Origin of the sequence: Alsobacter ponti (genome assembly GCF_024294805.1) — a bacterium.
In the GTDB taxonomy this organism is placed as follows: domain Bacteria; phylum Pseudomonadota; class Alphaproteobacteria; order Rhizobiales; family Beijerinckiaceae; genus Alsobacter; species Alsobacter ponti.
Map to the genome: position 1 here is coordinate 224414 of NZ_JANCLU010000003.1, position 57230 is coordinate 281643.

Consider the following 57230-nt stretch of genomic DNA (forward strand, 5'->3'; position numbering starts at 1 on the left):
TCGCCGGAGTGCGACGAGCAGGCGAGCGCGATTTCGGCCGGCGTCAGCCCGAAGCGGTCGGCCGCGCCGCTCTCCATCAGCGGCAGCGCCTGCAACGCCTTCACCGCCGAGCGGGGAAACACCGGGCGGTCGGCGTCGCCCAGCTCCAGCACGGTCCTGCCGTCGGCGTCGACGACCGCGACCACGCCCTCGTGGACCGACTCGACCAGGTTTCCGCGGGTGACTTCCGCAAGCACGGGGTTGGACATCGCTGACCTTCTCGACCGGCGGCAAAGCGCCGCGCCTTCCCGCCCATACCGCGCCGGCGCGCCGGGCTCAATGGCCAGCTTGGACGCAAGCATGGCGCGAGGTGTCGTCTCGGCCGCCAACTTGCGGAGCGCCCGGCCGGGCCTTATTCCGGGGGCGCACAAGAGCTGAGGGATCGCCATGCGCGTCGCGATGATCGGATCGGGGTATGTCGGGCTCGTTTCGGGGGCATGCTTCGCCGATTTCGGCCACGTCGTGACCTGCGTCGACAAGGACGCCGGCAAGATCGACGCGCTTCGCAACGGCGTGATGCCGATCTACGAGCCGGGGCTGGAGACGCTCGTCGAGAAGAACGTGCGCGAGCGCCGCCTCTCCTTCACCACCGATTCCGCCGAGGCGCTGAAGGACGCCGACGCCGCGTTCATCGCCGTCGGCACGCCCTCGCGGCGCGGCGACGGCCACGCCGACCTGTCCTACGTCTACGCCGCCGCGCGCGAGATCGCCGAGCTGACGGCCGGCCCCATCGTCGTGGTCACCAAGTCCACCGTGCCGGTCGGCACCGGCGACGAGGTGGAGCGCATTCTGCGCGAGACGCGGCCGGACGGCGACTACGCCGTGGTTTCCAACCCGGAGTTCCTGCGCGAGGGCGCGGCGATCTCCGACTTCAAGCGCCCGGACCGCATCGTCGTCGGCTCCGACGACCCGCGCGCCCGCGAGGTGATGTCCGAGCTCTACCGGCCGCTGTACCTCAACCAGCCGCCGCTGCTGTTCACCACCCGGCGCACCTCCGAGCTGATCAAGTACGCCGCCAACGCCTTCCTGGCGGTGAAGATCACCTTCATCAACGAGATCGCCGACCTGTGCGAGGCGGTGGGCGCGGACGTGCAGGAGGTGGCGCGCGGCATCGGCCTCGACAACCGCATCGGCCCGAAGTTCCTGCACGCGGGGCCCGGCTATGGCGGCTCGTGCTTTCCCAAGGACACCACCGCCCTCGTCAAGACCGGGCAGGACGCCGGCGCGCCGCTGCGCATCGTCGAGACGGTGGTCGCCGTCAACGAGCAGCGCAAGCGCGCCATGGGGCGCAAGGTCATCGCCGCGTGCGGCGGCAGCGTGCGCGGCAAGACGATCGCCGTGCTCGGCCTCACCTTCAAGCCGAACACCGACGACATGCGCGACGCGCCCTCCATCGCCGTCATCACCGCGCTGCAGGACGGCGGCGCGCGGGTGGTCGCCTACGATCCGGAGGGCGTCGAGCAGGCCCGCGCCATGCTCCGCGACGTCGCCTACGCGCCGGACCCCTATGCCTGCGTGGACGGCGCGGACGCGCTCGTCATCGTCACCGAGTGGGACGAGTTCCGCGCCCTCGACCTCGGCCGCGTGCGCGGCCTGCTGCGCCAGCCGGTGGTGGTGGACCTGCGCAACATCTACCGCCCGGAGGACATGCGAAAGCGCGGCTTCGCCTATGTCGGCGTCGGGCGCGGCGCCGCCTGAGGCGGCGCGTGACGCGGCGCGGCCGAGAGGCTATCGTCGCCCCGAAACCCGCAACGGACCGGACGCGATGCAGACCTTCTTCGTCGAAATCAAGTGCAAGCTCGGCAAGACCTACGCGGTGGCCAGCCGCCTCGCCGACGCCGAGATCGCGTCCGAGATCTATTCGACCGCCGGCAATTTCGACATCCTCGCCAAGTTCCACGTCGACGACGGCGTCGACATCGGCCACTTCGTCGGCGAGAAGGTGCAGGTGATCCCCGACATCGTGGACACCCACACGATCATCACCTTCAAGGCGTTCTGACGCTCCGTCGCGCTCAGATTCCCACGGCGCGGGCGCGCGACGAGGCGATGTGGGCCTCGACGGCCGCCACGGCGGCGGCCGGGTCGCGCGCCTCGCAGGCGTCGAGGATGCGCAGGTGCTCCTCCATCACCGAGAGGAGCAGCGTGTCGAGGATGCGGATGCGCTCCTCGCGGATCAGCCGGATCTTGATCGAGTTGACGCGGTAGGCGTTGGAGATGATCTCGTTGCCGAGCGCGTCGATGATGGTGTCGTGCAGGCCCCAGTCGACGGCCTGCGCCTCGGCCAGCAGCGCCGGCGTGATGCCCTGGCGGGCGCGCGCCACGATGGCCTCGTGCCCGGCGCGCAGGCTGGCGAGCAGCGCGGCGTCGGCGTCGACGGCGAACAGCGCCACCGCCTCCTTCTCCAGAAACAGGCGGAACTGGTAGGCGTCGCGGATGAGGTGCAGGTCGATGTGGGCGACCTGCATGCCGCGCTGCGGCACGGTGCGGATCAGCCCCTCCGCCTCCAGCCGCGGAATCAGCTCGCGGATGGCGCCCAGCGGCAGGCCGGTCAGCTCCACCAGCTCGCGCTGCGACACGAACTGGCCGGGCCGGATGACGCGGGCGAGCAGGCGCTCGGTGAACGCGTCGTAGGCGCGCTCCCGAAGCTTGGGGATGTCCCGCTCGTCCGCCCTCTGCGACATGGCGCGTCAGGCCGCCCGGGCTTCCATGATGCGGTCGAACGCCGCGCCGAGCCGGCGCGCCTCGGCCTCCGGCAGCGCCTCCAGCGGCGGGCGGGCGTGCAGCCAGTCCGGGTCGCCGAGCTTGTGCGCCACCAGCGCCTTCACCGCCGGCGTCACCGGCAGCTCGAGGATCATGTCGACGATCTCCTTGACGCGCGGGTCGTCGCGGCCCTCGATCGCGACCGGCCGGATCAGCGCCGGCGCGAAGTTCGCCATGCCGCAGATCGTGCCCTGCGCGCCGTTGCGCACCGCCGCGGCGAGCTGGCGCTCGTCGCCGACCAGGATGGCGAGGTCGCCGTGCCGGTCCAGCAGCGCCTGGGTGTTGGCGGCGTCGCCGGAGGAGTCCTTGACGCCTGTGACGACGCCAGGGAAGGCGGCGCGCAGCCGGTCGATCAGGCCGATGGAGATGCCCACCGCCGTCACCGAGGGGATGTGGTAGAGGATGACGTCGCGCGCCTTCGGCCCCAGCGTTTCGAGCACCTTGGCGAACCAGCGGAACAGGCCCTCGTCGGAGACGCCCTTGAAGTAGAAGGGCGGCGCCAGCAGCAGGCCCTTGCAGCCGAAGTCGAGCGCGAGGCGCGCCTGCTCCACCGTCTCGTGCAGCGAGGCGGCGGCGACGCCGGCCACCACGTCTCGGGCGGCGATGCCGTGGCCCGCCAGCGCGCCGAGCATTTGCTGGCGGCCGGCGAGGCCGATCGAGGCGCCCTCGCCCGTCGTGCCGAACAGCGTGATGGAGTCGCAGCCGTGCCCGAGGCACCATTCCGCGTGGCTCACCAGCCGCTCGTGGTCGATCGCCGCGTCCGCCGTGAACGGCGTGACGAGCGCGACGGACAGGCCGAAGCGCGAGCCCGCCTGCGTTGTCGTCCCGGTCATCTGTGTCTCCCGAAGTGTCCGCATTGCCTGGAAAGGACGCGCCGGCCCGCGGCCCGCGCGCGCCCGCCTATCCGTCCTTGAGGCCGCCGGCCGAGAGGCCCGCCACGATTTCGCGCTGCGCCAGCACCGTCAGCAGCAGCACGGGCAGCGTCACCAGCAGCGCAGCAGCCGCCAGCGGCCCCCACGAGATCTGCTCGAAGGTGAGCACGTTGTAGATGGCCGAGGGCAGCGTCCGCGTCGTCTTGCCGCCGAGCACGACCGAGAAGATGAAGTTGTTCCACGAGAAGATGAAGGCGAGGATGCCGCCCACCACCAGCCCCGGCCGCGCCAGCGGGAAGGCGATGTAGCGGAAGCTCTGCCACGGCGTGCAGCCGTCGACCAAGGCCGCGTCCTCCAGCTCGGCGGGGATGTTCTCGAAATAGCCGATCATGATCCACACGATGATCGGGATGGTGATGACGAGGTGGGTGATGAGCAGCGCCGGGATGGTGCCCACGAGGCCCATCCACTGGAACGCCATGAACAGCGGGATGAGGTAGGACAGCGCCGGCGTCATGCGCGCGATCAGGATGAGGATCGCGAACTTGGCCGACTTGGAGCGCGCGATGCCGTAGCCGGCCGGCACGCCGACGAGCAGCCCCACCAGCACCGCCCCGCCCGTCACCAGGATCGAGTTCCAGAGGTAGAGCAGGAAGTTGTTGCGCGCGAACACCTCGACATAGTTGGCGAGCGTCGGCGGATTGGGGATGAACACCGGCGGCCAGGCCGTGTTGTCGACTTCGTTCTTGAACGAGAGCGACAGCATCCACAGGAAGACGAGGATGGCCGGCGACACCAGCACGAAGACCGAGAAGGCGAATCCCGCCTTGAACAGCAGGGTCTTCAGCGTCGGCCGGCTGCGGAGGGCGGCGCTCATGGGCGGGCTCCGGGGGCGAAAAGGGCGCTCATCACGCGTTCCACTTCGACTTCTGCCGCACGTAGAGCAGCAGCAGCGACAGCATGACGATGATGAAGAAGAAGATGACGACGACGGCCGAGGCGTAGCCGATCTTGTAGAACTGGAACGCCTGCAAATAGAGGAAGATGTTCAGCGTCTCCGAGGCCGTTCCGGGGCCGCCCTCCGAGATCACGAAGATGATGTCGAACACCTTGAGCGCGTCGATGGTGCGGATGACCAGCGCGATCATGATGTAGGGCCACAGCAGCGGCAGCGTGATGAAGCGGAACATGTGCCATTCGTTCGCGCCGTCGATCACCGCCGACTCGTAGGGCTCCTTCGGCAGGCCGGCGAGGCCGCCGAGCACGATGAGCATGACGAGCGGCGTCCAGTGCCACACCTCCACCATCACCAGCGTGGGGATCACCGTGTCGGGGCTGAACACCCAGGCCGAGGGCGGAATGCCGACCAGCGACAGCAGGTAGTTGAGCACGCCGAGCTGCGGGTGGAACATCATCTTCCACACCAGCGACACGGCGACCGGCGTCGCCATCATCGGCATCACGAAGACGGTGCGCAGGATGCCGCGGAACGGGAACTCGCGGTGGAACACCAGGGCCGCGAAGGTGCCGAGCACGATGGGCGCGACCACGGCCAGCACGGTGAACCACAGCGTGATCCACAGTGAGTCGCGGAAGCGCTGGTCCTGCGCCAGCGTGCGGAAGTTCTCGAGCCCGACGAACTCGGTGCCGCCGCCGATCTTCCAGTCCTGCACGGACATGAATACGGTGAAGACCCACGGGAACACGATCACCGCCAGGATGATCACCGTGGCGGGCACGGCGAACACCCAGTACTTGCGCGAGAAGTCGTAGGGCTTGCCGGCGCCGGCCGCCGGGGGAAGGTGCTTGGCGGCGAGCGCCGCCCCGGCCGAACTGTCGCTCATGGGGGTGTCCGCGTGTCACGTCGCGCCGGCGTCGCCGGCGGGGGAAGTCCGCCGGGGCGCGTGGCCCCGGCGGAACGTCTCTCGTCAGCCCTGCTCGGACTTTTCGAGCACCGGCTTGAAGGCCTCGGTCGCCTTCTTCAGCTCGCTCGCCACGTCGGCGCCCGACAGCGTGTTGGTGAGCGCCACGCCGAAGATGTCGCGGAACTCGGTCACGGGGATGATCTGCGGCAGGCCGGGCCGGCCGATCTTGCCCGAGCCGGACATGCACTCGAAGTAGTCCTTCGGGAACATCGCCGACTTGGTGCCTTCCGGGTTCGAGAAGGGCGACATGCGGGCCGGCGAGCCGGCGCCCGCCTTCAGCATGGCGAGCTGGTTGGCCTTGTTGCAGGCCCACTGGATGTAATACCAGGCCGCGCCCTTCTTCTTGGAGGCCTGGGCGATGCCGATGCCGTCCGCGAAGATGGCCGAATGGTGCGCCTTGGGGCCGGGCGGCGTGATGCCGTAGCCGACCTTGCCGACGATCTTCGACTTGGTCGGATCCTCCAGCGGCGTGGCGAAGCCGATGCCGTCGAGCCACATGGCGGCGCGGCCCTGCATGAAGCTCGTCTGGCATTCGTTCCAGTTGAAGCCGATGGTGCCGGGAGGGGCGTAGTCCTTGTTGAGCTTGCGGTAGAGCTCCGCCGCCCAGATCGCCTCGGCGCCGTCGGTGTTGAGCTTGCCCGTCTTCGGGTCGATCGTCTCGAGGCCCTGGCCGAGCAGCCAGCTCGTCCACACCGGGATGTTGGCGTTCTTCAGGCCGCGCGACACGAAGCCGTTGATGCCGTTCGCCGGGTCGTTGAGCTTGGCGGCGGCGGTGACGATCTCGTCCATCGACTTGGGGTATTCGACGCCCTTCTTCTGGAAGATGTCCTTGTTGTAGTAGAGCATCCAGAAGTCGACGAACTGCGGCAGCGTGTTGATGGCGCCGTCCGCCTGCGTGGCGAAGTTCATGCCCGCCGCGCCGAAATCGGCCAAGTCGAAGTCGGGGCTCGTCATCTCCGGGTTGTTGATGTACGGGCGCAGGTCCTCCGTCCACTTGCCCTTGTAGGACAGGCGCTTCTGGACGTGCAGGGCGAGGAAGGTGACGTCGAAGGTCGGCCGGCCCGACGAGAACTCGATCATCGCCTTCTGGCGCTGCTGCTGCTCGGGGATCTGCTCGGACGAGACGGTGATGCCGGTGAGGTCGAAGAACTCCTTCTCCGCCTGCTGCAGCAGGTCGGCGCGCGGGTTCTTCACCATCATCACGTCGATCTTCTCGCCGGCGTAGCGCTTCCAGTCGAACTTCGACTGCGCGTTGGCGCGAGAGACGATGGCGGGCGCGCCGAGAACGCCGAGCGCGGAGACCCCGGCGCCGGCCTTCAGCAAAGCGCGGCGGGACAGCGGAGTACGATGGTAGTCGGACATGGTTCCTCCCTTGGCGTGGATGCGGACGCGCGCGGGCCGGCCGACTGACGCGGCGGTCCCCCTGCACGAAGGCGCGCAGCCTAGCGCGGCCGCCATCCGGGAGCAACTGACATGTTACCTTGCACGAAGAGAAAGTTCGCGACGGCGCGAGCACGAAAAAAGCCGCCGCGCGGGCGCGCGGCGGCTTGATGTCGGGGGGGCTGTCGAAGGGCGGACGTCAGTCCGCCCCTGCCGCCGACAAGAATGTGCGGTCCGCGCCGCGGAGGGCGGACGCCAGTCCGCCTCCCGTTCCCGGAATCCCGGAGCGTCAGCGGAGGGATGTCCGGGACCCAGCGCATGGATGCTGCCGCGAAGCGGCGCTGCATCAGCCTTTTCCAAGAGGACGCGCTGACGCGCGACATATTGCGCTGGGCCCCGGGCTCGGTTCCGCTGTCGCTGCACCGACCCGGGGACGGGCGGGAATCAGCGCGGCTGGCGGACGTCCTTGCGGGCGTCGGGACGGGCGTTCTGGCCCGGCTTGCCGCCCTTGGGCGCGCCGCGGCGGCCGGAGGCGCTGTCGCGCTCCCACCAGTTGCCCGGCTGGCCCGACGAGGCCACGGGGCGCGGGGCGCGCGCCGGCGAGCGATCCTCGACCGTGCCGACGGCCCGCGCCTCGCGTCCTTCCGGACGGCCGGCGGCGTGGCGGGCGTCGCCGTGCGCGGCGGGGGTCTGCTGGCGTCCGCCGTGCGAACCGCGCGACGGGGCGTGAGCCTGGCCCTCGGCCCGGGCGTGGCCCTGGCCAGCGGAGCGGCCGGCGCCGCGCTGCGGCTTGCCGGAGCGGCCGTTGCGCGGCTCGGGGCGCGGCTCGCGCTGCTTCGGCGCGTCCGGCACGTGCGGCAGGTCGGACGGCGCGGCGACGACCGGCACCTTCTGGCGCGTCAGCCGCTCGATGTCGCGCAGATAGGCGCGCTCCTCGCCGTCGCAGAAGGAGATGGCGATGCCCGCCGCCCCGGCGCGCGCCGTGCGGCCGATGCGGTGGACGTAGCTCTCCGGCACGTTCGGCAGGTCGAAGTTGATGACGTGCGACACGTTGTCGACGTCGATGCCGCGCGCCGCGATGTCGGTGGCGACCAGCAGGCGCGAGCGCCCGGCCTTGAAGTCCGCCAGAGCGCGCTCGCGCTGCGACTGCGACTTGTTGCCGTGGATCGCGGCGGCCGGAATGCCCGACTGCTCCAGCCGGCGCACGACGCGGTCCGCGCCGTGCTTGGTGCGCGTGAAGACGAGCGCGCGGTCGATGGAGCGGTCGTCCAGCAGCCGGGTGAGAAGCGCCTGCTTGCGCGCCGTCTCGATGAAGATGACGCGCTGGTCGACGCGCTCGGCCGTGGTGGCGACGGGCGCCACCGCGACCTTGGCCGGGTTGGTGAGGAAGCGGTCAGCCAGTTCCGCGATCTCCTTCGGCATGGTGGCCGAGAAGAACAAAGTCTGCCGCTTCGCCGGGATCAGCGCCGCCAGCTTGCGGATGTCGTGGATGAAGCCCATGTCGAGCATCTGGTCGGCCTCGTCGAGGACGAGGATCTCGACGGTCGACAGCGACAGAGCGCGCTGGTTGACGAGGTCGAGCAGGCGGCCCGGCGTGGCGACGAGGATGTCAACGCCGTTGGCCATCTCGCGCACCTGCTTGCCGATCGACACGCCGCCGAACACCACCGTGGAGGTGAGGCGCAGGAAGCGGCCATAGGCGCGGAAGCTGTCGGCGATCTGGCTGGCGAGTTCGCGGGTCGGGCTGAGCACGAGGCAGCGGCAGCCCTTGCGAGGCGTCGGGCGCGCGTCGGCGGCGAGGCGATGCAGGATGGGCAGCGCGAAAGCGGCCGTCTTGCCGGTGCCGGTCTGGGCGACGCCGAGCAGGTCGCGGCCCTCGAGGACGTGGGGGATCGCCTGCGCCTGGATCGGCGTCGGGCGTTCATAGTTCTCGGCCGCGAGCGCCTTCTGAAGGGGAGCGGCGAGGCCGAGATCGGAGAATTGGGTCACGAAGAATCTTTCATCGGTTTCGGTGCGACCGAACGCGAATGCGCACGAGCGGACCTTCGGCCGGAAGGCCGAGAAGGACGCCCAGGCGTGATCTGGATGTCATGGGAAATGTCGAGGGCTGATGCCCTGGCTCGTAGCAGGCCGGGTTTCTGAAACCCGATCACGCAGCCTAAGAGTGCGCGGAGCCGGTATCGACGAAGGGGATATGGGCCCCCCGCCCGCCAAAGTCAAGCGAAGGACGCGTCGGCCACCCCGGCGGACGGCGATTTCGCCGCGTGCCGCAGCGGTGCGTTGCGTTCTCGATCGCTCCGGCCTCAATCGACACGGAATGACGATTGCGAACGCTATAAATCAATTTCGTCAATTTCTGTCGATCAGAAGTGGTCACAAGAGTTCGGGTCCATGATCTCCGCGTTATTATTTTAATAAGATTGGTCCCGCATGCTGAATTCGATTTCAGGGCTCCAGAACGGGGCCGGGCACTTGTTGGAGCCGATGCTGATGAATGGACCGCAAGCGGATCCGGCCCTGAAGACGGGCCTCCTGTCCTGCGCCGCCTCGATGCTCGGAGTGGTCGGAACGACCATCCTCGCGGTCCAGGCTCTCGGCTCGTCCCAGCTCTCGGCCCAGATTCCGCTCGCCGCCATCCTGGGCGCCTCGGCGGCGCTGTTCGGCGTCAACGGACTGGCGACGGCCGGGCTGCTGAAGGGCTATCGCCGCCTGCTCGGCGAGGTGGAGACGGTGCTCGCCGCCGACATCCCGCCGCAGGAGGCCGACGCCGAGCGCCGCCAGGTCGCCAGCGTCAGCCGCATCAAGGCGTCGCTGCTCAACGCCGGCCCCGATGTCGAGCGCATCGCCGACTTCGACCCGCTGACCGGGCTCGGCAACCAGCACTGGCTGAAGCTGCGCGCCGCGCACGAGATGAAGCGCATCGAGCGCGACGGGGGCCCGGTGTCCCTGATCCTGCTGCGCGTCGAGCACCTGGACAAGATCGTCGAGACCCACGGCGTCGACGCGGCCGATACGGCCCTGCTCTGGGTGGCGGACATGCTGCGCAACACGGTGCGCTCCTACGACCTCGTGGCGCGGCTCGGCGACGGCGAATTCTGCGCCCTGCTGCCGGGAGCGACGCAGACCGTCGCCAGCAACGTCGCCAAGCGGCTGAAGATCGCCGTCGAGATGGCCCCGCAGGTGCTGATGCAGAACAAGACGCTGCAGATCTCCTGCGCCGTCACCGCCCCGGAAGAGCCGGACACCACGGTCGAGACGCTGATCCAGCGCGGCCGCGTGGAGCTGGGAACCGCGCCGCACGAGGCGACGAACGAGTGAATTGCGCCCCGGCGGGCCTCGGCTTCGGCGGCCCGCCATGCTAGATCTCGGTTTGAAATGGGACGGTCGAGCTGAGATTCGCCGTCGCCGGCGCCGGCATCACGAGGCCCCGATGCCCGATTGGAACGCCGACAAGGTCCTGAGCCGCGTAGCGCGCGTGCGCGAGCTCGCGAGCCGGGGCACTACCGAGGCCGAGCGCGAGGTCGCCAAGACGACGCTGCTGCGCCTTGTCGCCCACGCCACCAGCGACGCGCAGGCGCTGACCCCCACCTCTCGCGACTATTTCCTGGCCCGCCTCAACGCGGTGATCTCGGGCGTGCCGCTCGCCGCGCGGCCGAGCGCGCCGCCGCGCCCATCGCGGCGCTGGAGCGAGCCCGGCTACGTCGCGCCCGCGGAGACCGCCGCCGCCGACGCGGAGGCGTCCGCGCGCCGCCATTCGCGATGGCCCTCGATCCTGCCCGGCTCCAGGGTGAGGACGGCGGGCGACGACGGATCGCGCGCCGGCACCGTGGTGCGCTACTCCCATTCCAGCGACGGCGCCCATTTCCAACGCGTGCTCTGGGACGACGGCGACGAGAGCGACGCGCCCGAGGCCGTGCTCGTGGTCGTCCGCCCGCCCCGCCGCGCCGCCACCTGACCCCGGCTCAGCACAGAAGGAAATGCGTCGCCGCCCAGGCGACGGCGATGCTCGGCCCGAACGGAATCACCATCCCTTTCGGCGTGCGGCGCACCGGCGCGACGCCGAGAGCGCCCAGCCCGGAATAGAGGATCGTCACGATCAGCAGCGCCGTCGCGAACGCGCCCGCGCACCACAGCCCGAACCACAGGAAGGCGACCGACAGCAGCTTGACGTCGCCGCCGCCCATCGCGCCGAGCGCGTAGCAGGCGAGCAGCAGCGCGAACACCGCGCCGCCGAACAGGACGTGCTGGACGACATCCGGCCACGAGGCGCGGACCGCCATGTCGACGGCGAACAAAGCAAGCAGCGCCAGCACGACGCCGTTGCGGATGACATATCGCCGCAGGTCGTCGTGCACCACCTGGGCCAGCAGGCCGGCCAGCACCGCTCCGATCAGGATATTCACCCCGCCCCCGTCGCCCCGAACCGTCGCGGCGCGCCGCCGCCGCCGGGCTTGCGCCGGCGGGCGCATTGGGCCACAGCGGGGCGCGGCGGGCAATCGACCCGCAAGCCGTTAAGGCGAGCTTGGAAGGTCATTTATTTGATTTGCTTGCACCCACGTTTTGAGCAGTGCGAACGGCTCAGCTCGAGTTGACGAGCGCATTCGCACCGTTCCCTCGCGTAATCGGATTGGGAAAATGAAACGTTGCGAAGCGGTAATGTATAAAGCGGCCCGTCATTTAGCCGGATGGGGAAGACTCCGGATGGAGCTTTACGCTGCCCACTGCTAGTTAAATTTATAGTCCAATTAACCAGGCTGCGCACGATTGACCTTGGTTGGGCCTCATTTTGAGGGGTCGGCCATTGACGATTAAAATTGCACATGCTTGAAAATGGGCTTGGGGCGGTTTCCGTTGATCACACTGGAGAAGGAGGGTGTACCCTTGAGCAAGTTCCTTTCGCGTTTTCGCAAGAATGAAGACGGCGCGTCGCTGGTCGAGTACGCTGTTCTCATCGCGCTGCTGGCCGTGTTCCTGATCCTGACCATTCAGGGCCTGGGCATCACGATCAACAGCAAGTTCAGCGCGGTCAACAACATGCTGGCGAACCCCTGATCGGGGGCTGGCCGGGCTCCGGCCCGGTTCGTGATCGCACCTTGGAGCTGTTATGAGGCCTACGACTCTACTGGTGCTGGTCGCCGCTCTCGTCCTGGGCGGGGCGGCGGCATTCCTCGCGCGCGGACTGCTTCTGCAGCGCGCGGCGCAGCAGGTCGAGCGGCCGATGGCGACGATCGTGATCGCCGCCCAGCCGCTCGCCTTCGGCATCCCGCTCACGGCTGACAACGTCAGCGAAGTGAGCTGGGCCGCCGACGCCCTCCCCGAGGGGGCGTTCCGGACGCGTGACGAACTCCTGCGCGAAGGCCGCCGGGTGGTGCTGTCGCCGATCCAGAAGAACGAGCCGATTCTGGCCTCCAAGATCACCGGCGCCGGGCAGCGGGCCTCGCTCTCGGCGCTGATCGACCCCGGCATGCGCGCCGTCACGGTGCGCGTCGACGAGGTGCGCGGCGTCGCCGGCTTCGTGCTGCCGGGCGACCGGGTCGACATGGTTCTGACCCGCAACGAGCAGGGCGGCACCTATGCCGACGTGCTCCTGCAGAACGTCAAGGTGCTGGCGGTCGACCAGCTGGCGAGCGAACGGCAGGAGACGCCGACGGTGGCCCGCGCGGTGACCGTCGAGGTCAACACCCAGCAGGCCCAGAAGCTGATTCTTGCCTCCGGCGTCGGCACGCTCTCGCTCGTGCTGCGGCAGGCGGGCGGAACGGACCCTGAATTGACCAAGCGCGTCACCGTCGCCGACCTGGGCGATGGGGAATACGTGGATAAATCGAGGCAGGAGGCGGCCGAGCGAATGGCCGGCCTCGAGGCCCGTATCGACGAATTGAAGAAGATTTCGGAGCAAGCCGAGACATCGTCACGCAATGACGCACTGACCCGCATTAAGGAGCTTGAGTCCCGAATGCAGGCAGAATTGCGTAGACTCAGCGACGGAAAGACGGCAGTTAATATCCCTCCGCCAGCGGAGGCCGCGCCCCCGCTTCAGGATACGACAATCATCCGCGTCATGCGGGGCCTGAGGCGCGAGGAAATCAGCGTACCGAAGGATGTCCGGCGTTAAAGCGTTGAGGGGGACTGCGATGAAACCGCAAGTGGGGCTACGACTGGACTTGGCGTCCTCTCGCGGGAACGCACGGAGCTCGGCCAGCCGTTTCTGGCGTCTTGCGGGTGCTTCCCTCGTCGCAACGGGCCTGCTGGCCTGCGGCCCGGCTTTCGCCCAGACGAACCAGAACCTCGGCGCCAGCGAGCAGGCCCGCCTGCAGCGCGTCCGCGTGGTTATCAACAAGTCCGACACGTTCCGCGTCGAGCGGCCGTTCTCCGACGTGCTGGTCGGCTCCTCCGACATCGCCGACGTGCTGCCGCTCAGCGACCGCATGCTCTATATTCTCGGCAAGAAGGTCGGCACCACCAACGTCTCGCTCTATGACCGAGACAAGCGGCTGCTCGGCGTCGTCGACGTCGAGGTGGCGCTCGACACCCGCAACGTCGAGGGGAAGATCCGCAGCGCCGCGCCGAGCGACATCAAGGTTACCGACATTGACGGCAAGCTCGTTCTGAGCGGCAGCGCGCACGACGCGCAGGCCGTCGACCGCGCCATGTCCGTCGCGCGCGACCTCGCCCCTCGCGGCGTGGTCAACGCCGTTACCGTTACCCAGCCGCAGCAGGTGATGCTGCAGGTCCGCTTCCTGGAAGTGCAGCGCAACGCGGGCCGCGAGTTCGGCGTCCGCTGGTCCGCCTACAAGAAGGGCGCGGGCGCGCTGGAGCTCGGCACCCGCGGCCAGAGCGGCATGTTCTACCCGCCGACGGCGCAGGGTTCGCAGACCACCACGGTGCTGCCGAACGGCACGACCATCACCGAGCAGCTGCCCTTCATCCTGGGCGCGATCGGCGGCAACGCGGGCTGGGCGGGCACGATCTTCACCCAGCTGATCAACACCAACAACTTCCAGCTCAACGCGGTCATCAGCGCGCTGGAGGAGACGGGCCTGGCCCGCCGCCTGGCCGAGCCGAACCTCATCGCGCTCTCCGGCGACACGGCGAGCTTCCTCGCCGGCGGCGAAATCCCCTACCCCGTCGCCTCGGGCTCGGGCTCCAGCGCCGCGCCGGCCGTTGCCTTCAAGGAATACGGCGTCCAGCTCAACTTCACGCCGACCGTGCTGGCCAACGGCGTCATGAACATTGTCGTCGCGCCGGAAGTGTCGGACCTCGACTACGCCAACGCGGTGTTCCTCAACGGCACGCAGGTGCCTGGCCTGACCAAGCGCCGCGCCAAGACGACTGTCGAGCTGCGCGACGGCCAGAGCTTCGCCATCGCCGGCCTGCTCTCGGCCCAGTCGGCCCGCAACGCCAACCAGGTGCCCTGGCTGGGCTCGATCCCGATCCTCGGCACGCTGTTCAAGAGCACGGCCTTTCAGGAGAACGAGACCGAACTGGTGCTGATCGTGACGCCGCACCTCGTCAAGCCCGTGCCGCCCGGCAAGCAGCTGCGCTCGCCGCTCGACTCGACGCTGCCGAGCAACGACGCCGACTTCTTCCTGGCCAACCGCAGCGACGTGAAGAAGAGCTTCCGCGAATACGTGTCGCGTGGCGGCGACATCAAGGGGCCGTACGGCCACATCGTCGAGGGCGCGCCCGGCGCGTCCGCCGCGAACTGAGGGGGCCGTGATGAAGCTTCGGTTTGGATTGGTCGCGATCTGCCTGGCGCTGGGCGGCTGCAACACCTATTGGGAGCGCAGCGACACGATTTCCTCGACGGCGGGCGACGCCGTGGCGGCGAACATGGTGATGCAGATGACCGATCCCTGGCCGCCCAATTCGCGCAACACCAACATTCCTTTCGACGGCGAGCGCATGCAGCGCGCGGTGGAACGCTATCGCGCGGGCGGCTCGGGCGGCGGCGCTTCGGCCCCCGGCGTGAGCACCGGGCCCTCGCAGTAAGGTTTCGGTCCCGCGGTCGGCGACGCGGCGTCGCCTCGCGGGCTCCCGATCCCCCGTCCAGTCGCAGTCGCCGCGCCCATGCGCTCCCGTCAGGGAGGGGCGCGGCGATTTTTTTGACGAGAGTGCATCGGTTGCGGAGCCACGACAGAGGCGAAAACGGGTGTTTGCGGTTTTCAGGACGCTGCGCGACGACACGACCGGCGCCGCCCTCGTCGAGGCGGCGCTCCTCGCGCCGTTGCTGATCGTGATCGGCTTCGCGACGATGGATTACGCCACCTTCGTCTACCAGCGCCACGTCATGCTCACCGGCGTGCGCGACGCGGCCCGCTATCTCGCCCGCACCGACTGCTCGGGTTCGGGCGAAGCCACGATGATACTCAATGCCAAGAACCTCGCCGTAACGGGACAAATTTCCGGCGGCACCTCGCGCGTCCAGGCCTGGACGATAGCAAATGTCCAAGTGTCTGGAACCAGCTCTAATCCGTGCGTTGCGATGGCCGCCTATACGACACTGCGGAATGGAATCCCGAGTCTGGTTACCGTTCAAAGCACTTTCAGCTACACGGGACTCGGCTTCGTGACCTCGCTCGGTCTTCCCATTCCCGCCCAGATCAGCGTGCAGCATACGGAACGGGTGATCGGGCAATGATCGCGCGCACCCTGCGATTTGCAAAAGATTCATCCGGCGCTGCCATGGTCGAGTTCTCGATCGTGCTTGTGATAACTCTGCTGCTGACGGGGGGCGTCATCGAAACGTTGTTCGCGTTCTGGCAGTGGAACTCCGCCATGAAGGCGGTGGAGCGCGGCGCGCGCATCGCGGCCGTGTCGAACCCGGTGCCGCAGAACCTCGTCAGCTCCTGGGCGTCCTACCTGCCGAGCGGCAAGGCGCCGGGCGATCCGGTTCCCGCTGGTGTATTCGACATCCTCTGTACCGGAGGCGGCACGACCTACGCCACGCTCACGGCATCGTGTTCGCCGACCACCTGGGGCGCCGGCTCGAAGGACGCAATGGCGAGGATTTTTTTCGGGCGACCCGACACTCCAGCCACAACCACGTTCACGTGCTCCAGCGCAAATTTTGGGCCTTATTCCGCTGGTATTTGCGATCTGTTTCCAAGGGCGACCCCCTCGAACGTCCAAGTCCGCTACCAAGCGACAGGGCTCGGTTTTTATGGCAATCCGAACGGCCCGACGCCGACCGTCACCGTCAAGCTTAGAAATCTTCAATTCGACTATGTTTTCATCAAAGGACTCGCGGGGATCGTGCAGACTCTGCTGCCGGACATCACCGCGACCGTGACGGGTGAAGACCTGAACAGCGCCGCACCAAGCTGAACCGAGAAGACCAACGAATGAACGCGCTGATCGTCCACCCGCACAGTACAGACGGCAAGGTCGCGCTGCTCGCGCATCTTCTCGAGCGGCTGCACCATGCCGTGCAGTACGTCGACAACCTGGACGAGCTCTCCAAGCAGGCGTCTTCCGGCACCAACCCGGCCATCGTCGTCATTCCCAACCTGCCGCCGCTCACCACCACGCCCCGGCAGATCGCCGGGCTGGCGGAGACGCTGAACCGGCACTTCTTCGTCTACGTCTCCGACGACATCTCCTCCGACGACTACAAGGCCCTGATCCGCAGCGGCTCGGCGGAGTGGGTGACGTGGAAGTCGGCGGTGACCGAGCTGGCCGACATCACGCGCCGGCGCGGCGAGCAGAACGGCGCCAAGTCCGGCGCGGCGGCCGGCCCGCCCCACGCCGTGGTCAGCTTCGTCGGCACGGTGGGCGGCGGCGGCAACACCACGCTGGCCATGGAAACCGGCATCGCGCTCGCGTCCGGGAAGGCCGGCGAGCGGATGAAGGTGGCCCTCGTCGACCTCGACTTCCAGCGCAGCGTCGTCTGCGACTACCTCGACGTGCAGCCCCGGCTCGATCTCCAGGAGCTGCTGCACAACCCCGAGCGCCTGGACGAATACCTGCTCGACATCTTCACGACGAAGCATCCGTCGGGCCTCGACATCTTCGCCGCCCCGCCCTCCAACATCGCGCTCGACTCGGTGCAGCCGACCGTCGTCTACGCGCTGCTCGACCAGCTTTTCGAGCGCTACCCGCTGGTGCTGCTCGACGTGCCGGCCATGTGGATGCCGTGGACGGGGGCGATCATCTCCAACTCGGACGAGGTGGTGGTGACCGGGCGCTATTCGGTCCCCGCCATCAAGCAGATCGTCTACAATCTGCGCGGCCTCGAGGAGCTGAAGGTCTCGAAAGAGCGCACGCTCGTCGTGGTCAATCATTGCGAGCGCAAGCTGATCGGCGGCGTCGCGCGCAACCAGGAGATGGACGGCGCGCTGACCGGCTTCCGGGTCGAGTACGTGCAGGCGGACGTGCCCTTCGCGACGGAATGCGTCAACACGGGCGAATCCATGCTGCAGAAGAGCCCCGTGCGGGGCGTCTGCCGCGACATCAAGCGGGTCGCCAAACTTGTGAGCGCGGTGACGCCGCGCTCGCACGCCGCGGTCGCCAAGGCAAGCTGACGAGGAGAGACGATGGCCAGCCGGTTCGGAGCCCTCACCCCCTGGCTCAAGCGCGAGGACAATCAGGACGTGCAAGTCCTGCCCGAGGCGCCTGTCGTCGAGCGGCCCGTCGAGGACACGCGCCCGCAGAAGCCGGCCCTCATCGAGGAGAAGGTCAAGCTTCACGCCAAGATCATCGACGAGTTCAACCTGCCGGTGCTCGAAAAGCTGTCCCGCGACGAGCTGTTCGGCCAGCTCGCGCCCTATGTCAGCGACCACGTGCGCAACGAGCGCATCCCGCTCAACCAGCGCGAGCTCGACGCCTTCATCGAGGAGATCATCGACGAGATGATCGGCCTGGGTCCCATCGAGCCGCTGCTCAAGGACCCGACCATCAACGACATCCTGATCAACACGCACGCGACCATCTATGTCGAACGCTTCGGCATGCTGGAAACGACCTCCGTCCGCTTCAAGGACGAGGCGCATCTGCTGCGCATCATCAACAAGATCGTCGCCGGCGTCGGCCGGCGCGTCGACGAATCCTCGCCCATGGTGGACGCCCGCCTCGCCGACGGCTCGCGCGTCAACGCCGCCATCCGGCCGGTGGCGATCGACGGCCCGCTGGTGTCGATCCGCAAGTTCTCCAAGAAGCCGCTGACGGTCGAGCGGCTGATCGAGGTCGACGCGCTGCGCGCGCCCATGGTCGAGGTGCTGCGCGCCGCCGTGCGCGGACGCCTCTCCATCATGATCTCGGGCGGCACGGGCAGCGGCAAGACGACGATGCTCAACGCGCTGTCGGGCTTCATCTCCCACAAGGAGCGCCTGATCACCATCGAGGACGCGGCCGAGCTGCAGCTGCAGCAGCCGCACGTGGGGCGGCTGGAGACGCGCCCTCCCAACGCCGACGGCCGCGGCGAAATTCGCCAGCGCGAGCTGGTCAAGAACGCGCTGCGCATGCGCCCGGACCGCATCATCCTGGGCGAGGTGCGCGGCGAGGAAGCCTTCGACATGCTCCAGGCCATGAACACCGGCCACGAGGGCTCGATGGCCACCATCCACGCCAACAACGCCCGCGAGGCGCTGCGCCGCCTGGAGCAGATGGTCGGCATGGCCAACATGCCGATGAGCCAGCAGAGCATCCGCTCGCAGATCGCCGGCGCGGTGCAGATGGTGGTGCAGCTGCAGCGCCTCTCGGACGGCAAGCGCCGCGTCACCAGCATCTCCGAGATCACCGGCATGGAAGGCGAGGTGATCCAGATGCAGGAGATCTTCCGCTTCGTGAAGGAGAACATCGACGCCGCCGGCAACATCCACGGCAGCTTCCGCGCCACCGGCGTGCGCCCGTCCTTCCTGGCCGCGCTGAAGGCGATGGGCGTCGACCTGCCGGCCGCCTACTTCGACTCCGGCTCGCCGCTGTGAGGGCCCCGGCATGACCACCGAAGACTGGCTGATCTTCGGCCTGCTGTTCGGCGCCGTCTTCCTGGCGGTGCAGGGGCTCTACCAGTATCTGGGCCGCGACGTCGCGCGCAAGAAGCAGATCAACCGCCGCCTCAGCGTCTCGGAGACGACCGAGAGCCGCACCAAGGTGCTGGAGCAGATCCGGCGCGAACGCGGCATTGGCGGGGCCGACAACCGCGAGTTCGGCTGGCTGAAGAGGCTGGTCATCCAGTCCGGCCTGCGCATGACCACGCGCAACTTCTTCGCCAGCGTGATCGCCGCCGGGCTCGTGGTGACCAGCGGCCTCGGCCTGCTCATCGGCGTCAACGCGCTCAGCGCCGGCATCGGCGGCGTGGTCGGCTTCGTGCTTGTGCTCGGCTACATCGCCTATACGCGCTATCGCCGCATCAGCAAGTTCGGCGAGCAGCTGCCCGAGGTGCTCGACATCATCGTGCGCAGCCTGCGCGCCGGCCACCCCCTGCCCGTCTCGCTCAACCTGGTGGCGCGCGAGATGACGGACCCCGCCGGCAGCGAGTTCGGCATGACGGGCGACGAGCTCGCCTACGGCCTCGACATCAAGACGGCGCTGGAGAACATGGCGCTGCGGGTCGGCAACGACGACCTGCTGTTCCTGATCACCGCCATCTCGATCCAGTCGCAGACCGGCGGCAACCTCGCCGAGATCATGTCGCGCCTCTCGAAGCTGCTGCGCGACCGCTTCAAGCTGAGCCGCAAGGTTCACGCGCTGACCTCGGAAGGCCGCTATTCCGGCATGTTCCTGTCGCTGCTGCCGATCCTGGTGTTCCTGCTGCTGAACGTGCTGTCGCCGAGCTATTACGGCGGCGTCGCGGACGATCCGAAGGTGCCCTACATCGTCGGCACCGCCTTGGTGCTCCTCGCGATCGGCAACTACGTCATGTATAAGATGGTCAACTTCAAGTATTGATGCAGATGCCCGCCCTCTCCCAAGACACCATCGCCCTCATCGTCGTCGCGGCGACCTTCCTGACCGTGGCGATGCTCGTGGCGATGGTCGGCCTCGCCGTGTCCCGGCGCGTGCGCATCCGCGAGCGCCTGGCCGTGGGCGCGGCGGCGGGGGGCCTCAACGTCTCCGACCCGCTCGGCCTCGCCGGCGGCAGTTCGGCGCGCTCGCCGGTGACCGAGAAATGGCTGGGCCTCGATCCGCAGAAGACCAGCAAGCTGCGCCTGGAGCTGATCCGCGCCGGCTTCTTTGCGCCGGAGGCGGTGACCTACTTCATCCTGATCCGCGCCGCCTGCGTGCTGGTGCTGCCGGTGGTCAGCTACCTCGCGCTGCCGATTTTCATGCCGGGGCTCGATCCCAAGGTCGTGCTGGGCCTGTCGATGGTGTTCCTGGTGCTCGGCTATCTCGGGCCGGACGCCTACGTGAAGCGCACCACCGAGGCGAACGTCCAGGAATACCGCAACCTGTTCCCGGACTTCCTCGACCTGATCCTGGTCTGCGTCGACGCCGGCCTCAGCCTGGAGTCGGCCCTCGAGCGCGTCAGCGGCGAGATGGTGCACCGCAACCGGAACTTCGCGACCAACCTGGCGCTGATGGGCGCGGAGATGCGCGCCGGGCGCTCCACCTCCGACGCGCTCGACAGCCTCGCCGAACGCCTCTCGCTCGACGAGGCGCAGTCCTTCTCCATGCTGCTGCGGCAGTCGCTGGAACTCGGCACGGACGTTTCCGATGCGCTGACGACTTTCAGCGAAGAAATGCGAGACAAGCGGCTGTCGCGGGCCGAAGCTAAGGCTTATGCACTGCCCGTTAAGCTTGTTGTGCCGCTTGGAGCCTTCATCTTTCCGGTGCTGATGATTGCAATTTTAGCACCTGCGCTGCTAAAGATGGCAAAGGCATTGCAGAGTTTCTGACCTGGGGGGTGGGATGCCGCACGTTCGTTCCGTTACGCTGGCCGCGATCCTGTGCCTGACAGGGCTGACGGGTTGCCAGAGCCTGAGCGACACCGCGATCGACGGCCAACCCGCCATCGAGAGCGGATACGCCCCGCAGGCCTATGCCGGCGACCCGAAGGCGCGCAGCGGCAAGGCCCATCTCGACGCCGGCGAATACGGGCTTGCCGAGCAGTCCTTCCGCGCCGCCGTCGAGGCGACGCCGCGCGACGGAGCGGCCTGGGTCGGCCTCGCGGCCTCCTACGACCGGCTCGGCCGGTTCGACCTCGCCGACCGCGCCTATCGCGAGGCGATCAAGCTGCAGGGCGAGACGGTCACCATCCTCAACAACCAGGGCTACTCCTACATGCTGCGCGGCGACGTGAAGACGGCGCGCGCGAAGTTCGAGAAGGCCCGCCGGCTGGACCCCGAGAACCAGGTCGTCCTGAACAACCTCGAACTGCTCTACGCCGGCCAGCAATATTTCAGGGGCGAGGCCCCCTGAGCCGCGCGAGCCGAACCGAAGACGCTCCCCTTTCCGCCGGCCGCGCCCGGCGGCCCGTTCCGCGTGGGCGTCCGCGCCGGGATCCCGGCCGGGACCGATGAGCGCCCCCGCCCCCCGGCCGGCTCCCCGGCGGACCTCCCGGCCTTCCCCCTTCGCCCCCTCCCGAATCCTGATCGCCGCCGCCCTGGCGCTGGCGGCGGCCTGCTTCGGCGCGCCCGCCCGAGCCCAGACCTATGTCGCCGACGAGACGGCGTGGCGTCTGGATCGTGTCGGCCGCGACCTCGTCGTGCTGCGCACGCCGCTCAACACCGTCAACCGGGGCTCGGCCGTCGGGCTGCTGATGTTCGTGTGCGCCCCGTCCTCGTCGAAGCTCGTCGTCTCCTTCTCGGACTCGAACTCGCTGCGCAGCGCCGGCGTCGTGGCGCGCGGTTCGGCCGCCATTTCCGTGCAGGAAGCCGGCCGGCGCCAGGCCGGCGACCGCCAGATCATGGCCGGGGCCAACATGCTGCCGGGCGGCAGTTTCGAGATCGTCGATATCCCGTCGGAGACGACCAACGTCGTCGGCTCGGTGGCCCGCTTCATCGCCAGCGGCGCTCGGCAGGTAACGTTCTCGCTGTTCGGCGGCTCGTCGTCCGGCCAGTTCGTCAAGGACCGCGTCGTGCGCGTCCGCTTCCCGGAGAACGCCGAGGCCGAAGCCCTGCCCGCCGAGTTCCAGATCGCCTGCCTGCAACTGGCGCGTCCGGGCCCATAGCGCCGCGACCTTCGGCCGGGGTGGCTATGCTTTGGGGCGGAAAGCCTTGCAGACGGCCGGATCGGTCTCGAACCTGTCGCCGCCGATCAGGTCGATGCAATAGGGGATGGCCGGAAACACCGCGTCGAGGCAGGTGCGGATCGCGCTGGGCTTGCCGGGCAGGTTGACGATCAGCGAGCGTCCGCGCGTCCCCGCCGTCTGCCGGGACAGGATGGCGGTGGGCACCTCCCGCAGGCTGGCGGTCCGCATCAGTTCCCCGAAGCCCGGCAGCATGCGCTCGCACACGGCCTCTGTCGCCTCCGGCGTCACATCGCGGGGGGCCGGCCCGGTCCCGCCGGTCGTCAGGATCAGGCTGCAGCCTTCCCGATCGGCGAGGTCGATCAGCGCCGCCGCGATGACGTCCTGCTCGTCGGGCACGACCCGCGCCACCGCCCGCCAGGGCGATGCCAGGATGTCGGACAACGCCGCGACGATGCCGGGGCCGCCCTTGTCCTCGTATTCACCGCGGCTGGCGCGGTCGGAGACCGTGAGCACGCCCACCGCAGATGCAACAACCTCGGCCATAACAGACTCCAAGCGGGTCGAAATTGGTGCGAATTGAGACAAACACAAAAATCAACGGTTCCGGTGGGAACTCAACAAAATATCGTGCGTTATCCGTCCAGCTTGCCGGCGCAGTGCGCCGGAAGAGCCGTTGGACCGTGGGCGGCGTGTCCGAAACAGGGGGAGGGGGACAACAGGAATCTATCCGCTACCGGTGAAACATCTTTAACACCTGGTCCCGACTTTCAGGAACCGACCATATCGTCACCTTACCCACCAGATGGCCAAAAGGTCATATCCCGGGTTTTCCTCGGGCCCTCCGTTGATCCACCTCGCGTTCTCAAAAACCATCGCGGTTCATTGTTCCGCACGTCATCAAAAAAAGAGGCCTCCGTGCGAACTGCAGATGCGACCAATGTCCGGGACCTTCCCCTGTTCCGGGGAATGACCGACGAACACTTCGAAGCGCTCGTCCAGCCCGCGTTCCTGCAACGCTTTCCTCCGCACGTCACGCTCTTCGAAAGAGGGCAGACGCCGGACTTCCTCTACGTCGTGCTGGAAGGAGCCGTGGAGCTGTTCGCCCGCCACATCGAGCGGGAAACCACAATCGCGATCCTCACGCCGGTCTCGACATTCATCCTGGCGGCCGTGCTCAAGCGTCAGCCCGTGCTGACCTCCGGCCGTACTCTCGACCCGTCGCGCATCCTGATGATTCCGACGGAAGTCGTTCACACCATGCTGGAGCAGGACCCGGGCTTCGCCCTGGCGATCGCCAACGAGATCGCTGGCGCCTATCGCGGCGCGGTGAAGGAGCTCAAGAGCCAGAAGCTGCGCACCAGCGTGGAGCGACTCGCCAACTGGATCATCCGCGAACACGGCGTGCGCGGCGGCGGCGGCGAGTTCGACATCCCGTTCGACAAACGCACCCTCGCCTCGCGCCTCGGCATGACGCCGGAGAACCTGTCGCGCAACTTCGCGACGCTGACGCGCCACGGCGTCGAGGTGCAGGGCCGGACGATCCGCATCAAGGACGCGCAGTCGCTGGAGAAGCTGGCCCAGCCCGATCCGCTGATCGACGAGGCCGAAGCCAGCTTCTGACCGCCGCTTCACCGCCGCTCGCAGCGTCCCGCCGCGCGCAAGCTCGCCATGCGCGCGGCGGACGTTGCGTCGCGCGCCAAGACCCGTTCAAGTGGCGGCCGGCTTCGCGCGCCGTCCCGGCGCGCCGGGCCCAACGAGGCCAAAAGGCCAAGTGAGCGGATTCCAGGTGAGCGGGTTCCAGGTGAACGGCGTCGAGGAGACTGTCAGGGAGGCGACGGCGGGCGGCACGGGCGGCAGCGCCGTGCCGGGCTGGGTCGCGCCGCTGGCGGCCACCATCCTGCTCCAGACGACCACCGCCTTCCTGAGCCGGCTGGTGCCGACGCTCGCGCCCATCCTGATGGTGGCCACAGGACTGCCCGAGCAGTCGATCGGCTACATGTCGGCGCTCAGCACGGCTGGCTCGATGCTGTTCCTCTCCATGGGCACGCCGGTGATCCGCCGCTACGGGCCGATCCGCACGCTGCAGGTGGGGATGCTTCTCTCCGGCTTCGGCATCGCGCTGCTGGCGTCGTCGTCCTGGGGCCTGCTGTGGATCGCCAGCGTGCTGCTCGGGCTCGGCTACGGCCCGTCCGCCCCGGCCGGCAGCGACATCCTGCTGCGCCACGCGCCGGCCCGGCACCGCACGCTGATCTTCTCGATCAAGCAGGCGGGCGTGCCGCTGGGCGGCGTCGCCGCCGGGCTCGCCCTGCCCTTCCTTGTCGAGCGCATGGACTGGCGGCTCGCCGTCCTGCTGCTCGCCTCGGTTCCGATCGTCACCGTGGCCGCCGTCCAGCCGGTCCGCGCCGCCATCGACGCGGCGCGCGACCCCGCCGCGCGGGTCAGCGCGGGTTTCCTGTTCTCGCCCGGCAACATGATCGCGCCGTTGCGGATCGCCAACGCCTCGCCGACCTTGCGCCGTCTCTCGGCCGCCGGCTGCGGCTTCGCCATCGGCCAGGGCACGTGGATCGCCTTCCTCGTCACCTACCTCGTCCACAAGGTCGGCATGGACCTCGTCTCGGCCGGCGCGATCTTCGCCATCATGCAGGCGACGGGCATTTTCGGCCGCGTCCTGCTCGGCTGGGTCTCGGACCGCACCGGCGCGGGGCTCGCAACGCTGGCGGTCTCGGCGCTGAGCGGCGCGATCACCACGGCGGCGTTCGTCTCCAGCGGCCCAGATTGGTCGTTCGGAGCGTTCGCGCTGCTCGCCGGCATCGCCGGCGTCACCGTGTCGAGCTGGAACGGCGTCCACCTGGCGGAAGTCGCGCGGCTGTCGCCGCACGGGCACGTCAGCGAAGCCACGGCCGGCGCGACGCTGGTGACGTTCTTCGGCTACGTGATCGGCCCCGCGGGGTTCGGGGCCGTCGTCGCGCTGTCGAACAGCTACGCGCTCGCCTTCGGCCTGGTGGCGGCGATCTGCCTCGCCTCCGCCGTCGCGCTCGTGCCGGAACTGCGCCGCGCGCCGGCCTGACTCAGGCCAGCTTGTCGCCGAGGAACTCCAGCGTGCGGGCGCGCGCCAGATCGGCCGCCGGCTGGTTGAAGCTGCCGCGCTGGTCGCAGTTGAAGCCGTGGTCGGCGTCGTAGACGAACACGGCGAGGTGCGGATAGGCGGCCTTGATCTTCTCGACGTCGGTCTGGGGGATGTGCTTGTCGAGCGCGCCGAAGTGCATGATCGTCGGGATCTTCGGGGTCTCGTCCAGCATGCCGGCGATGCCGCCGCCGTAGTAGCAGACCGCCGCCGCGAGGCCCTTCAGCCGGCACGCGGAGGCGTAGGCCAGCGTGCCGCCCCAGCAATAGCCGACCACGCCGACCTTGCCGCCCTCGGCCGCGACCGCGATCGCCGCCTCGATGTCGGCCAGCGCGTCCTCGTTCTTGACCTTCGCCCGCACCGCCGCGCCGCGGGCGATGTCGTCCGGCTTGTAGCCCAGTTCGAGCCCGCGCTCGGCACGGTCGAACAGCGCCGGCGCGACCGCGAGGTAGCCCTCGGCGGCGAACCGGTCCGCCACGCTGCGGATATGCGAATTGACGCCGAAGATCTCCTGGATCACGACCAGCCCGCCCTTCGGCGCGCCCTTCGGAGACGCCTTGTAGGCCGCGCACTCGAATCCGTCCCTGGCTTTCAGCGCGATTGTCTCGCCCATCGTTTTTGTCCTCTCGCGTGTGGGGCGGGATTTATCGCCCGCCGCGCGCGGGCTGCCAAGCCTCGGCACGCGGGGCAGCCCCGCCGCGCCGGGAACCCTCCCCGCCCCTCGTTGTTTCCGCAGCACACTCAAGAGGAGACACGGCATGGAGACGAGGACCGACCAGGCGGCGCGCGACAAGGTGCTCGAGCTGATCCGCGACACGCACATCGCCATGCTCGCCTCGCGCGGCGAGGGCGGGCGCATGCACGCGCGCCCGATGGGCGTCAACACCGCCGAGTTCGACGGCACGCTGTGGTTCTTCACCGACGCCGAGTCCCCCAAGGTGGACGAGCTGCGGCGCGACCCGGAGGTGCTCGTCACGTTTTCGGACGAGAAGAGCCAGAACTACGTCTCGATCACCGGCCGCGCCGAGATCGTGCGGGACCCGACCAAGGCCAAGGCGCTGTGGTCGGAGGCCATGCGGACGTGGTTTCCCAAGGGGTCGGACGACCCCCGCATCGCCCTGCTGAAGGTGGATGTCGAGGTGGCGGAATACTGGGACAGCCCGTCGAGCACCATGGTCTACGCCTACGGCTACCTGAAGGCCGTGACCACGGGCGAGCGCCCGCACCCCGGCGACACCGGCACGGTGCGGTTCTGACCATGATCACCGGGCGTCTCATCAAGGCGGCGCGCATCCTCGCCGGGCTCGACGTGGATGCGCTGGCGGCGAAGGCCGGCGTGGAGCCCGCCGCCCTGGCCGGGCTGGAAGCCGCCGGCGAAGGGCCCGGCATTCCGGGCGAAGCCGTGTTCGAGCGGACGCGGCGGGCCCTGGAGGGCGCGGGTATCGCGTTTCTGGACGACGGCGGCGTCGGCGTCATGCTGCGCTCGGCGCTGTTCGACGAGGGCCTGAGGCCCGAGGAGCTGACCGCCGAGAACGACGACTGAGGCTCAGTACTCCCACTCCGCCGCGCCGCCCACCGAGGTGCTGCCGTCGGCCCCGATCTGGCCGCGCAGCTTGAGGTGGCGCGTCACGTCGACATCGACGCCGATGCCGGTGTCGCGCGGGTCCGCCCCGGCCTTCACCCCTACCCGGACGTTGCGGTTGAGATAGCGCGCCGCGCCCACCGCCGGGCCGCCGCTCGCGCCGGAGGTGACGTCGAGGCTGTCGACGCCAAGCGAACGGCGCAGCGCTTCGAAGCCGCCCGGCCCCGCGCCGCCGGCGAGCTGCGCCACCGTCTGCGCCAGTTGCAGGGCCTGCAGCCCGGTCAAACCGCCCGCCGCGCGCCCGAACAGGATGCGCGACAGCACCTCGTCCTGCGGCAGGCCGGGCTGCGAGGAGATCACGAAGGAAGGCTGCGTGGCCGGGCCGGTGATGCTGATCTGCGCCGTCACTTCCGCCGCCTGGGTCTGGGCCAGGAAGTCCAGCGTCGGCGTGAGGTCGCCGGTGAAGGCGAGCCGCCCGCGCACGAGGTCGATGCGCTGGCCGGCGAGATCGATTTCGCCGCGCCGCAGCTCGAACGCGCCGACCGCGACCGGGTCGCGGCTGGTGCCGGTGAGACGCAGGCCGCCGCCCAGCTCGGCGTTCAGCCCCCGGCCGCGCACGAAGATGCGGTTCTGCGCGGAGATCGCCAGGTCGAAGCCGATGACGAACGGCGCCTGCGCCCGCGCCGCGCGCGCCTTGGCCAGCATGGCGAGCCGCTTCGCCGCTTCCGGGCCGGGCCGGATGTGGCGCGTGCCGGGCAGCGGCGCGAGGGTCTCCGGCAGCCGGTCCGGCACCGCCACGTCCATCGCGATGATGTCGACGCGGCCGGACACGCGCGGCGTGCGCGCCACCGGCCCGGCGATCCGCAGGTCGAGGTTCGCGGTGGCCGAGACGACGTCGCTCGAAAGCACCTGGGCGCGCGTGCCGACGATGCGCAGGTCGGCCGGAAAGCCCGCCCCCGGGTCGACCTGCACGCGGCCGCTCGCCTGGAGGGTGCCGCCGTTGGCGGTCGTCGCCGTCAGCCGTTCCACGGAAATGGCTTCGCCCTGGGCGGCGAAGCGCCCCTCGATGCCCTGCAGCCGGATACCGACGAGCGCGTCGGTGAACGTGCCGCCTGACAGCGTCGCGGAGCCACCGAGCCGGGGCTTCGCCAGCGTGCCCGTGGCGGTGAGGTCAAGGCTCATGCGGCCGGTCACCTGCTGGCCGCCCGACGCCAGCATGGTGTTGAGCACGGCAAGATCGAGCGGCCCGCTCAGGCGCAAGTCCAGCGCCCCCGCGCCCAGCGGCGCGGAGCCGGTGGCCCGCAGCACGCCGATGCGGCCGAGCGCCAGCGAGGCGTCGACGGTGGCCCGCCCGCCGGCCAGCCGGCCGCTCGCCTTGAGCTCGCCCGGCGGCAGGCCGGCGTCGCGCGTGGCGCGGGCGGCCAGGCCGGCGACGGCGAGGCGATAATCGCCGGTCGGCGACGACGCCGGGCCGTTCAGCCCCACATGCGCGTCGGCCCGCCCTTCGAGCCCGAGGTCCGGCGCGACCAGCGAGGCGAGCGAGAGCGGAACGGCCTTGGCGTCGAGGGTCAGGGCGAGGTCGCGCCCGGCGCGGCCGGTCAGCTCGATGCGTCCGGTCCCCGCCTCCAGCACGAGGCCGTCCGTGGCGACCTCTCCCTTGTCGATGCGGATGGTCGCGGGCCGCTGCAGCGCGATGCGCGTCCCGTTGCGGCGGGCCGAGAAGGCGGCGAGCGTCACCGCGATGGGCGGGCCGGGCGCGACGCGGCCGGAGGCGTCGAGATCGAAGCCGAGCCCACGCGCCGTCAGCGCCACGTCGCTGCCGCCCGCCCCGCCCCTGCTGGTGAGGCGAATGGTGTCGAAGCTCTGGCCCACCGCGACCAGACGCTCGACGGTCACCGACGCGTCGAGCGCGAAGGCCCCGTAAATGTCCCGCGCCACGGCCTGCCCGTCGAGGCGGCGCAGCATCACGCCGCCGACCGCGAGGCGATCGGCCTTGGCGCGGGCGTCGACGTTCTGCCGTCCGCCATCCGCCGAGAGCGCCAGCTTGGCGTCCAGGGACCCCTTGGCGGGGACGAGGATGAGCGGCGCGATGTCGTCGAGATCGCCCGCCGTCACCGACAGCTCGCCCTGTGCGAGCCTGCGCGCGTCGAGCCGAACGGAGCCGGCCGCGCGCACCGAGCCCAGCGAGACGTCAAGCCCCTGCAAGGCGAGCCCGCCGTCGGCCCCGGCGAGGCGCGCCTGCCCGCGCAGCGTCTTGCCGTCGACGAGGCCGGAGGCCGAGATCGTGGCGTCGAGCGCGCCGGTCACGTCGCGCGCCGCGATCTCGACGGCGAGGCGCGGAACCGGGCGGCCCAGCATGCGCGCCTCGTCCAGCGTGAACCGGGCGGCGACGTCGGGCTTGCGCAGCGAACCCGTCAGCTTCGCCTCGCCGGCGGCGCGGCCCGACAGCCGCTCGTCGGCGCGGGCGAGGTCTGGGATGTCGAGGCGGGCGGTCAGGTCGGCGCGCTCCTCGGTCGCGCGGCCGTCGACCGACAATGTAATGTGCCGGCCCGCCAGCCGGAACGTCTCAAACGCGTAGCCGCCCGGCACGCGCGCCGCGACGCCCTGCACCCGCACCGAGCCGGCGAAGAGCGGGTCGAGGCGCGGGATGTCGAGAGAGAGGCCCGTCGCCTCGCCGTCGAGGTCGGCGCGGACGGTGTAGCGCGAGGGGTTGCCGTCGAGCCCCGCCTTCAGCCGCGCCGCGCCGCGCAGGTCGCGGCCCGCGACGCCCGAGAAGGCGGTGAGATCCGGCGCCGTGAGCTGCGCCTCGCCCTTCAATTCGCGCCGGCCGACACGACCGGCGAACTGCGCCTGCGCGGTCTCGGTCGCCACGCGCGCCTGCTCGAGGTCGAGCACGAAACCGGCGTCGAGCGCGCCCCGCGCCGCGATGTCGAGCCGCCCGCCCACCGCCCGCGCGAGCGCGGGATCGGCGAGCGCGACGCCGCGCGCGGCGAGGTCGAGCGTCAGGGCCGTCTTGCCGGGGCCGCCGCCGGCAGGCGGCGCCGCCGAGAACGTGCCCTCGACCGAGCCGAAGCGCCCGTCGGGACCGCTGAGGTCGGAGGCGGAGAGCCTGGCCTCGATGCGCGGCGCGGTCACCGGCCCGCGCGCCGAAGCATCGAGCACGAGGCGACCGATGGTCGCCGCGCCGGCGCGGGTCGTCGTTCCGTCGGTCGGCAAGGCGCGGATCGAGAGCGCGAGGTCGACGTCGCGGACCGGATCGACCGTGCCCGTCAGCGACAGCCGCGCGGTGCGCGAGGAGACTTCGAGACGTCGGACGGCGAGCGCGCCGTCGTCGCCAGCCAGCAGATCGCCGGCAAGCTGGGTCGTGCCGGCGAAGATGGGGCCGACCACGGGAGGCAGCAGGTTTTCGATGCGCGCGTCCAGCGCCAGTTGCACGCGCCGTCCGGCCGCCTCGCGGTTGACGGTGGCGCGCCCCTGCGCGCCGACATCGGGGCCGGAGTCGAAGTCGAGGCTCGCCGTCCAGCCGTCCAGCGGCCCCGAGCCGTCGGCCCGAAGGCGGATCGGCGGCGTGCCGGGCAGGTTGGCGAGGCGCGACAGCAGGCCGCCCGCCGGCTCGTCGAGATTGAGGCCGAGGTCGAGCTGTGTGGTCTGCGGCACATAGCCCAAAGCCACGGCGAACCGACCGGGTGCGTCGAGCCGGTTGGCGGTGATCTTCAGCGACAGCCCCTCGGCGGGGTTCCCGAGCACTGCGGACCCCTGCGCGGCGATCCGCGCGGCAGTGCCCAGCACCGGCTCGCCGAGGGCGAGCTCCTTCATGGCGAAAGCCCCGACCACGATCTTGACCGGAAGCTCGGGCAGGGCCGGCGCGTCGGCCGCCGCGGCGGCTGCCTCCTCCTCGGCGACCGGGCGCCGAGCAATGGTCATCCGGTCGATCTCGAGCGTGTCGATCTGCAGCCGGCGGGAGAACAACGCGGTGCGGCTCCAGACGAGGCGGGCGCGGTCGACCGAGAGCCAGACGCCCTCGCGGTCGGCGATGCGCACGTCGCGGATCACGGCGTCCGAGGACAATGCGCCCTCGACCTGGCCGATGGTGACGCGGTTCTCGGGCGTCGAGAGCGCCCAGGAGAGAATGCCCGCCAGCGTGCCCTGGTCGCTCTGCGCGCGGCCGGGCGAACCGGCCAGATAGGCCAGCGCGACCGCCAGCACCGCGAGCGCCGCCAGCGAACCGGAGAGAATGCGCCGAAGCCGAGCCATCAGAACGCCTGCCCCACGCCGATGTAGAGGGTGACGGGCCGGTCCCCGGCCCGCTTGTTCAGCGGAACCGCGACGTCCAGCCGGATCGGGCCGATGGGCGTATAGTAGCGCAGCCCGACGCCCGCGCCGATGCCGAGCGTTTCCTTGAAGTCCGGATAGCGGTTCTCGTAGGCCATGCCGGCGTCGACGAACGGCACGATGCCGATGGTGTCGGTGACCTTGATGCGGGCTTCCACCGAGCCGTCGAGCAGGCTGAGGCCGCCGGTCGGGTCGAGGCCGATGCGGGGGCTAAGGGACTGGTACTTGTAGCCGCGCACCGAGCCGCCGCCGCCGGCGTAGAAGCGGTAATTGGCAGGCACCGCGTCGATATCGGCCCCCAGCAGCGTGCCGAAGCCGACGCGGCCGGCGAGGATGATGTCGCTGTCCTCGTCGACGGACCAGTAGGCGGACGCCCCGGCGCGCCCGATGGTCATGTTCACGGTCGAGCCCAGGAACGAGGGATAGGGCGTCAGCGACGCGGTGGCGCGGATGCCGCGCGTCGGATCGAGCGGACGGTCGGTGGAATCGTAGGTGACGGACACGGGCAGGCCGACCAGCGTGTAGTCGATCTGGCCCTGGACGTTGGAGGCCTGGCCTCGGTCGAACCGCAATCCGGCCTGCGCCGAGGTGAGGTCGGTCCAGCGATAGCGCAGGGCGAGATCGCCGCCGACGTGGCGCGCGACATAGGCGTCGGTGGATTCGCGGGCGAAGGCGGCGGAGGCGAGCAAGTCCGTGCGCGTTCCCCACAGGCCGGGCTTCATGAAGGTGAAGCCGAGCCGCCAGCCGAGATCCGCCCAGGTGAGGTCCTGGATGCTCTTCAGCGGCTCGCCGTCGTTGCGCGTCGCCTGGAACACCGAGCCCTCGAGGCGCAGCGTTTCCGCGCCGCCGAACAGGTTGCGATGCGTCCAGTAGGCGTTGAGCTGCGGCCCGTCGATGGTGGAATAGAGCGCCGAAGCGCCTACCGCCCGCATCTTGCGCTCGGTGAGTTCGACGAACACCGGCAGTTCGCCGTTGGCGTCGAGCTTGTCGGCTTCGCGGATGCGGATCGAACCCAGCGCCTCGACGCGGGCCAGCGACTTGCGGATCCCTGCCAGCTCCGCCGGCGAGTAGGGGTCGCCCTGCTCGGCGTAGATGAAGGAGCGCACCGGCGCGGGATCGACCGTGGTGAGCCCGCTCATCGTGATCGGGCCGAGCCGCGCCACCGGCCCCGGCGTCACCGTGAAGGTGACGTCCATGGCCCCGGCGGGATGGTCGACGACGGGCTCCAGGCGGCTGACCTTGGCGAAGGGGTGGGAGAGGTCGCGCAGGCGGTCGACCATGCGCGACTGCGCCGCGAGGATATCGGCCGAATGCGCCGGGTCGCCGGGATTGAGGCCGATCACGCGCTGCGGCATCTCGGCGGGCGGGAACGGCCCGCCGGTGCGCCCGTCGATCACCGCGATGCGGCGCAGCGTGAATTCCCGTCCCGTTTGAACGACGACGCGGACGGGAACCGGGGCGCGGTTGCGATAGGCCTCGGCGGCGCGCGGCGCGGCCGGGTTCGGGCCGCCTCCCAGGCGCAGCCGGACGCCGGCCACCTCGATCTCGACCGTCGCGTCGTAGTAACCCAGCCCCCACAGGGCGTCGAGCACGCGCGGCAGGTCGCTCTCTGCGAGGAAGACCAGCGCCTCGCCCCCGGCGGGCGCCTCGTTGCGCAGCTTGTAGAGGTTGGAGGCGTCCTTGACGGCCTGCTCGACGCCCTTGGCGTCCGCGCCGTCGATGGTGACCTCATAGGGCAGAGCCGCCGCCGACGGCGTTGGCGGCTTGTCGGAACCGAAGCCGAGGAAGCCGAGCAGATCGAGCGCTGCGGCGGGCCCGCTGGGCGGAGCGAAGACGAACGCGCCGGCCAACGCCAGCACCGTCATACGCCTCACGCCCCTCCCGCACGCTTCGAACATTCCCCCTCCATGCCGCCCGGCGCCGCCGCGTCGCGCCGGGTCGATGGGCCAAATACGCCGCCCATCGTCCGCACCGGCAAGGCGATCGTGTGGCGCGCCAGCCGGGATCGTGCGTCCGCCCGACTATAGCAGACGGGCAGGCCGAAGGTTCCTCAACCTTACCGGGAATGGTTAACGCGCGGGGGCCGGCGGTGGGGCGGGCGCATCCTCGGCGATGCGGTAGACGTCGTCCACGCGGCCTTCCGCCGCCTTGACCAGGCCCGGCGCGGGCGGGACGGCGGGCCGGCAGCCGAAGTGGAACAGGACGAAGGTGTCGAACACCCGCCCGGACGTGGGGGCGAGCGCGGCGTCGTCGCGCAGGACTTCGGTCACCTCGCGCGGCGTCAGCGCCTGCCAGGGCAGCACGAAGCGCCGCCATTCCGGCCGAACCTCGACCGGCTGCATGCCCCTGCCGGTGAACAGGAGGTGGACGAAGCTGCCGCGCTCCAGCACCGCCGCCGCCACGGCATGCTGGTAGGCGTGCGCCAGTTGCGGGCTGGCGGCTTTCGGCTCGCACACGTCGTCGACGACGTGGCCGACGAGCACCCGGGACTGCGGCGGGATCGCCGCCAGCGTGCGGCGGACGTCGGCGAGGTCGTCGAGAAAGGCGTTCCACGGCCCCAGCACGAGCGCCACCCGCGCCGCGATCAGCAGGGCGAAGGCGATGACAAGGCCGCGCGTGTCCGCCTGCGGCCGGCGCAGGCTCAGGGAGGCGACGGCCACGAACGCGATATAGACGTGCACGCGCGCGTCGAGCAGGCTGCCCGGCCCGTAGGAGGTCGGCATCGCCAGTACGACGAGATAGGCGACGAGCAGCGCCGCGCTCATGCGCGGGTCGAACCGGCACCCGCCGCGCCGGATGATCAGGAACAGCACGGCGGCGAGCCCCAGCATCGCCACCTGGTCCGAGAGCAGCGACACCGAGGCGAGAGGCGCGTAGAGCAGCGTCTTCAGGTTCTTCTCGACCGCGAAGCCGACCTTGGTTTCGAGCGGCTCGGAGGCGAGCAGCAGGACGAGGCCGGCGACGAAGAACGGCGCGACGGCGACGCCGCGCACGATGTCCGCCCAGCGCGGCCAGCGCAGGCGCGGGAAGGTCTCCATCAGCCCGATCAGGCCCACGGTGACGGCGAAGGCGACGAGATGCGCGAAGAACAGCAGCACCGCCATGACGTTGAACGCCACGAGGCGCATCGCGACCGGCCGGTCCCGCAGGCGCAGCCAGAGCGACAGGCAAACCAGCCCCAGCCCCGCGCCGAGGGCGAAGTTGAACAGGCCGGTCGTCAGCAGCACGTTGTAGGAGAGCACCGGCACCGCGAGAATCGTCACCGGCGGGCGGCCGTGCAGCGTCGCGGAGAGCAGCCACGCCCCCGCCCCCATCAGCAGGATGTCGACGATCCACAGGCATCGCAGGAACGAGACCGGCGACAGAATGTCGCGCAAGAGCCAGTAGAGCGCGTCGATGCCGAGGTTCGGGATGACGCCCCAGTGAACCGCGTAGAACCGCAGCACCGGGTCGCCCGGCGCGGCGGACAACACCGAGAAACGCGCGGCGTGGTTAAAGAAATCCCACGAAAACGGCACTGGAAACCACAGGGCCGGCGCGGCGACGAGGGCCATTCCCGACCAGAAAACGAGCGCAATGCGGCGGTCGTCGGCAGTTGTGGTGTTCAAACCGCAAGGTCCTCGGCGGGAGCCGGCGTGCTTCCCGCTTGACGCGGACGGCCGGGACGGGTGGGACTTCGATGACTTAAACAGATAACATAAAGACTTTGCATCTAACCTGAGCCATCCCTCCGAGCTGGAGCTTCACAATGCTGGTTGGCCACGCGCCGGTGAGCGTCATGTCAGGTACGACCACCCCGATGCTTCCCGCGCAAGTGTCGATCGTGGTGCCGATCCTGAACGAGCGCGACAATGTCGGCATCCTCGTCGACCGCCTGCGCGCGCTGCTGGACGGGCTGGCGTGGGAGATCGTGTTCGTCGACGACGACTCCAAGGACGGCACCGGCGGGGTGCTGCGCGAGCTGGCGCGGCAGGACCCCCGCGTGCGCGGCCTGCGGCGCGTCGGACGGCGCGGGCTCAGCTCCGCCTGCATCGAGGGCGTGCTGGCCACCTCCGCCCCCTACGTCGTCATCATGGACGGCGACCTGCAGCACGACGAAACGATCCTGCCGCGCATGGTCGCGGCGCTGCGCGGCGGCGCCGACCTCGTCGTCGGCAGCCGCTACACCGGATCGGGCGGGGTCGGCGACTGGGACGCGCGGCGCGCCTGGATGAGCCGCTTCGCGACCCGCCTCTCGGCGATGGTCAACAAGTGCAACCTCAGCGACCCGATGAGCGGCTTCTTCGGGTTCACGCGCGAATTGTTCGACGAGGCGCTGCCGCGCCTGTCGGGGCTCGGCTTCAAGCTCCTGCTCGACATGTGCAGCTCGGTCGACCGCAAGCTCACCGTGGTCGAGGAGCCCTACGGGTTCCGCTCTCGCGCCCACGGCGAGAGCAAGCTCGACTCGCTGGTGGCGTGGGAATTCCTGATGCTGCTGGCCGACAAGAGCTTCGGCCGGGTGATCCCGGCGCGCTTCCTCGCCTTCATGCTGGTCGGCGGCTCCGGCGTCTTCGTCCACATGGCCGCGCTGTGGACGCTGCTGGCCGTGGCCGACCTGAGCTTCGCCGCCGCGCAGACCGGCGCGAGCTTCGTCGCCATGACGTCCAACTTCGCGCTCAACAACGCCCTCACCTACCGCGACCGCAGGCTGACAGGCCGCCGCCTCGTGCTCGGCCTGCTCAGCTTCTACGCCGTGTGCTCGGCCGGCACGGTCGCCAACGTGGGCGCGGCGTCGTACCTGTTCGGCACGGCGCAGCAATCGTGGTGGCTGTCGGGCTTCGCCGGCGTCGTCATCGGCTCGGTGTGGAACTACGCCATGACCTCCATCTTCACCTGGCGCAAATGACGGCGAGCGACACCGCCGCGGGGCTCGCGGCCGAGCAGCCGGCCGCGCCGAGCCAGAGCTCCGGCGTGACGCGCCGGGCGGTGCTGATCGGCTTCGCCGTGTTCGCGATCCTGTCGCTCGGCAACCCGCAGGGCCTGCTCAACGACGCCGACACGCTGTGGCACATCTCGGTCGGGCAGTGGATCCTCGACCACCGCGCCTTTCCGGACAAGGACCTGTTCTCCTTCACCATGGCCGGGCAGCCCTGGATCGCCAAGGAGTGGCTGTCGCAGGTGATCCTCGCCGTCGCGGCGGGCGTCGGGGGCTGGACCGCGGTGAGCCTGCTGACCTGCGTGACGGTGGGCGCCAGCTTCGGCCTGCTCGCCTGGATGCTGCTGCGCGCCACCGGGCCGGTCGCCGCCTACCTGATGCTCGGCGGCGCCTACGTGCTGGTGCTCGGGCACCTGCTGGCGCGCCCGCACGTGCTCGCCTTCCCTGTGATGCTCGTCTGGTTCTGGGGCCTGTCGCGCGCGTCGGAGGACAGCCGCGCGCCGTCCCTGCTGCTGCTGCCGGTGATGACCGTGTGGGCGAACATGCACGGCGCGTTCACCTTCGGCCTCACGGCCAGCGCCGGCTTCGCGCTCGACGCCGTGCTGCGCGCCGCGCCCGAGCAGCGCAGGGGTCTGGCGCTGCGCTGGGCCGCCTTCATCGTCGCCGCCTTCGGCTTCGCCTGCCTGACGCCCTACGGCCCGCAATCGCTGCTGATGACGCGAAAGATCTACGGGCTCGGCGAGGCGCTGAACTTCATCATCGAGTGGCAGCCGACCAATTTCCGCACCGAGTGGCCGCTGGGCGCGGTGCTGATGCTGTATCTGCTCGCCGCGCTGTGGTTCCGCGTCCAGCTCCCGCCGGGGCGCGTGCTGATCGTCGTCGGGCTTTCCTACATGGCGCTGCAGGCGACGCGGAACCTCGAACTGTTCGGTTTCCTGACGCCCATCGTGGTCGCCGGCTCGCTCGGCCTGCGGCCGACCGGCGAGCGGCGGAACTTCCTCCCCGGCGTGCCCGACAAGGCGCTCGCGGCCGGCATGGCCGCCATGGCGGCGGTGGTGGTGGGCGTCGCCGCGCTCCGCCACGTCGCCCCGCCCGTCGGGCACCAGGTGACGGCGGCGCTCGACCACGCCGTCAGCGCCGGCTACGCGCAGCGCCCGGTGTTCAACGACTACGGCATGGGCGGCGAGATGATCGCCCGGCGCATCCCGACCTTCATCGACGGCCGCGCCGAACTGTTCGGCGAGGCGTTCGTGATGGACTACGTCCGCACCTCGCTGTTGTCGGTGAAGGCGGACCCGCTCGCCATGCTGGACCGCTACAAGGTGGAGTGGACGCTGCTGTCGCCCTCCGCGCCCATGGTCCATTACCTCGACCAGCGGCCGGACTGGCGGCGCGACTACACCGACGACGTCGCGGTGATCCACGTGCGCGTCAAGCCGCCGCCGGGCTAACGTCAATCCGGGCGGGGAACCCGGCAAAGCTCCGGCCGTTGTCATGCGCGCCCGCAGTCGGGTGGCCGAGCGCGCCCGTCATGCCAGAAACCTCCACGCCGAATACTGTTCCGCCCGCCCAGCGGCCGCACGAGCTCGACCGCGCCGACGGCACGACGAGCACCGTCATCGTGGCCATCGCGGTCGTGGCCTCGCTCTACGCGGGGCGCGACATCTTCGTCCCCATCGCGCTCGCCATCCTGCTCACCTTCGTGCTCGCCCCGGCGGTGCGCCGGCTGCAGGCGCTGCGCATCGCGCGCCCGGCGGCGGTGCTCATCGTCGTCGTCCTCGCCATCGGCGTGATCGGCGCGATCGGCGGCATCGTGGCGATGCAGGTGACGGAGCTGGCCGGCAACCTGCCCCGCTACCAGACGACCATCCGGGAGAAGGTGCAGACGGTGCGGGGCGCGACGGCCGGCCACGGCGCGATCGAGCGCGCCGCCGACCTGCTCCAGGATCTCGGCCAGGAACTGCGCGGCAAGTCGGACAAGGCGACGACCGCGCCGGCCGCCCAATACCCGTCGGCCGAACCTCCGCCGCCGCCCAGGCCCGAGCCGCCCAAGCCGATTCCCGTGGAGACGCATCCGCCGGAGCCCGGCCCGGTTCGCGCGCTGCTGGACCTGATCGAGCCCGTCGTGCATCCGCTCGCGACGGCCGGTCTCATCGTCATCTTCGTCGTCTTCATCCTGCTCCAGCGGGAAGACCTGCGGAACCGGATGATCCGCCTCGCCGGCTCGAACGACATCCAGCGCACCACCGCCGCCATCGACGACGCCGCCCACCGGCTGAGCCGGCTGTTCCTCGTGCAGCTCGGCCTCAACACGAGCTTCGCCATCGTCATCACGATCGGGCTGTGGCTGATCGGCCTGCCCAGCCCCGCGCTGTGGGGCATTCTGGCCGGCGTGATGCGCTTCGTGCCGTATATCGGCGCGTTCCTCTCGGCGGTGTTTCCGCTGACGCTGGCGCTCGCCGTCGATCCGGGCTGGTCGATGCTGCTGTGGACCGCCGCGCTCTACGTCATCGTCGAGCCACTCGTCGGCCACGTGCTCGAGCCGCTGCTGTTCGGCAAGACGACGGGGCTGTCGCCGGTCGCCGTGGTCATCTCGGCGGCGTTCTGGACGTGGCTGTGGGGGCCGATCGGACTGCTGCTGGCGACGCCGCTGACCATCTGCCTCGTCGTGCTCGGCCGCCACGTGGACAGGCTCGAATTCCTCGAGGTGATGTTCGGCAGCACGCCGGCGCTGTCGCCGCAGGAGGTGTTCTACCAGCGCATGCTCGCCTCCGACCCTCTCGAGGCCGCCGACCAGGCCGAACCGGTGCTGGCCGAAAAGGGGGTCGCCGCCTATTACGACGATGTCGCCCTGCCCGGCCTCGAAATGGCGCAGGCTGACGTGGCGCGCGGCGCGCTGGATTTCGGCCGCGTCGAGACGATCCGCGACGCGGCTGCCGAACTCGTCTCCGACCTCACCGACGCCGGCGCGGCGGCCCGCCCGGCGGCGGACGCCACCTCCGGGGACGCCGCGAAGACGCCCGACGCCACGCCAGTGTCCAGCCCGCGCGACAGGTTTTCAGAGGCGTGGCGAGGCGACGCGCCGGTGCTCTGCATTCCGGGACGCAGCCCGCTCGACGAGGCGGCGGCGCGCATGCTCGCGCACGTGCTGTCAGACTCCGGCCTGCCGACAAGGGTCGAACCCGCGGGCTCGCTCACGACCGCCCGCCTCTTCCATCTCGATCCGGCTGGCGTCGCGCTCGTCTGCCTGTCCTATCTCGACACGTCGAGCCCCGGCCACATGCGCTACGCGGTCAAGCGCCTGCGGCGGCGTTTCCCCGAGGCGCGCGTGATGATGGGCGCCTGGGGGATGCGGGAGGAGGAGAGCGACCGGCGGGAGGTGGTGAAGCAGACCGTGGCGGCCGACATTTTCGTCACCTCCATCGCCGAAGCCGCGCAACTGGCGGTGGAAGAGGCCACAAGCCGCGCGCCCGCCGAGCGGGAGGTCCCGGCCGACAAGCCGCGCGCGCGCGCCGCGGCCGCGCTCGCCGCCCGCGCCGTGCCCGTCAAATAGGCGTCGAGACCCGGAAACAGGTTCGAAAAGGTGCGGCACGGGTCAGTCTTGTTGCGTCATGGCAACAGTGTTCCACCCAATTGCCTTCCAACGGCATCGCTCAAGCCGGTTTGAACGTTGAAGCACAGACAGCACGCTTCGCGTTCACTAAAGGACTTCCCCGTCCCTTCATTCGACTCGCGACCACGATGATCTCAAGACGACTGTTCCTCACGACGCTCGCCGGCGCTCCCCTCGCGGCCTGCAACACGGTGCAACGCGCCAATCTGGAGCCGGAGACGGATCCGGAGCTTGCGGCCTGGTACATCGGCTACGCGCCGGACGAGCCCTATCCGATCCCGCTGGTCGACCGGTCGAAGATGGACCCGAAGTTTCGTCGCCAGACCGTGGCCTACAAGGGTCCCGAGCGGCCGGGCACCATCGTCGTCGATATCGACGAGCGCATGCTCTACCTCGTCACCGACCAGAACGAGGCGATGCGCTACGGCGTCGGCGTCGGGCGGCAGGGCTTCTCCTGGCGCGGCGTCGCCACGGTAGGGCGCAAGGCCGTGTGGCCGGACTGGCGGCCCACCTCCACGATGATGAAGATCAAGCCCGAGCTGCCGACCTATCGCGAGGCGGGCCTCGACAACCCGCTCGGCGCGCGGGCGCTTTATCTCTACCAGAACGGCCGGGACATCCTGTTCCGCATCCACGGCACCAACGAGCCGTGGAGCATCGGCGAACAGGTGTCGAGCGGCTGCGTGCGCCTGCTCAACGAGGATGTCGCGGACCTCTATACGCGCGTCGGCGTGGGCACCACCGTCTACGTGAAGCGCAACGGCGTCTATCGCGTCTGACCGGCCTCGGCCGGTGCTTGAGCGCAACCGTTGTCGGCGTCATGATGCGGGGGGATTCTCCGCCGCGTGACGCCGCGCCATGTCGCTCGATGCCGTCCAGCCCGTCCGGAAGCTGCCCGCCGTCGAATGGCCGACGCTGGCGGTGTTCGCCGCCATCTACGCCGCCTTCCTGACGCTCACCTGGTTTCACGCGGCCTTCCCGCTCTGGCTGTGGATGCCCCTGGCCGCATGGACCGCGAGTTGGTGGGGCTCGGCCCAGCATGAGGCGCTGCACGGCCACCCGACCCGGCTGCGCGACCTCAACACGGCGCTGGCCACTCCGCCGATCTGGCTTTGGCTGCCCTTCGAGCGCTACCGCGCGTCGCACCTGGCGCACCATCGCGACGAGCGCCTGACCGATCCGCTCGACGACCCCGAAAGCCGCTACGTCACGCCCGACCAGTGGGCGCGGCTGGGCCGGCTGGGGCGCGCGTTGATCTTGGCGCAGACCACGCTGCTCGGGCGGCTGATCGTCGGCCCGGCGTGGTCGATGGCGGCATTCTGGCGCGACGAATGGCGCGTGGCGCGCCGCGACGGAGAGGTGCTGCGCGTCTGGATCTGGCACGCCATCTTCGTCGCCGCGCTGCTCGGCTGGGCGGTCGGGGTGTGCGGGCTTCCGTTCTGGCAATACGCGGTCGGCTTCGTTTATTGCGGCACGTCGCTGGCGCTGGTGCGCTCGTTCGCGGAACACAAGGCGCGCGACCATGTCGACCAGCGCACCGCCATCGTCGAGCGCGCGCCGGTGTTCGGGCTGCTGTTCCTGCACAACAATCTTCACGTCGTGCATCACCGCTGGCCGACCCTGCCCTGGTACCGGCTGCCCGAGGTGTACGCGGCGCATCGCGAGGCACTGCTCGAGGAGAATGGCGGGCTCGTCTATGACGGCTACGCCGACGTGTTCCGCCGCTTCTTCCTCCGCCGGCACGACGCGCCGGTGCATCCGCGCGGCCGCGCGCCGACGCGGGCCGAGTCTCAGGCCGGAACCGGGTAGCCCGCCGCCCGCGCCTCTTCGTCCCACGCCAGCGTGACGGCGTAGTCCTCACGACGGACCGGCGCGAAGCCGCTCAGCAGCAGCGTCTCGCCGAACGGCGGAAACCATGGCCGTGACGACGCCTGCGCGAACGCGGCGGCGAGCCGCGCCGCCGCCTCGTCCGGAAGCGCGGGGCCGGCGACAAAGGCCGGCGCGGTCGTCGGCGGCGTCGATTCCAGCACCCGGACCGGCCGCGTCAGCTCCGGCCGGTGGCGGGCGAGCAGCGCGTGCCAGTAGGCGTCGAGCGGGCCGACGTCGATGCTGCCGTCGGCGACGCCATCCAGGATGCGGCGGGCCGTCACGAGATGACCGCGCACCTCGCGGAACAGGGAAGGCCGCCCTGCCGAGCGGTCGCGCAGCAGGCGGTGGCGAAAGGCGTTGAAGCCCGATTGGGAGTGCTCGACCGTCCAGCCGGCGACGCCGCCATACGTGTCCGCCAGCGTCCGGAACGACGCCTCCCGCCGGACGATCAGGTCGGAGCGATAGACCGCCCGTCCGCCCGCCCAGTCCAGCGACGGGATCGGCGCGGCGAGCGGCCTGACGTCGGCGAGGCGCAGCGCGACGGGAAAGCCGCACATGAAGGCGCAGCCGAGATCCGGCCGCCGCCACAAATCCTCCAGCGGCTGCGGCGCGGGGTACGGCAGGTACTCGAAGGCGAGCCCGGCCTCCGCCGTCACGCGCTCGAGCACGCCGCGCCATGCCGCCTCGACCTCCGGCGTCACCGCGTACATGCGCGCGTTCATTACGAGGCCGGTCATGCGCCGGTGATCTCCGCCGCGCGGCGCGCCACGTAGGCGTGCAGCGCCTCCCTGATCGCCGGGTCGAGCGGCGGCGGGGTCCATTCGTCCCGCGCTTTCTTCCAGAGGGCGAGCGCACGTTCCGTGGCGCTGCGGCCGCCCGCGTCGCGCCAGTTCTCGAAGCTGGACCAGTCCGAGAGGAGCGGCCGGTAGAACGCCGTTTCGTATCGCGCCAGCGTGTGCGGCGACCCGAAGAAATGCCCGCCCGCCGCGACCGCCTTGATGGCCTCGACGCCGAGGTCGTCGTCGTTGAAGCTCACAGGCTTGAGGATTTCGGCCCATCCGCGCAGCATCTCGGCGTCGACGATAATCTTTTCCATCGAGGCCGAAAGGCCACCTTCCAGCCAGCCCGCCGCGTGGTTGATGAGGTGGCTGTGGCTCATGATGCAGGCGTGCAGCGAGAACGCCGTCTCGTAGGTCGCCTGGGCGTCGACGGTGGGCGAGGCGTTGACGGCGCTCGCCCGCACCGGCAGGCGCAGCCGCCGCCCGATCTGCGCGGTCGCCAGCGTGGCGTGGACGAATTCCGGCGTCCCGAACGCGGGCGAGCCGGTCCGCATGTCGACGTTCGAGGTGAAGCCGCCCATCACGCAGGGCGCGCCGCGGCGCACCATCTGGCACAGCGCGATGATCGCCAGCGCCTCGGCGGTCTGCTGCACCAGCGAGCCGGCCAGCGTCACCGGCGCCATGGCCCCCATCAGCGTGAACGGCGTGATGACGACGCACTGCCCGTGCGCCGCCATGATCATGATGCCGTCCAGGATCTCCTCGTCGACGCGCCGGGGAGAGTTGACGTTGGTGACGGTCAGCAGCGTCGGCCGCTCCGCCAGTTCCTCCACCGACATGCCGTGCTCGATGGCCGACATGGCGATGGCGTCGCTGGCCTGCGGCGCGCCGACGCCGCGCGCCGCCCACACCACGTCCGAGCATTCGATATGGGCGAGGTACATGTCGAGGTGGCGCGTCGGCACCGGCAGGTCGACGGGCTCGACCACCACCCCGCCCTGCCAATGCACGATGCCCAGCCGGTGCACGACCTTGATGATGTCGCGAAACGCCGCGATGTCGCCGTAGCGGCGGCCCTTTTCGAGGTCGGTGATGTGCGGCGCGCCGGCGACGGGGCCGAAATTGACGACATTGCCGCCGACATGCAGGTCGCGGGCGGGATCGCGGGCGCGCAGCACGAAACGCTCCGGCGCGTGCGCCAGGTGCGCCTCCACCACGTCGCGGCCGAGCCGCACGATCTGCGTCGCCTCGTCGACCATCCCGCCGTAGCGGGCGTAGACCTCGCGAGCCCTCGCGGAGCGGATCTCCAGCCCGCCCTCCTCGAGCACGCGATAGGCCGCGTCGACGATGCGCTCGACCTGCTCGGCGTCGAGGATTTCCAGCGGCGCCCAGCGGTTGACGAGCCGCGGCAGCGGCGCGTCGGAGGGGCCCGACGAACGGTGCCCGCGCTGCCGCTCGCGCCGGCGGCCGAGGGCGGGCTGGGCTTCGCCGTCGCTCATGCCCGCAGCCTCTCGCCATCGGGATCGTGCAGCGGGCGCGACGTCACCACCGCCCGGCATTCCTCGCCGAGGATGTCGATGGCGAAGACCTCGCCGTCGCGCGCCAGCTCCGCCGGCACGTAGCCGGCGGCGAGGCTCTGGCCCACCCAGTGGCCGAACGCCCCGGAGGTGACGTGCCCCACCGCCTCGCCGTCCTTCAGCACGACCTCGTAGCCGACCACGTCGCCGTGCGGCGCGTCGACCGCGAACACCACAAAGCGCTTCGCCGGTCCGCGCTCGCGCTCCGCCGCCACGGCCGCCTTGCCGGTGAAGTCCGCCGGCTTGTCGCAATCGACGAAGGCGTCGAGGCCGGTCTCGGCGGGGGTGTAGTCCGGGCGGAAATCGCGGTTGAACGAGCCGTAGTTCTTCTCCAGCCGAAGGGAGGACACCGCCCGTCCCCCGTAATGGGCGAGCCCGAGCGGCTCGCCGGCGGCCAGCAGGTCCTCGTAGAGCTGGAGCTGGTAGTCGGGCGTGACCCAAATCTCGTAGCCGAGCTCTCCGGTGAACCCGCAACGCTGGACCAGCGCCGGCGACAGCCCCACCGCGCCCTCCTTCACCGCGAAGAAGCGGAAGCCCTCCCGCGACACGTCGAAGTCGGCGACCTGTTCCAGCACGTCGCGGGCCTTCGGCCCCGACAGGGCGAAGCCGGTCAGCGTCGAGCAGGCGCTGCGCACGATCACGTCGTCGGGCGGCGCGGCGCGGCTGAACCAGCGCATGTGGAACGCCTCGGCGAACCCCGAGCCGACGATCAGGAACCTGTCCTCGGCGACGCAGGCGATCGAGAGGTCCCCCATCACGCGCCCGCGCGGGCTCAGCATCGGGGCGATGCCCATGCGGCCGGGGCGCGGAATGCGTGAGGCGAAGACGCGGTCCAGCCAGGCGCGCGCGCCTTTGCCCAGCACCTCGTACTTCGCGTAGTTGGAGATCTCCGTGATGCCGACGCCGGTGCGCACGGCGTGGCACTCCGCGCGGATGTGGGGAAAGGCCTCGGAGCGTCGATAGGTCGGCGTCTCGACCGGTTCGGCGCCCGGCGGCGCGAACCAGAGCGGGCCCTCCAGCGCGAAATTGGCGCCGAACGCAGCGCCCTTCGCCTTCAGCCGGTCGTAGACCGGCGTGCGGCGGAACGGCCGCGCGGCCGGCATCTCCTCGTTGGGGTAGAGCAGGCGGAACCGGCGGCGATAGTTCTCCTGCACCTTGATCGACGTGTAGCGGGGCGTCGCGAACAGGCCATAGCGCGCGCAGTCCATGGCCAGCACGTCCTGGCCCGGATCGTTCTCGGCGATCCAGCGCGACAGGACGAGCCCGATGCCGCCGCCCTGGCTGAACCCGGCCATGACGGCGCAGGCGTTCCAGTATCCCGGCAGCCCCCGCACCGGGCCGACCAGCGGGTTGCCGTCCGGCGAGAAGGTGAAGGGCCCGTTGATGACCTTGCGCACGCCGACGCGCCCGATGGCGGGGAAGTGCCGAAAGCCGTTCTCCAGTTCGGGCGCGATGCGGTCGAGATCGTCCGGGAGGAGCTGGCTGTGGAAGTCGTCCGGCGTCGCGCGCGGCGACCAGACGCGGCAGTTCTGCTCGTAGGTGCCGAGCAGCACGCCCTGGCCTTCCTGGCGCAGGTAGATCTCGCCGGCGAAATCGGTCGTGTTGATGATCTCCCGCTCCTGCCCGGCGAGTTCCGGCACGGCCTCGGTGAGGATGTAGTGGTGCTCCATGGCGAGCACCGGCAGTTCGAGGCCCACCAGCCGGCCGACCTCGCGCGCCCACAGCCCGCCCGCGTTGACGACGTGCTCCGCGCGGATGACGCCCTTGTCGGTGACGACCTCCCAGGAGCCGTCGCGCTGCGGGTTCAGGCCGGTGACGCGCGTGTAGCGATACACCTCCGCGCCCATCGCGCGGGCCGCGGCGACATAGGCCTGCGTCACCAGCCACGGGTCGACGTGGCCGCCGTCCTCGCGCCAGAGCGCGCCCTTGAAATGGCGTTCGTCGATCAGCACGTTGCGGCGCTTAGCTTCCGAGACCGGGATCAGCTCCGTGTCCATACGCAGATAGCGGGCGCGCGAGTGGATGAGGCGCAGGAAGTCCATCTGCCCGTCGGTCGCGGCGAGGTAGATGCCCCCGTTGTGATGGATGCCGCAGGATTGGCCGGTGGCGCGCTCCAGCTCGCGGTAGAGGTCGAACGTGTATTTCTGCAGCCGGGAGACGTTGGCGTCGGAGTTCAGCGTCGTCACGCCGCCGGCCGCGTGCCAGGTGGAGCCCGAGGTGAGTTCGTACTTCTCGACGAGAACGACGTCGGTCCAGCCGATCTTCGCCAGGTGGTACAGCACGGAGACGCCGACCACGCCGCCCCCGATCACGACAACGCGCGCCTGCGTCTTCATCCCAGCGTCCTCCCCCGGCCGAAGCCGGCCGGAGGGCCACGGTGCGACGAGGACGCGGGCGGGCGCAAGCGGCTTTCGCGTTAACGCTCGCGACACATTGACCGTTGGGGCCGCCGTCCCATTCTGGTGCGCTCGTTAAGAATGCGTTATGTTAATCGCGGTGTCAGCTTTCGGGGAGGCCCCGATGCGGAGCTACGGATTCATCGAAACGATCGGCCAGAAGGTGTGCAGCGCCCTGACGGTGTCGGACATGTGCTACGACAGTTCGACTCTCAGCCTGTTCGGGCTTGCCACGATCCTGCTGCTGCTCGGCGCCATCGCGGGCGCGTTCGTTCCGCGCCTGTAACGGTTGCGCTCAAGCCCGTTCGAGTTCCGCGATGACGGTCCGGATCGCCCGCGCCGCCATCGCGTGGTCCTCGTATTGCGTCAGTCCGCTGATCGTCACCGTCCCCACCATGCCCGTGCCGCGCACCGACACCGGCACGCTGCCTCCGCTCGCGGCGTAGTCCTGCGGCGGCAGGCTGTAGCGCTCGAAGCCCCGCCCGCGCTCGACGCACAACTGGGTCACGTAGAGCGAGCTGTGCAGGAAGCGCTCGGCCGTGGCGCGCTTGCGGCGCACCCAGCCGGCATTGTCGGGCGACGCGCCGGGCATCGCGCAGAAGAACAGCGGATGCCCGCCCATCGCGACCTCGATGGAGACCGGCAGATTGCCCAGCGCCGCCTCTTCCCGCAGCAGAACGCCGATGCGCCAGGCGACGTCCGCGTTGAAATACGGGAACTGGAGCTCCGCTTCCTCGTCGAGCAGCGCGGTCGTGGTGGGGCTGTCGGCCATTCATGCCTCCTGTCGGTCGAGCAGGACCTTGCCTCTACAACGCCAGGATGTCGACCGCCCCGCCGAGCCGGCGTTGGGCGGCGTCGACCACCGCCCGGTGATGCGTGATCAGGATGGGCTGCACGGTTTCGCCGATCGCCGCCAGCGCCGCGAGGCCGTTCTCCGTGCGCTCGTCGTCGAAGCTGGCGAAGAGATCGTCGCCGACGAAGGGCGCGGGCTCGGCCCGCTGCGCGTAGTCCTCCAGGAAGGAGAGGCGCAGCGACAGATAAAGTTGGTCGCGGGTGCCCTCGCTCATGTCGGCGAGCGCCACCTCGTCCCCGCCGGCGCGTCGCCCGACCAGATGCGGCGCGTCGTCGTCGCCGAAGCTCTGTCCGAGGCCGACGAACGCCCCGCCTGTCACCGTCGAGAACAGCGCGCCGGCGCGCGCCAGAAGGGGCGCCTGCCGGCCGGCCCGCTGCCGCTCCACCGCCGTCCCGAGCATCAGCGCGCCGAGGCTGAGCACCGCCCATTCCCGCGCCGCCGTCACCAGTTCGACTTCCGCGCCGCGCCGCTGCTGGGCGGCGAGTTCGGCCCCGCCGCCCTCCTCCAGCTCGCGCATCCGCCGCTTTTCGCGGTCGAGCGCCGCGAAGGCCTCCTTGCCTTCGCCATCGAGCCGCTCGTCCTCGTCGGCGAGGGCGCGACGCGCGGCGTCTGTCGCGTCGGGATCGTGCCCCGCCAGCGCCTCGCGCAGGGCCGCCTCGTCGACGCCGTCGGCCTCGAGCGCGAGCTGGTCCCGCCGCTCGCGCAGCTTCGCCGAGAGGCGGTCGCGATCGGCCAGCCGGCGCGCCAGGCCGGGCAGGTCGTCTCCGGGCGCGGCGTGGACGCGACCGGCGCGCTCGGCCAGGGCGCGCTCCGCCTCGGCCAGCAGGCCGGCCGCCGCGTCGCGCTCGCCGCGCGCCTGCGCAAGCTGCTTGTCGATCTCGTCGCGCCGGGCCGTGGCCTCGCGGGCGCGCGCCAGCCTTTGGCCCAGGCCGCGCAACGTCGCGTCGGGCGGCAGGCCAGCCGCCTCCGCGCCGAGCGCGGACGCGAGGGTGGCGACCGCGTTCTCGAAGGCGGCGATGTCGCGCCTGATGCCCGCGACGCGCCGCATCCGGTCGGCGCGGTTTTCGATGACGCGCGGCGCTTCCTTCCAGGCGTCGAGCGCCGCCCGGGCTTCGGCGACGCCGGCGTCGGGCGGCAACCCCAGCGCCGGCAGGGCGGCGCGGCAGCGCTCGCCCCACTCCGCCAGACGCTGTGCGGCGGCGGCGGCGCGCTCCGTTGCGTCCTTCATGCGCGCCTCGGTATCGGCCAGCCGCGCCTCGGCCTCGCGCGCTTCGGTCCAGAGATCCGCGATGCGCGCGATCTCGGCCTCGATGCGGCTCGCCTGGAGAGTGGCGGGCAGGTCCGGCACGGGGGGTAGGCCGAGGTCGCGGGCCAGCGCCGCCAGCGGCGCGTCGAGCCGCCGGGCGTCGTCCTCCATCGCCGCTAGCCGGGCGCGCCGCCCGGAGAGGCGGGCGTGACGCTCCAGCAGCACGCCCAGTTCGACGCGCCACGCCAGCATTTCCGCAGGCGCGGCGGGCGCGACACCGCTCAGGGTCCACAGTTGCGCCCACGCCGCGAGGTCCGCGTCCCTTTCCGCCCGCAGGGCAGCGAGCGCCGCCTCCTGGTCGCGCGCCAGGCCGAGCGCCCGGTCGAGGCGCTGGCGCGTCAGCGCGTGCTCCACGACCCGCTGCGCGTCGGCCACGGCGGCGTCGGCGAGGCTGTCGGCCTCCGCGACCTCGCGCTCGAAGCGCGCGACGACGCCGGCCAGCGTCGCGGGGGCGAGCGCGTCGGCCTCGCCGAACAGCGACGCCCGCAGCGTCGACCATTCGCTCTCGCGCGCCGCCCGGGCGGCGGCGATGCGTTCGGCGCTGGGCACCGGCCGCCCCGCTTCCAGAGCCGCCAGGCCGGCTTCGGCTTGCGCCGCCTCCCGCCGCGTCTCGGCCAGCGCCTCGGCAGCGCGCTTGATGTCGCCGTCGCGCTCGGCGAGGCGGCGGCGCGCGGCTTCGATGACGTCGAGAGAGGGCAAGGCGACGTCCGCCAGCGCCGCGAGGTCGGCGACGCGCGGCGACAGCCGCGCCGCCTCCGACGCCAGTTCGGCGGCCTCCGCGTAGACCTCCTCGCGCAGGCCGGACATCTGGTCCACCCGCTTCAGCGGCTCCGCGAAGGCGGCGAACGCCGCGCGCGCGGGCCCGGGCTCCCGCAGGCCGCCTCGGGCCTCGCGCTCGCGCCGCAGCGTCGCCAGCGTGCCCGCCTCCTGCTCTTCGGCGGCCCGCGCGGCCGCCAGCGCCGCCGCGAGGCGCTCGCCTTCCGCCACCAGTGCCTCGACGCCGGCGCGAACCGCGTCGCTGGGCTGGCCGGCGATCACAGCGTCCGCGTCAGGTAGGCCGAGCCGAACGGCGAGCGCCGTCAGCTCCGCGTCGAAAGCGTCGGCTTCGGATCGCACCTTCGGCAGGTCGGCGCGCGCCTTCTCCCAGGCGCCGCTCTGGCCGGTGAGGCGGTCGATCTCATCCCCGTGAGGCAGGACACCCGGGTCCGCCGCGATGGAGGAGGCGTTGGCGGCGTGGCGCGCCTCGGCCGCCTCCGCCCCGCGCAGCCGTTCGCGCGCCGCCTCGAGCGCCGCTAGCGCCTCGGCGAGTTCCGCCCCAAAGCCCTCGTGGACGGCAGGCAGCTCGCCCAGCGCGGCCATGTCCGCCTCGATGGCGTCGATGGCGCGGATGACAGGCGCGGCGCGGCGCAGCCGTTCCAGCCGCGCGAGATCGCGGGCGATGGCGGCCCGTCGCCCGGCGATGGCCTCCAGCCTCGCCTCGTGCTCGGCGATGCCGTCTCGCAACGCCTTCAGCGGTCCGGAACGGAACTCGCTGTCGCGCAGCGCCTTGCGCGCCTCCTCGTAGCGGGCCAGCGCCTGGTAGAACCTCCGGTCCTTGGCGGCGCGCGGGGCGAAGATCGCATCGGCCTCGGCGTCCAGCTCGGCGCGCAGTTCGGTGAGGCCGCGCAGGCCCGAAGCCGCTGCGAACAGCGCCGCGCCCAGCTCGCCGTCCGTCTTGCGCAAATCGTCGCCGCTCTTGCGCAGCGCCTCGGCGTCGAGGCCGAAGGCGCGGCAGAACACCTCGCGCGACAGGCCGCCGAGGAAGGGGACGAGCGCGTCGTCGGGCAGTTCGGCCCCTTCCGCGTCGGTCAGCACGGGGCGGTTCTTGCGGCGGCGGAAGTCGAGCCCGCGCCCCGCGCGGTCGACGACGCTCGCGCCCAGGCGCAACTCCCGCATGGGGTGGACGAAGTCGTGTCTTGTGCGCGCGGGGATTCCGAACAGCAGGTCGGTGATGGCGGCGAGCGAGCAGGTCTTGCCCGCCTCGTTGGGACCGTAGACGACATGCAGCCGAGCGTCCGGACGGAACTCCAGCACCTTGCCGGTGAACGGCCCATAGCGGTCGAGGTCGAGCCGGAGCAGCCGCATGTCAGCCGCCGCCCTCGACGGCGCGGCCGAGCACGAGGGCGCGGGCGTCGGCCAGCAGCCCGTCGAGGTCCTCCGCCAGGGCGTCGCGCTCGGGAATGCCGGCCGGGATGCGGGCCAGCACGTCGTCGAGCCGCTTCCTCGCGGCGGCGCGAAGCCCCTCGTCGCGCTCCAGCCCCTCCAGCAGCGCCTGCGGGTCCAGCCCCGCGCCGTCGGCGGGCTCGACGCGCGGGCGCGCCGGCTCCCGCGTCTCGATGCGCAGGCGTTCCAGCCAGACATCCTCACGCAAATGGTCGGCCAGCGCCTGCGCCTCGTCGCGGAAGCGGCCCGGGTCGCCCTTCAGCCGGCGGTGCAGATTCGTCTCGCCTTCCAGCGTCAGGCGGAAGGCGAGCAGCGTGCCGGCGGCCTCGTCGAAGGCGGGCTTCAGCGCCTCGCCGACGCGGGCGCGGAACGCCGCCTCGTCATCGACGCCGGCGAGATCGACAGCCACGGAGGCCCAGCGCGCCCGGTCGACGATGACGCGGCGCGCATTCGACACGCGCCCGTCTTCGACATCGACGAACACGGCCCCCTTGGGGCCGCACTCGCGCACACTGCGCCCCTGGAGATTGCCGGGGAAGACGATCCACGGGTCGCGGGCCAGCACCTCGTAGTCGTGGACGTGGCCGAGCGCCCAGTACTGGTAACCGCGCGAGGCAAGGTCCTGCACCGAGCACGGCGCGTAGACAGCGTGCGGCGGCCGCCCGTCGCACGAGGTGTGCAGCACGCCGATATTGAACCAGCCATGCACCGGATCGGGATAGGCCAGCGCGAAATTGTCGCTGGCGACCCTGTCGGCGAAGCTGCGGCCGTGAATGGCGACCTGCAGCTCGGCCAGGCGCTCGGTGCGGGCGCGGCTGGACGGGAACAGGGTGACGCCGGCCGGCAGCGGCACCGCCTTGGTGACTTCGCTCTCGGCGTCGTGGTTGCCCCGGATGAGGAACACGGGGATGCCCGCCCGGTCGAGCCGGGCGACCTCCCGGTTAAAGAACAGGCCGACCGAGGTGTCCTTCCACTCCCCGTCATAGACGTCGCCGGCGATGACGGCGAAGGCGACGCCCTCGGCGATGGCGCGGCTCACCAGCTCCGAGAAAGCGTCGCGGCAGGCGGAGCCGAAGCGCGCCGCGATCTCGGCGTCTTTCGTCGCCAGCCCGGCCAGCGGGCTGCCCAGATGAAGGTCGGCGGCGTGGAGGAAGGTGAAGCCCATGCGTGGTCCGGGTCGCTTCGACACCGGACCCGCGCCCGATTCGCCGCAGCGGGCCTCAGGTTAGCAGAACGAACGCGCCGCGCGGCTTGGCTCGCGCGGCGTCGTCCACAGGGCGGATCGTCAGTTGATCAGGCGCGCGCCGTTCTCCACGCGCGGCAGGTCGCCGGCGGGCTTCATGACGGTGGTGTCCAGGTTCAGCGTGCTGCTGCCCGAGAATTTCAGCGTGTCGGCAACCAGCGGCATGAAGGCCGAAGACTGGCCGAAACCCGCGTTTCCGTTGACGGTGATCGACTGAGTCGGCGTGTAGATGGCGCCGAGAAGCTTCATATTGGCGTCGCCGTTAAGCGTATTGTCGTAGCCGGGGTTCGAGGTCGGATTCTGCATGATCAGCATGCCCTTCTGGTCGCCCGAGGTGGGCGCGGACAGGTTGATGACGCCGCCGCCGTTGAGCTTGAAGCCCGAATTGTTGCCGGTGAGGTAGAAGGTGACGCCCGAACCGCTCACGTTGGTGTTGGAGTTCACCGTGAGGGTGCCGTTCTGGATGACGTAGGGGCCCGGGTTGAGCGTCACGGTGCCCTTCAGGTCGAGGCCCGAGCAGTAGGTGCCCGCGCTCAGCGTCACCGACACGCCGGGCTTCATGGTGGGTGGGTTGATGCACTTGCCGGCGGCCGGCTGAATCGTCGCCTTGTAGGGGTCGTCCTGCACGGCGCAGCCGGTGGTGAACTGGTTCTCCATGCTCGCCGGCCCGGAGATGCCGCCGACGGCGCAATAGCCGCCGGTCGTCACCGAGGCGGAGCCCTGGATGTTGATGGCGGTGGCGCTCGACGAGTTGCTGTACATCGCGCAGTTCGGAGCGACGAAGGTGGTGTTGCCCTGGAAGGTGATCGCGCCCGACACGGTCTTGTTGAGCGCGACGGCGCAGGCCGGCGGCCCGTTGGTGCTGCGGATCGCCGTGGCGGTCGTCTTGATGTTCATGGTCTTCATGCCGGCGACGGCCAGCAGGGTCGTCTTCATCGGCCGCGTCGCGTTCACCGTCACGGTCAGCGTCGGCCCGGTGAACGTGGTCGCCACGGTGTCGGTCGTATCGAAATAGCGCGCGGCCACCGCCTTGCGCTGGTCGTCCGTGACCTTGCGGGCCAGCACGGCGGCGAGCGCGGCGGCGTCGGTGGCGCCCTGCATCTCGGCGCGCTCCACGGTGGCGCGGCTGAAATCGACCGCCCCGCCCGCCGCCATGACGAGCGGCACGGCGGCGACGCCGAAGGTGATGGCCGCGCCGCCGGCCTGGCAGCGCAGGAAACAGGCGACAAGGCGTGACGGCAACCGGATCATGGATGGGGTCTCGCTCAACTTTGGCGAGACTATGCGCGCGCGATACAACCGCCGTCGACGGAAGCTTGGTCTTGGCGTGAACGTCCCCTGACGAGATTCATTCAAATGCCGTGCATTTCCAGCAGCTCCCGGATCCGCCGCGCGCGGCTCGCGCCCGGAACGAAGCCGACCTCCTCGCGCAGCCGCGTCACGTCGGCCACCATGCGGGGCGGCTCGCCCGGCCGGTCAGGGCGCGCGCCGATGCGCAGCAGGTCCGGCAGCCCGGCGGCCTCGGCGATCTCGCCCGCGAGCGCGGCGACGGCGATACCTTCGCCGCTGGCGACGTTGACCGCGCCCTCGACGCCGCAGGCGCACAGCGCCGCCAGAGCCGCGCCGGCGTCGACGCTCGACAGGAAATCGCGCACCTGCCGGCCCGCCCCGATCTCGGCAGGCCGCCCTTCGCGCAGGGCCGCGACGATGGAGGGCACAAGCCGCGCCTCGGGCTCGCCCGGCCCGAACAGGTGAAACAGCCGCCCCCAGGCGAAGGACAGGCCCCGTTCCGCGCTCAGCCGCGAGAGGCCGGCGAAACTCGCGGCCTTCGCCTCCCCGTAGGGAAAGGAGGGGGCAAGCGCATCGCCCTCGCGGCGGTCCGTCGCCCCGCCGTCCGACCAGTCATACTCGACGCAGGTGCCGACGCCGACGAAGCGGCGAACCCCCGCGTCCGCCGCCGCCGCGCCCAGCGCCAGCGTCGCCTCGCGCCAGTCGGCGTTCTCTGGAGCGGTCCAGAACTTCCCGTGTTCGACATACCAGGCGGCGTGCAGCACGGCGTCCGGACAGACCCGCCGCAGCAGAGCGCGGGCCGCGCCGGCGTCGAGCAGGTCGCAGGCATGGGCGACGACGCCCGGCGCGTGGAGCTCCCGTCGGCCGGCGGCGTGGACCTCGAACCCCATGCGCGCCAGCGGCGCGAGGGCCTGGCGGCCGATGAAGCCCGACGCGCCGGTGACGAGAACCCGCCGCGCGGGCGCGTCCGTCATGGCTGCTCGTCCATCCACTGCAGCAGTGTGGCCTCGAAGTCGCGCACGAACAGGGTGGGGTTGCCGATGGGGTGAGCGCGCAGGCGCTCGCGCACCGTGCGGCGGAATTCGCCGCGCCAGCCCGTGCGGCCGGCCAGATCCACCGCCTTGGCGACGTAGCCGGCGCGATCGAAGGCGCAAAGCTCCGGCAGCCCGGCATTGTTGAGGTTGGAATAGGACAGGCGCTCGAAGAACGCCTCTCCCACCAGGGTGATCGCCGGAACGCCCATCCACAGCGTCTCGCAAGTGGTGGTGCCGCCCGTCTGCGGGAAGGTGTCGAGCGAAATGTCCATGCGGTTGTAGTGCGGCATGTGCGCGCCGCGCACACCGACGTGCAGGATGCGGTCCGCCGACACGCCGTGCGCCTCGAAGCGCTTCGCGAGGTTGTCGCGGAAGGCGGACACCGCGCTCTCCGGGCGCACGAAGAGGAACTTCGAGTTGGGCACGGCGCGCAGCACTTCGACCCAGGTCTCCAGCACCGCCGCGTTCATCTTGTAGGGGTTGTTCATCGTCCCGAACGTGACGAAGCCGTTGCGCTCCTCGGGCGTCAGCGGGTCGACCAGGGGCATCGGCCGGAAGGTCGGCTGATCCAGCGCCACCCAGGTGCGAGGCATCAGGAACGGCTTCTCGACCAGCAGCGCCGGATCGCCGGGCTTGATGAACGGGTCCACGAGGATGCGGTCGATGGTGGAGAGCCCCGCCGAATGCGGATAACCGAGCCAGCTCGCCTGGCGCGGCGCGGGCTTCCACGCCATCACGTCGAGCTTGTTCATGTCGGTGGAGCCGCCCAGTTCGAACAGAATGTCGAGTTGGTCGTCGGCGATGAGCTGGGCGGCGTCGCGGTCGCCGATATGCGGCACGTGCCGGAAGCCGTCGACCCCGGCCGCGATGCGGTCCTGGATCGCGTCGGCCGGCTTCGTCGACCACGAATAAGCGTAAAATTCGAAGCGCGACTTGTCGTAGCGGGTCAGCAGGTCGACCGCGAAATAGGCGACCGGATGGTCGCGCAGATCGGACGACATGAACCCGACCCGCACCTTGGGGCGGCGCGCCGGGGCCGGCTTGCGGTTCACCGGGGTCTTGGCCGCGAGCACTTCCAGCCTCTCGGCCCAGGCGCGGTGATGGCGCACCAGGGAGCGGCGCTGCTGCGGCGTGCGCACCTGCCCCATCATGTGGTGCAGGGCCGCGATCTCGCCCGCCGACGCCCAGTAAGTCCCGAGCGCGTCGAACTCGCCCAGCGAGTCGGAGGCCTCGTAGTCCGCGTTGCGGATCAGGATGCCACGCAGCGTCTTGGCGTCCTGCAAATAGTTGCCGCCCATACCGAGCCGCTTGCGAGCGAGGTCGTAGGCGGCGGCGATGTTCTCCGCCTCTTTCGGCCCGCGCGTGCGGTCGAGGCTTTCGGCGAGTTCGGTGACGGTGCGGGTGTTGGCCGGCTCCAGTTTCATCGCCTCGGCGAAGTGGGTGTTGGCGCGGTCGCGGTCGACCGGGGCGAGGCTGCGGGCCATCTGCACGTGAAGCCATGCGACGCCGGGATTGAGCTTGATCAGGCGCTCGAGCAGGGCGATGGCGTCCTGCCGCCGCCCGGCGCGCCGTAGCAGGATGATCTGCGCGTCGACGAGGTCCTTGCGCGCGCCAAGCGCGGCGATGCCGCGCTCCAGCGTGGCCAGCGCATCCGGGTTGCGGCCCAGTTCGTCCTGCACCGCCGCCATCTCGCGCCATGTGCCGACCTGCTTGGGGTCGAGCTTCAGCGAGGCCTCGAGGCGCGCCTGCGCCTTCTCCAGCTCGCCCAGGCAGCGATAGGCCGAGGCCAGCAGCCGCTGGTACTCGGCCGAGCGCGGGTCCTGCCGCGCGAGGCGCGTGAACACCTCCAGCGCCGGCTTGCCCTCGCGCCTCTGCAGGTGGACGTTGCCCCGGTTCACCCAGGGCGACGGGCTCTTCGGGTCGAGCTTGGCCGCCAGGTCGAACTGCTCAAGCGCCTCGTCGAAGCGCCCCAGCGCCTTCAGCGTCACCCCGAGAAGATTGACGAGCGCGAAGTCCTTCGGCCGCCGCTCCAGCGCGGCGGACACGTGGGCCAGCGCCTCGTCGTGACGGCCCTGGTTGTGCAGCAGCACGCCGAGGTCGAACGCCGTCGAGCGCGGCAAGGCCTCGCCGGTGCTCTCGTGCAACGCGAGCGCTTGCGCCAGCGCGTCGCTGGCGTCGCGCAGCCGGCCGGCCTTGCGGGCTTCGACGGCGGTGGCGAGGAGGGTCTGGATGTCGGAAGAAGCGGTTTTGTCCACGATGAACCGGTCTATCGCAAAGGTCTGGGCGGGATGATGGCCTGAAAAACCAGCCGAGAAAACGTCGGCGGCCCCTCTGAGCGGGATTGCGGACCCTCCCCGAGCGGGAGCGGGACCGCCCGCGGAGGCGCCTCAGCGGAAAATGGGGCTCAAATATTCAAAATTCATCAACTTCACAAACTTCAACCTGCGATTGCTATTCTGCAATTTGACGCGTGCATTCCACGAATTTAGAACTTGCAGGACTCCACAACCTGTTAGCGAGGGGCTGAGAGATGTCGATTTCCGCTCCGCGGGGCAAGGCGGCCCGCTTCCGCCGCGACGAGAAAGGGGCGGTGCTGCCTCTGGTGGCGATCATGATCGTCGCGATCGTCGGCGGCGCTGGCATGGCGCTCGACATCAGCCGCTATTACTCCACTCAGAGCGCACTCCAGAAGGCGGCCGACGCCTACGCGCTCGCGGCGGCGGCGGAACTCGACGGCGGGTCGGACGCCATCACGCGGGCGACCACCGCCGTGGCGATGATGGACGCCAAGAACGCCATCGACAACGTGCTGCTCAGCATCGATCCCGCCACGTCGGTGCAGTTCTACGACACGCTGCCGGCCTCCGACGACACTTCGACCATGCCGACCGCGCTCTCGAAGGACGCAACGGGGGCCAAGAAGGCCCGCTTCGTCGAAGTGACGGTGACGGGCACGGTGTCGACGCTCTTCCCGCTCCAGCTCGTCGGCTTCGGCGGCACGTCGCTCGG

Annotated in this window: 49 protein-coding genes (2 of these 49 running past the window's edge); 27 read left to right on the plus strand and 22 right to left on the minus strand. The window is 70.3% G+C overall.

The genetic code is table 11. The features are described 5' to 3' along the window. Positions 1-248, minus strand: partial view of an asparaginase gene (locus NK718_RS04885; RefSeq protein WP_254739193.1) — the 5' end (the start) only. It extends 757 nt beyond the left edge of the window; only the first 248 of its 1005 coding nucleotides appear in the window; its start codon is at positions 246-248; the stop codon falls past the left edge of the window. A gap of 178 nt (positions 249-426) precedes the next feature. Here NK718_RS04885 and NK718_RS04890 point away from each other — a divergent pair, with 178 nt between their 5' ends. Both NK718_RS04890 and NK718_RS04895 read left to right on the plus strand, forming a co-directional pair. Beyond that, positions 427-1737 carry a UDP-glucose dehydrogenase family protein gene (locus NK718_RS04890; protein WP_254739195.1) on the plus strand — a complete coding sequence of 437 codons (1311 nt, stop codon included), beginning with the start codon at positions 427-429 and terminating at the stop codon, positions 1735-1737. A 67-nt stretch (positions 1738-1804) separates the two neighbouring features. Beyond that, complete coding sequence (locus tag NK718_RS04895; protein ID WP_254739197.1) at positions 1805-2041, plus strand: Lrp/AsnC ligand binding domain-containing protein; 237 nt, start codon at positions 1805-1807, stop codon at positions 2039-2041. A 13-nt stretch (positions 2042-2054) separates the two neighbouring features. Here NK718_RS04895 and NK718_RS04900 read toward each other — a convergent pair whose 3' ends face one another. The 6 genes from NK718_RS04900 to NK718_RS04925 all read right to left on the minus strand — a co-directional run bounded on the left by NK718_RS04900 (position 2055) and on the right by NK718_RS04925 (position 8968). Then, the gene (locus NK718_RS04900; RefSeq protein WP_254739199.1) at positions 2055-2723 is read right to left on the minus strand and encodes a GntR family transcriptional regulator; all 669 of its coding nucleotides are present in this window, start codon (positions 2721-2723) and stop codon (positions 2055-2057) included. Between the two features lie 6 nt (positions 2724-2729). Continuing rightward, positions 2730-3635, minus strand: coding sequence for a dihydrodipicolinate synthase family protein (locus tag NK718_RS04905; RefSeq protein ID WP_254739201.1), 906 nt, complete (start codon positions 3633-3635; stop codon positions 2730-2732). Between the two features lie 67 nt (positions 3636-3702). After that, positions 3703-4551 carry a carbohydrate ABC transporter permease gene (locus tag NK718_RS04910; RefSeq protein ID WP_254739203.1) on the minus strand — a complete coding sequence of 283 codons (849 nt, stop codon included), beginning with the start codon at positions 4549-4551 and terminating at the stop codon, positions 3703-3705. Between the two features lie 31 nt (positions 4552-4582). Next, on the minus strand, positions 4583-5518 hold the full coding sequence (locus NK718_RS04915; RefSeq protein ID WP_254739205.1) for a carbohydrate ABC transporter permease: 936 nt from the start codon (positions 5516-5518) through the stop codon (positions 4583-4585). Between the two features lie 84 nt (positions 5519-5602). Continuing rightward, positions 5603-6961, minus strand: coding sequence for an extracellular solute-binding protein (locus tag NK718_RS04920; RefSeq protein WP_254739207.1), 1359 nt, complete (start codon positions 6959-6961; stop codon positions 5603-5605). 462 nt (positions 6962-7423) lie between these two features. Beyond that, positions 7424-8968, minus strand: a complete 1545-nt coding sequence (locus tag NK718_RS04925; protein ID WP_254739209.1) for a DEAD/DEAH box helicase — start codon at positions 8966-8968, stop codon at positions 7424-7426. Positions 8969-9469: 501 nt separating this feature from the next. Here NK718_RS04925 and NK718_RS04930 point away from each other — a divergent pair. Both NK718_RS04930 and NK718_RS04935 read left to right on the plus strand, forming a co-directional pair. Continuing rightward, the gene (locus NK718_RS04930) at positions 9470-10297 is read left to right on the plus strand and encodes a GGDEF domain-containing protein (RefSeq protein WP_254739211.1); all 828 of its coding nucleotides are present in this window, start codon (positions 9470-9472) and stop codon (positions 10295-10297) included. A gap of 112 nt (positions 10298-10409) precedes the next feature. After that, on the plus strand, positions 10410-10934 hold the full coding sequence (locus NK718_RS04935; RefSeq protein WP_254739213.1) for a hypothetical protein: 525 nt from the start codon (positions 10410-10412) through the stop codon (positions 10932-10934). A 7-nt stretch (positions 10935-10941) separates the two neighbouring features. On the opposite strand, the gene NK718_RS04940 is transcribed toward NK718_RS04935, so the two are convergent. Next, complete coding sequence (locus NK718_RS04940; protein WP_254739215.1) at positions 10942-11382, minus strand: A24 family peptidase; 441 nt, start codon at positions 11380-11382, stop codon at positions 10942-10944. A 478-nt stretch (positions 11383-11860) separates the two neighbouring features. On the opposite strand from NK718_RS04940, the gene NK718_RS04945 reads away from it, so the two are divergent. The 12 genes from NK718_RS04945 (at position 11861) to NK718_RS05000 (ending at position 22085) form a co-directional block, all read left to right on the plus strand. Continuing rightward, entirely contained in the window at positions 11861-12031 is a 171-nt protein-coding gene (locus NK718_RS04945; RefSeq protein WP_254739217.1) for a Flp family type IVb pilin, read from the plus strand. 73 nt (positions 12032-12104) lie between these two features. Next, complete coding sequence (gene cpaB / locus NK718_RS04950) at positions 12105-13091, plus strand: Flp pilus assembly protein CpaB (RefSeq protein ID WP_254739219.1); 987 nt, start codon at positions 12105-12107, stop codon at positions 13089-13091. A 49-nt stretch (positions 13092-13140) separates the two neighbouring features. Then, positions 13141-14685, plus strand: coding sequence for a type II and III secretion system protein family protein (locus tag NK718_RS04955; protein ID WP_254739221.1), 1545 nt, complete (start codon positions 13141-13143; stop codon positions 14683-14685). A 10-nt stretch (positions 14686-14695) separates the two neighbouring features. Continuing rightward, positions 14696-14968: a hypothetical protein gene (locus NK718_RS04960; protein ID WP_254739223.1), complete on the plus strand. Its 273-nt coding sequence runs from the start codon at positions 14696-14698 to the stop codon at positions 14966-14968. Positions 14969-15128: 160 nt separating this feature from the next. Then, positions 15129-15617, plus strand: coding sequence for a TadE/TadG family type IV pilus assembly protein (locus NK718_RS04965; protein WP_254739225.1), 489 nt, complete (start codon positions 15129-15131; stop codon positions 15615-15617). Beyond that, complete coding sequence (locus NK718_RS04970; protein WP_254739228.1) at positions 15614-16303, plus strand: TadE/TadG family type IV pilus assembly protein; 690 nt, start codon at positions 15614-15616, stop codon at positions 16301-16303. Before NK718_RS04965 ends, NK718_RS04970 begins: the two co-directional genes overlap by 4 nt. Before the next feature lie 17 nt (positions 16304-16320). Continuing rightward, positions 16321-17499 (plus strand): CpaE/TadZ family protein, encoded by a 1179-nt coding sequence (locus NK718_RS04975; protein ID WP_254739230.1) that lies wholly within the window; start codon positions 16321-16323, stop codon positions 17497-17499. A 12-nt stretch (positions 17500-17511) separates the two neighbouring features. Beyond that, positions 17512-18900: a TadA family conjugal transfer-associated ATPase gene (locus NK718_RS04980; protein WP_254739232.1), complete on the plus strand. Its 1389-nt coding sequence runs from the start codon at positions 17512-17514 to the stop codon at positions 18898-18900. Positions 18901-18910: 10 nt separating this feature from the next. Next, positions 18911-19864, plus strand: coding sequence for a type II secretion system F family protein (locus NK718_RS04985; protein ID WP_254739234.1), 954 nt, complete (start codon positions 18911-18913; stop codon positions 19862-19864). Beyond that, positions 19864-20811, plus strand: coding sequence for a type II secretion system F family protein (locus NK718_RS04990; RefSeq protein ID WP_254739236.1), 948 nt, complete (start codon positions 19864-19866; stop codon positions 20809-20811). Before NK718_RS04985 ends, NK718_RS04990 begins: the two co-directional genes overlap by 1 nt. 13 nt (positions 20812-20824) lie before the next feature. Then, entirely contained in the window at positions 20825-21334 is a 510-nt protein-coding gene (locus NK718_RS04995; protein ID WP_254739238.1) for a tetratricopeptide repeat protein, read from the plus strand. Positions 21335-21431: 97 nt separating this feature from the next. Further along, positions 21432-22085 (plus strand): hypothetical protein, encoded by a 654-nt coding sequence (locus NK718_RS05000; RefSeq protein ID WP_254739240.1) that lies wholly within the window; start codon positions 21432-21434, stop codon positions 22083-22085. Between the two features lie 24 nt (positions 22086-22109). Here the strand turns inward: NK718_RS05000 and mog are convergent, their stop codons facing one another. Next, positions 22110-22649: a molybdopterin adenylyltransferase gene (gene mog / locus NK718_RS05005; protein WP_254739242.1), complete on the minus strand. Its 540-nt coding sequence runs from the start codon at positions 22647-22649 to the stop codon at positions 22110-22112. 372 nt (positions 22650-23021) lie between these two features. On the opposite strand from mog, the gene NK718_RS05010 reads away from it, so the two are divergent. Both NK718_RS05010 and NK718_RS05015 read left to right on the plus strand, forming a co-directional pair. Continuing rightward, positions 23022-23726 carry a cyclic nucleotide-binding domain-containing protein gene (locus tag NK718_RS05010; RefSeq protein WP_371877213.1) on the plus strand — a complete coding sequence of 235 codons (705 nt, stop codon included), beginning with the start codon at positions 23022-23024 and terminating at the stop codon, positions 23724-23726. Between the two features lie 166 nt (positions 23727-23892). Further along, positions 23893-25173, plus strand: coding sequence for an MFS transporter (locus tag NK718_RS05015; protein WP_254739246.1), 1281 nt, complete (start codon positions 23893-23895; stop codon positions 25171-25173). 1 nt (position 25174) lies between these two features. Here the strand turns inward: NK718_RS05015 and NK718_RS05020 are convergent, their stop codons facing one another. Continuing rightward, positions 25175-25843 (minus strand): dienelactone hydrolase family protein, encoded by a 669-nt coding sequence (locus NK718_RS05020; protein ID WP_254739248.1) that lies wholly within the window; start codon positions 25841-25843, stop codon positions 25175-25177. A 145-nt stretch (positions 25844-25988) separates the two neighbouring features. Here NK718_RS05020 and NK718_RS05025 point away from each other — a divergent pair, with 145 nt between their 5' ends. Then, a complete protein-coding gene (locus NK718_RS05025; RefSeq protein ID WP_254739250.1) occupies positions 25989-26486 on the plus strand; it encodes a pyridoxamine 5'-phosphate oxidase family protein in 498 nt (165 codons plus the stop codon). A gap of 2 nt (positions 26487-26488) precedes the next feature. After that, positions 26489-26773 carry a DNA-binding protein gene (locus NK718_RS05030; RefSeq protein ID WP_254739252.1) on the plus strand — a complete coding sequence of 95 codons (285 nt, stop codon included), beginning with the start codon at positions 26489-26491 and terminating at the stop codon, positions 26771-26773. A 3-nt stretch (positions 26774-26776) separates the two neighbouring features. Here NK718_RS05030 and NK718_RS05035 read toward each other — a convergent pair whose 3' ends face one another. From NK718_RS05035 to NK718_RS05045, 3 genes are all read right to left on the minus strand, one after another. After that, the gene (locus tag NK718_RS05035) at positions 26777-31066 is read right to left on the minus strand and encodes a translocation/assembly module TamB domain-containing protein (protein ID WP_254739254.1); all 4290 of its coding nucleotides are present in this window, start codon (positions 31064-31066) and stop codon (positions 26777-26779) included. Continuing rightward, a complete protein-coding gene (locus tag NK718_RS05040) occupies positions 31066-33009 on the minus strand; it encodes an autotransporter assembly complex protein TamA (protein WP_254739314.1) in 1944 nt (647 codons plus the stop codon). Before NK718_RS05040 ends, NK718_RS05035 begins: the two co-directional genes overlap by 1 nt. Positions 33010-33213: 204 nt before the next feature. After that, positions 33214-34752 (minus strand): hypothetical protein, encoded by a 1539-nt coding sequence (locus NK718_RS05045; protein WP_254739256.1) that lies wholly within the window; start codon positions 34750-34752, stop codon positions 33214-33216. A gap of 170 nt (positions 34753-34922) precedes the next feature. Between NK718_RS05045 and NK718_RS05050 the strand changes: the two genes are divergently transcribed. The 5 genes from NK718_RS05050 to NK718_RS05070 all read left to right on the plus strand — a co-directional run bounded on the left by NK718_RS05050 (position 34923) and on the right by NK718_RS05070 (position 41481). Next, complete coding sequence (locus NK718_RS05050; protein ID WP_254739258.1) at positions 34923-36029, plus strand: glycosyltransferase; 1107 nt, start codon at positions 34923-34925, stop codon at positions 36027-36029. Beyond that, positions 36026-37510 carry a glycosyltransferase family protein gene (locus NK718_RS05055; RefSeq protein WP_254739260.1) on the plus strand — a complete coding sequence of 495 codons (1485 nt, stop codon included), beginning with the start codon at positions 36026-36028 and terminating at the stop codon, positions 37508-37510. Before NK718_RS05050 ends, NK718_RS05055 begins: the two co-directional genes overlap by 4 nt. Positions 37511-37590: 80 nt before the next feature. Continuing rightward, positions 37591-39612, plus strand: coding sequence for an AI-2E family transporter (locus NK718_RS05060; protein ID WP_254739263.1), 2022 nt, complete (start codon positions 37591-37593; stop codon positions 39610-39612). 188 nt (positions 39613-39800) lie between these two features. Continuing rightward, positions 39801-40451 carry a L,D-transpeptidase gene (locus NK718_RS05065; RefSeq protein WP_254739265.1) on the plus strand — a complete coding sequence of 217 codons (651 nt, stop codon included), beginning with the start codon at positions 39801-39803 and terminating at the stop codon, positions 40449-40451. A gap of 79 nt (positions 40452-40530) precedes the next feature. Beyond that, positions 40531-41481, plus strand: coding sequence for a fatty acid desaturase (locus NK718_RS05070; protein ID WP_254739267.1), 951 nt, complete (start codon positions 40531-40533; stop codon positions 41479-41481). Here NK718_RS05070 and NK718_RS05075 read toward each other — a convergent pair. From NK718_RS05075 to NK718_RS05085, 3 genes are read right to left on the minus strand one after another with little or no spacing between them, the layout of a single operon-like run. Continuing rightward, entirely contained in the window at positions 41463-42278 is an 816-nt protein-coding gene (locus NK718_RS05075) for a phosphate/phosphite/phosphonate ABC transporter substrate-binding protein (protein WP_254739269.1), read from the minus strand. The two genes, NK718_RS05070 and NK718_RS05075, sit on opposite strands and share 19 nt — an antisense overlap. Then, a complete protein-coding gene (locus NK718_RS05080) occupies positions 42275-43819 on the minus strand; it encodes a trimethylamine methyltransferase family protein (protein WP_254739271.1) in 1545 nt (514 codons plus the stop codon). The genes NK718_RS05075 and NK718_RS05080 overlap by 4 nt, the downstream gene beginning before the upstream one ends. Continuing rightward, positions 43816-46233 (minus strand): GcvT family protein, encoded by a 2418-nt coding sequence (locus NK718_RS05085; protein WP_254739273.1) that lies wholly within the window; start codon positions 46231-46233, stop codon positions 43816-43818. Before NK718_RS05085 ends, NK718_RS05080 begins: the two co-directional genes overlap by 4 nt. A 184-nt stretch (positions 46234-46417) precedes the next feature. On the opposite strand from NK718_RS05085, the gene NK718_RS05090 reads away from it, so the two are divergent. After that, complete coding sequence (locus NK718_RS05090; protein ID WP_254739275.1) at positions 46418-46579, plus strand: hypothetical protein; 162 nt, start codon at positions 46418-46420, stop codon at positions 46577-46579. Positions 46580-46588: 9 nt separating this feature from the next. Here NK718_RS05090 and NK718_RS05095 read toward each other — a convergent pair whose 3' ends face one another. The 6 genes from NK718_RS05095 to NK718_RS21895 all read right to left on the minus strand — a co-directional run bounded on the left by NK718_RS05095 (position 46589) and on the right by NK718_RS21895 (position 56476). Then, positions 46589-47065, minus strand: coding sequence for a heme-degrading domain-containing protein (locus NK718_RS05095; RefSeq protein ID WP_254739277.1), 477 nt, complete (start codon positions 47063-47065; stop codon positions 46589-46591). A gap of 34 nt (positions 47066-47099) precedes the next feature. Next, complete coding sequence (locus NK718_RS05100; protein WP_254739279.1) at positions 47100-50576, minus strand: YhaN family protein; 3477 nt, start codon at positions 50574-50576, stop codon at positions 47100-47102. Position 50577: 1 nt separating this feature from the next. Beyond that, a complete protein-coding gene (locus NK718_RS05105) occupies positions 50578-51819 on the minus strand; it encodes a metallophosphoesterase family protein (RefSeq protein WP_254739281.1) in 1242 nt (413 codons plus the stop codon). A 120-nt stretch (positions 51820-51939) separates the two neighbouring features. Next, positions 51940-53148 (minus strand): TadE/TadG family type IV pilus assembly protein, encoded by a 1209-nt coding sequence (locus tag NK718_RS05110; RefSeq protein WP_254739283.1) that lies wholly within the window; start codon positions 53146-53148, stop codon positions 51940-51942. A 101-nt stretch (positions 53149-53249) separates the two neighbouring features. Next, positions 53250-54161: an NAD-dependent epimerase/dehydratase family protein gene (locus NK718_RS05115; protein ID WP_254739285.1), complete on the minus strand. Its 912-nt coding sequence runs from the start codon at positions 54159-54161 to the stop codon at positions 53250-53252. After that, positions 54158-56476: an O-linked N-acetylglucosamine transferase family protein gene (locus NK718_RS21895; protein WP_254739287.1), complete on the minus strand. Its 2319-nt coding sequence runs from the start codon at positions 56474-56476 to the stop codon at positions 54158-54160. Before NK718_RS21895 ends, NK718_RS05115 begins: the two co-directional genes overlap by 4 nt. A gap of 275 nt (positions 56477-56751) precedes the next feature. Between NK718_RS21895 and NK718_RS05125 the strand changes: the two genes are divergently transcribed. After that, positions 56752-57230 carry the 5' end (the start) of a TadE/TadG family type IV pilus assembly protein gene (locus tag NK718_RS05125; RefSeq protein WP_254739289.1) on the plus strand. The gene runs 1039 nt beyond the window's last position, so the window shows 479 of its 1518 coding nt (coding positions 1-479); the start codon lies at positions 56752-56754; its stop codon lies off the right edge, out of view.

Excerpts from the sequence above, each read along its gene's own strand:
- NK718_RS05085 (WP_254739273.1), bottom strand. The coding sequence starts at position 46,233 with ATGAAGACGCAGGCGCGCGTTGTCGTGATCGGGGGCGGCGTGGTCGGC.
- NK718_RS04975 (WP_254739230.1), top strand. The coding sequence starts at position 16,321 with ATGAACGCGCTGATCGTCCACCCGCACAGTACAGACGGCAAGGTCGCG.
- NK718_RS05100 (WP_254739279.1), bottom strand. The coding sequence starts at position 50,576 with ATGCGGCTGCTCCGGCTCGACCTCGACCGCTATGGGCCGTTCACCGGC.
- NK718_RS04995 (WP_254739238.1), top strand. The coding sequence starts at position 20,825 with ATGCCGCACGTTCGTTCCGTTACGCTGGCCGCGATCCTGTGCCTGACA.
- NK718_RS05080 (WP_254739271.1), bottom strand. The coding sequence starts at position 43,819 with ATGAGCGACGGCGAAGCCCAGCCCGCCCTCGGCCGCCGGCGCGAGCGG.
- NK718_RS04905 (WP_254739201.1), bottom strand. The coding sequence starts at position 3,635 with ATGACCGGGACGACAACGCAGGCGGGCTCGCGCTTCGGCCTGTCCGTC.
- NK718_RS05020 (WP_254739248.1), bottom strand. The coding sequence starts at position 25,843 with ATGGGCGAGACAATCGCGCTGAAAGCCAGGGACGGATTCGAGTGCGCG.
- NK718_RS04900 (WP_254739199.1), bottom strand. The coding sequence starts at position 2,723 with ATGTCGCAGAGGGCGGACGAGCGGGACATCCCCAAGCTTCGGGAGCGC.
- NK718_RS05035 (WP_254739254.1), bottom strand. The coding sequence starts at position 31,066 with ATGGCTCGGCTTCGGCGCATTCTCTCCGGTTCGCTGGCGGCGCTCGCG.
- NK718_RS04930 (WP_254739211.1), top strand. The coding sequence starts at position 9,470 with ATGAATGGACCGCAAGCGGATCCGGCCCTGAAGACGGGCCTCCTGTCC.
- NK718_RS05090 (WP_254739275.1), top strand. The coding sequence starts at position 46,418 with ATGCGGAGCTACGGATTCATCGAAACGATCGGCCAGAAGGTGTGCAGC.
- NK718_RS05110 (WP_254739283.1), bottom strand. The coding sequence starts at position 53,148 with ATGATCCGGTTGCCGTCACGCCTTGTCGCCTGTTTCCTGCGCTGCCAG.
- NK718_RS04980 (WP_254739232.1), top strand. The coding sequence starts at position 17,512 with ATGGCCAGCCGGTTCGGAGCCCTCACCCCCTGGCTCAAGCGCGAGGAC.
- NK718_RS05070 (WP_254739267.1), top strand. The coding sequence starts at position 40,531 with ATGTCGCTCGATGCCGTCCAGCCCGTCCGGAAGCTGCCCGCCGTCGAA.
- NK718_RS05115 (WP_254739285.1), bottom strand. The coding sequence starts at position 54,161 with ATGACGGACGCGCCCGCGCGGCGGGTTCTCGTCACCGGCGCGTCGGGC.
- NK718_RS04920 (WP_254739207.1), bottom strand. The coding sequence starts at position 6,961 with ATGTCCGACTACCATCGTACTCCGCTGTCCCGCCGCGCTTTGCTGAAG.
- NK718_RS05055 (WP_254739260.1), top strand. The coding sequence starts at position 36,026 with ATGACGGCGAGCGACACCGCCGCGGGGCTCGCGGCCGAGCAGCCGGCC.
- NK718_RS05050 (WP_254739258.1), top strand. The coding sequence starts at position 34,923 with ATGTCAGGTACGACCACCCCGATGCTTCCCGCGCAAGTGTCGATCGTG.
- NK718_RS05030 (WP_254739252.1), top strand. The coding sequence starts at position 26,489 with ATGATCACCGGGCGTCTCATCAAGGCGGCGCGCATCCTCGCCGGGCTC.
- NK718_RS05025 (WP_254739250.1), top strand. The coding sequence starts at position 25,989 with ATGGAGACGAGGACCGACCAGGCGGCGCGCGACAAGGTGCTCGAGCTG.
- NK718_RS05065 (WP_254739265.1), top strand. The coding sequence starts at position 39,801 with ATGATCTCAAGACGACTGTTCCTCACGACGCTCGCCGGCGCTCCCCTC.
- NK718_RS04985 (WP_254739234.1), top strand. The coding sequence starts at position 18,911 with ATGACCACCGAAGACTGGCTGATCTTCGGCCTGCTGTTCGGCGCCGTC.
- NK718_RS04915 (WP_254739205.1), bottom strand. The coding sequence starts at position 5,518 with ATGAGCGACAGTTCGGCCGGGGCGGCGCTCGCCGCCAAGCACCTTCCC.
- NK718_RS04960 (WP_254739223.1), top strand. The coding sequence starts at position 14,696 with ATGAAGCTTCGGTTTGGATTGGTCGCGATCTGCCTGGCGCTGGGCGGC.
- NK718_RS04935 (WP_254739213.1), top strand. The coding sequence starts at position 10,410 with ATGCCCGATTGGAACGCCGACAAGGTCCTGAGCCGCGTAGCGCGCGTG.
- NK718_RS05060 (WP_254739263.1), top strand. The coding sequence starts at position 37,591 with ATGCCAGAAACCTCCACGCCGAATACTGTTCCGCCCGCCCAGCGGCCG.
- NK718_RS04910 (WP_254739203.1), bottom strand. The coding sequence starts at position 4,551 with ATGAGCGCCGCCCTCCGCAGCCGGCCGACGCTGAAGACCCTGCTGTTC.
- NK718_RS04990 (WP_254739236.1), top strand. The coding sequence starts at position 19,864 with ATGCAGATGCCCGCCCTCTCCCAAGACACCATCGCCCTCATCGTCGTC.
- NK718_RS05095 (WP_254739277.1), bottom strand. The coding sequence starts at position 47,065 with ATGGCCGACAGCCCCACCACGACCGCGCTGCTCGACGAGGAAGCGGAG.
- NK718_RS04970 (WP_254739228.1), top strand. The coding sequence starts at position 15,614 with ATGATCGCGCGCACCCTGCGATTTGCAAAAGATTCATCCGGCGCTGCC.
- NK718_RS05000 (WP_254739240.1), top strand. The coding sequence starts at position 21,432 with ATGAGCGCCCCCGCCCCCCGGCCGGCTCCCCGGCGGACCTCCCGGCCT.
- NK718_RS05040 (WP_254739314.1), bottom strand. The coding sequence starts at position 33,009 with ATGACGGTGCTGGCGTTGGCCGGCGCGTTCGTCTTCGCTCCGCCCAGC.
- NK718_RS05075 (WP_254739269.1), bottom strand. The coding sequence starts at position 42,278 with ATGACCGGCCTCGTAATGAACGCGCGCATGTACGCGGTGACGCCGGAG.
- mog (WP_254739242.1), bottom strand. The coding sequence starts at position 22,649 with ATGGCCGAGGTTGTTGCATCTGCGGTGGGCGTGCTCACGGTCTCCGAC.
- NK718_RS04890 (WP_254739195.1), top strand. The coding sequence starts at position 427 with ATGCGCGTCGCGATGATCGGATCGGGGTATGTCGGGCTCGTTTCGGGG.
- NK718_RS04895 (WP_254739197.1), top strand. The coding sequence starts at position 1,805 with ATGCAGACCTTCTTCGTCGAAATCAAGTGCAAGCTCGGCAAGACCTAC.
- NK718_RS05105 (WP_254739281.1), bottom strand. The coding sequence starts at position 51,819 with ATGGGCTTCACCTTCCTCCACGCCGCCGACCTTCATCTGGGCAGCCCG.